We start from the raw sequence: 48,670 nt of genomic DNA on the forward strand, positions 1-48,670 counted from the left end.
TGAAGCCCCCCTCAAGATGGGATATCTCATGTGAAAACAGTAAGACCCCTTGAAGACTACGAGGTAGATAGGGCCAAGATGTAAGTACAGTAATGTATTAAGTTGATGGTTACTAATAGGTCGAGGGTTTAACCAAAAGATAGGAAAAAATTTATGTATATAATCGGAAACACCATCAAATCCGCAAGCGAATTTGAGGTGTACTTTCTCACTAAAGCTCAAACAAAGTTTTCGCTAAGTGAGAAATGCAGTTTGGTAGGCAGTTTTGAGGGTGTATTCCCTTTTATAAAAAAATACTTGACAATTTACTTGTCACAGAGTAGAATATCACAGTATTCGGCCCCATGGTCAAGCGGTTAAGACATCGCCCTTTCACGGCGGTAACACGAGTTCAAATCTCGTTGGGGTCATAGGCGTAAGCCTAGAATTTGGAGCTTTAGCTCAGTTGGTTAGAGCAATCGGCTCATAACCGATCGGTCCCGGGTTCGAGTCCCTGAAGCTCCACTGCCCTTAGTTTTCTAAGGGCAATATTCCTTGATAGCTCAGTCGGTAGAGCATGCGGCTGTTAACCGCAGTGTCGTAGGTTCAAGTCCTACTCAGGGAGCTAAGATTTTATATCTTAATATTATGGCCCGATGGCTCAGTTGGTTAGAGCGCCGCCCTGTCACGGCGGAGGTCGTCGGTTCGAGTCCGATTCGGGTCGCTTTTATTTTATGCCGTAGTGGCGGAACAGGCAGACGCCCGGGACTTAAAATCCCGTGGGTAGAAATACCCGTACCGGTTCGATTCCGGTCTGCGGCAGTTTGAAATATGGCTTAAATCCTTGATTTATAAGGGTTTAAGCCTTTTTGATTGCCATTAAGAGTATGATATTTCATACGCTTTTAAATGTCTAAAACCGGTCTAAAAATGCCCTTAAAAATTAAAATGTCTAATAAATGTCTAATGAAATGTCTAAGAAAATTACAGTGAAATAAGATTTAGTCGACGAAACAGATTGAAGCTCAACTATTGAATGAGGTACCGCAAAATGCTAAAATAAATTACAAGGTGATGACCGGACTGTCTAATGTTTCTCAAATTAAATCAAACAATGATATTAAACAGTTTGCTGAGAAACTGATAGATAATTTAGGCATAGACAGAAGTAATATTCCTGTAAGCATAAAGGCTATACCGGATAATGGATATTGCCGGTTGGGGAAAAGGAATACGAGAAACAAGATATATTTTGATGAGTATGTGCTAAATTCAAATGATGCTCGCTCCATAAACTATAGAATTAAAACGGCTTTCCATGAATCTTTCCATTTATCTGATAACGGACTTGAATGGGATGGACTCATCCGGAAACATAATTGAAAAATGGAGAAGTTTAGAGGAAACATTTACGGAATCATCTGCGCATTATTTAATTGAGGAGTATGGAATTTCAGCTAAGTTATTTCCGTCTTATACACAGTAACTCGTTGAAAATTTGCCGAGACTGAAGCGACTCGCAAAGTACTCATCTTGTAATACGATTCAAGATTTTGGAAAGATTGCATTTGAGGATAGACAGAATGTAGTTGGGGCAAAGTGGTTGCATCTTCATTCAGACATGAGTAAAGTGGTATTGCCAATAGATTATTATTCTCAATACAACTCATATATAACTCAAAATGAAGACGATTTGCTTGATATGATGTTCGAAAACATGGTGGAATACTTGAATTTCCGGGAAAGACACTTTGCTTCGGACTTGTGCTTTTCCAGATGATGGTTCCGAGTCAGATATTCATTATTCCACAGTATTTGATGGTAAGTAAAATGGGAATGCTTGACACCATATTTGCACTTGTCTTCCCGGGACTTGTATCGGCTTTCGGTACTTTCTTACTTAGACAGGCATTTATGTCATTACCGAAAGACCTTGAAGAGGCCGCCAGAATAGACGGCTGCAATATCGGTCAGACATTTTTGCTTATAATGATGCCGCTTGTTCGTTCAGGAATGATTGCACTCGGTATCTTTACAGCTGTTTTTGCATACAAGGACTTGATGTGGCCGATGATTGTAAATAAGAATGTTATGCCGCTTTCGGCAGCACTTGCAAAGATGCAGGGACAATATACAAATAATTATCCGCAACTTATGGCGGCTTCACTACTTGCCTGTGTACCTATGATAATTCTGTATCTGATATTCCAAAAGCAGTTTGTGGAAGGTATAGCAACATCAGGTGGAAAATTATAAATAAATTAAGAGGTATTTATGTTTATAAAATTAAATAATAAATTGATAACACTTTCTACAGCGAATACTTCATATCAGATGAAGATTGATGAGTTGGGATATCTTTTCCATACTTGGTACGGCAAAAGGATAGAAGGTGCAGATGATATGTCATATCGTATCAGCAGTATTGACAGAGGATTCAGCGGAAACCCTTATGAGACTATGGACAGAACATATTCACTGGATGTGTTCCCACAGGAGTATCCGACCTTCGGCAACGGAGATTACAGAGCTGATTGTATACAGGTAGTACACCCTGACGGTTCAAATGTACTTGATTTAAAGTATGACTCATGTGAAATCACAAGAGGAAAGTATCAGCTTAAGGGTCTTCCGGGCTTTACATGGAGCGAGGACGAAGGTGAGAGTATACAGGTCAATCTCATAGATAAAGAAAGCGGTATAAGAGTGGAACTTTTATATGGTGTGCTTGAAAAATACGACATTATCACAAGAGCTGTAAAGGTGGTAAATACTTCACAAAATACTTTGAAGGTTGAAAAAGCACTGTCAGCCTGTATTGATATGGTAGACGGAGATTTCGATCTGATTCATTTCCACGGAAAACATGCTATGGAAAGAGAGTTTGAAAGAAGTCCGCTTGCACACGGTAAATTGAGACTTGAGAGTAAGCGCGGTACATCAAGCCATCAACAAAATCCTTTTGTGATTCTTGCAAAGAAAGGTACAAATGAAGTATCAGGCGATTGCATCGGAGCGGCCTTTGTATACAGCGGTTCATTTATTATTGAAGCCGAAGTGGATCAGGTAAATCAGACAAGACTTGTAGTGGGACTTCATCCTGAGCAGTTTGAATATATATTAAATGCCGGAGAGGAGCTTGTGCTTCCGGAGGTGGCGCTTACATATTCGGATGCGGGATTTGAAAAACTTACACATTCATATCATGATGCAATCAGAGCAAACCTTCAAAGAGGCAAGTTTGTTCATACACACAGACCGATACTTATAAATAACTGGGAAGCCACATATTTTGATTTTGATGCGGATAAGCTTTTTGATATTGCTTCAAAGGCAAAGAGTCTCGGTATCGAAATGCTGGTTATGGATGACGGATGGTTCGGTGAGAGATATGATGATACAAAGGGACTTGGAGACTGGTATGTAAATGAGAAAAAGCTCGGTTCATCTCTTAAGGAATTGGCTGATCGTATCAATGCTATAGATATGAAGCTGGGTATCTGGTTTGAACCTGAGATGATAAATGAGGATACCAATCTGTACAGAGAGCATCCTGATTTTATGATAAGAGTACCGGGCAGAAAGGGAGTCAAGGGCAGAGAACAGTATGTACTTGACTTTACAAGAAAAGATGTAAGAGATTATATCAAAGCTATGGTGGTAAATATCCTGAAAAATGCAAATATATCATATGTAAAATGGGATATGAACAGAAGTTTGGCTGCCGTATATTCCGCAAAACTTGATGCAAACAGTATGGGAGAATTCCACTACAGGTATGTACTGGGACTTTATGAGCTTTTGGATGAGTTGACTACAGAATTCCCTGATGTATTGTTTGAGGGATGCTCAGGCGGAGGTGGCAGATATGACCTTGGAATGCTTTATTATCATCCGCAGATTTGGTTAAGTGATGATACCGATCCTATCGAGAGACTTAAGATTCAGTACGGAAGTTCTTTTGCATACCCTATAGGCAGTGCAGGAGCCCATGTATCGGCATCTCCGAACCATCAGACTATGAGAAGGACACCTTTTGAGACCAGAGCCACAGTAGCTATGGCAGGTACATTCGGTTATGAGCTTGACCTTAACAAGATTTCAGATAAAGAGCAGGAAATGGTGAAGTCTCAGGTAAGGGACTATTTAAAGTATGATGAGTTGGTACATGAGGGAGACTACTACAGACTTACAAGTCCGTATGATTCTAACAGAGTTTGTGCTTGGCAGACAGTAAGTAAGGATAAGTCTTTCGGACTTTTAAGTGCGGTGGTTCAGAGCCTTGAGGCAAATGAGTCAAATATCTACGTTTATCCGAGAGGACTTGATGAAACTGCGGTATATGAGATAGCCGGAGTAAAGAGAACAGGAAGAGTCTGGATGAGCGGAGGCTTCCTTATTCCAAGGATTAGAGAGGAATATGAAAGTTTCAGGTTTGAAATAAAAAAAGTATAGTTTTACAATTTTTGTCAAAACTTACAATATACTTAAAAATATTTAATATATTTTTTGATTTTATTGAAGCTTGCCGAAAGGCAGGCTTTTTTATTGTGAATATTTGTTCGAGAGTGTAATGTGCGCCTGTTCTATAACCTGTGCTCTGTGTCAAAAATTCTTACGTTTTCCTTACGGCAGAGGCTCGTTTTTTGGTTATCTCTCATAAAAAATAGAAACCTGAATTGTGCAACTCTTACAATGAAAAAACGTCATCTAAAAAAACTTGCACAAACTTAACAGAGGCGTATTGACACCTGAAAATTAGGTGGATATAATCGTGCCATAAGGTTTGGTACAAATTGCACTAAATCTTTATAGAAGTTGATATCAAAAAGGTGTAATTCCTAAGTTTTCTTCATATGTTTATACATAATAGATAATAGGGGAATTAATACTATACCTTTATAGTCAATGTATGCTTTAAAATATATTCTATCATAATAAATAATTTACCGATGTTGGTCAGTGTATTTATAATACAAAGCAATAACTACGTACTATATAATGCCTGATAAAAGATATAATTATTTATATAATACTTTTGAATAATATAATAAAGATACTTTTTAGAAAAGATATTTTTGATAAAAAATATTTGCAAAAAGTAAAATGTAATATTGACAGTAAAATGTTAGGCATATATAATCGACGTAGATTGTTTGTCGAAATAAGTAAGCGGTAAATAGGTTTTGTTAGTTAGAAGTATATAATGTATTTAAAGGAGTGCAGTATGAATGATTTAGAACGCAAGGATTTTTTATATCAAGCAAGAGAATACATATCTAAATATTTCGATTTAAGCAGATTAAAGGACGAAGAGCTTTATTCAAAGATAGAAAAGCTGGTCAATGAGCAATTAGGTGATATCTATATTTCAATTCAGGAAAGAGTAAATCTGACTGACGAACTATATTCATCAATAAGAGGTCTGGGACTGCTCGATATGATCATAAAGGATGATGATATCACGGAGGTTATGATAAACGGTACGGATGAGATTTTCATTGAGAAAAGCGGAAAACTTGAGAGACTTAACCAAAGCTTTGAAAGTCAAAGAAAACTGGAAGATATCATTCAGCGTATTGTAGGAAGAGCCGGTAGAGAGGTAAACCAGTCAAATCCTATTGTGGATACAAGATTACCTGACGGATCAAGAGTGAGCGTGGTTTTGCCTCCGGTAGCATTAAAAGGGCCTACTTTAACCATTCGTAAATTTTCAAAGACTCCTATGACGGTGGAGCAACTCATAAAATATAAATCCATTACACCACAAATAGCCGCTGTTCTGGAAACATTGGTAAAAGCAAAATATAATATATTTATAAGTGGGGGAACAGGAAGCGGTAAAACTACTTTTCTAAATGCCCTATCAAACTATATACCGAAGACCGAAAGAGTAATCACAATAGAAGACTCTGCCGAGCTTCAGATAGTAGGTATAGATAATCTGGTAAAGCTGGAGACCAGAAATTCAAACTCTTCAGGAAAGGGAATGATTACAATCAGGGACCTTATAAAGACATCTTTAAGAATGAGACCTGAAAGAATAATAGTCGGAGAGGTAAGAGGTGCTGAGACACTTGATATGTTACAGGCGATGAATACAGGACATGACGGGTCGCTTTCAACAGGACATGCCAATTCTACAAGAGATATGCTTAGCAGAATGGAAACTATGGTACTTATGGGTGCTGAAGGCTTACCTCTTGAAGCTATACGCCAGCAGATATCTTCAGCCGTAGATATAATTATTCATCTTTCAAGACTCAGAGATCATAGCAGAAAGACTATGGAAATATCCGAGGTTATGGGATTAAAAGACGGTGAGATAGAGCTAAATCCTTTATATGTATTTGAAGAAAGCGAAGAGAGTACGATGGATAAGGTGGTAGGTGAACTTAAGAGGACAAAGAATCCTTTAAAAAATACATTTAAACTAAGGCTCATGGGATATAAAGGAGATATTTGATGTTAAAAAAAATATTTAAGGGTAAGACTGAGAGTTATGTTGAAAACCACGGTCTTATGGGAAATGCCGATGATTATCATATATATCATATGAGATTAGTGGATTATCTTGTGGGATTTGCACTTGGATTTGCACTTGGATTTGTAGTAATGATGGTATTCTTTAGAATATTCACTATTTCTGCAATCGCCGGAATTGTTTGTGGCATACCTGCAATACGTTTTTATCAAAAGTATAGAAGAGAAAAAAGACAAAGAGATTTGCTTATCGAGTTTAGAGATTTACTTGAAGCACTTACAACATCTTATTCTTCAGGAAAGAATACAATGGAAGCCTTTGCAGAAAGCTATCAGGATCTGTTAAGTCTGTACGGTGAGAAGTCGGATATAGTAAATGAGACCAGAATAATAATTGCAGGAATGACAAATAATATAATTATTGAAGATTTATTGAAGGATTTTGCAGACAGATGTGGACTTGATGATGTGGCAAGCTTTGCAGCTACATTTGAATCGGGACTTAGACAGGGTGGAGATATCAAGCAGGTTGTATGGGATAGCAGAAAGATAATCAATGACAAGATAGAAATAGAAATGGAAATAAAGACTATGCTCACAGAGAAGGAAAATGAGCTGAATATTATGATGGTAATGCCGATTATAATAATGATAGCATTAAGTGGAATCGGAAGTATGTCAGCAGTAGCAAATACAACTTTCACGGTGATAGTAAAGATAGTTGCAATAGGACTGTTTTTAGCAGCCTATATGATGGGAAGAAAGATAGTAAATATAAGGATGTAAAAATATGATACTTATGGTGTTGGCAACAATATTTGCATTGTTTGTACTATACTTGCATTTCAGATTCAGTAAAAAATTTGATGATGTATTAGCGGGGATACCGAATGGAGAATACCCTATGTCGGATATATATTATATCGGATTTGGGTTTATGGAGCTTATACACTTTGATATGAACAGCAAAAATGCGAGAGGAAAGATTAAGCTTATTTCGGAAATATACGGAAAACAATATGGACCGTATTATTTTTATATATTACGAGGCGGTCAAATTACATTTGGAATAGTGCTGATACTGCTTATGTTTATGGTTACAGGAGTAAGCGGTAACTTTAAATTGCTGATAGTGGGAATAGTTATAAGTGCTATGATGATATGGTATCTGGATGAACTTTTGAATGATAAAATAAATTCACGAAGAGACGAGCTTTTAAGAGATTATCCGGGTATGTTATCAAAACTCACGCTACTTGTAAATGCAGGTGTGCCTATAAGAGAGGCATGGACAAAAGTGGCATCTACAAATGACGGAATATTGTATCAAGAGATGAAAAATACAGCTATTGAGTTAAGTAACGGTATCCAAGAAATCGAGGCTTATAAGGCTTTTGGAGAGAGATGTTCTATAAAGTCTCTTAGAAAGTTTTCAACAATGATGATACAAAACCTGCAAAAAGGAAGTAGTGAAGTTGTTGTTTTTCTTAGAGATATGAGTAATGAAGCTTGGGAAGAAAAAAAACATGAAGTAAAAAGAAAAGGTGAGAAGGCAAGCAGTAAGCTTATAATGCCTATAGGTCTTATATTTTTAGGAGTATTGATCTTAATAATTGTACCTATGTTTAGCAGTCTTAAATTCTGATGTTAAAGCTTATGTCGACTAAAGCTTTTACATAAATATTATTTTGTTCAAAGAGAGGAGTAACAAGATGGAAAAAATGTTTGAACTTATTGATCTGTTCGTTATGGCACAGGCAATGAAACTTCAGGGAGCTTTGGATGCTTTCAAGAAAGAGGAGCGCGGAGCATCTGATATGGTAGCAGTTATGGTACTTATCGTTATTATAATTGCAGTAGCAACCGTATTTAATGGAAGACTTGGCGAAATTGTTGGGCAAATATTTGATAAATTAGGTGGATTTGTTAGCGGTACTAATTAATAATTAGTCCAATGTGTTAGCATAAGGAGGAGATATGCGAGGTAAAGATAATCGTGGTACATTGATGGTAGAAGCAGCATTGATATATCCGTTATTCATATTTACAATAATTGCAATGCTGGTATTGGGGCTTTTAAAGCTTGAGCAGACTCTGGTACAGTTTGCTACTACAAAGATTGCTTCACAAGCGGCAAGAGAAGCTGCATATCCGGGTTACGAAAAATATCTTGCACCTGCAAGCAGCGGGATAGATATAGATGTTATCGGCTTTCCGGGAACAGACGGCGTTGACAGTTATTATAAAGAGAGAGAACTTTATGCAGGTTTTTTCAGGAGTAAGGATGAAGTTGGAAACGGTTTTGAGGAAAAACTGAATGCACTTTTACTTAAGTATACTATGGTTAGCGGATTGACCGTAGATTCCGATATAGAGATTACCGGAATAATAACACCTACAGTGAAGGCCAATATCAAATACGGTATCAGATTACCTGACGGATTGGCAAAGGCATTAAAGCATATAGGTGCTCCGGAAAATCTGGAACTTCAGGAGTCGAGCTACGCATTCTCCTCCAATGCAACAGAATTTGTTAGAGATATCGACCTGGGGGCTGACCTTATAGACTTTCTTTTGGAGAAGTTTAATCTGAAAGAAAGGGTCGATGTCTATGTAAATAAACTAAAGACATTAAGAGATAAACTGGGCGGAACAGGCAGGTGACAATATGAAAATCTTTTATAACAAACACGGTTCGCTAACCGTATTTATGTCACTTATTTTAACAGCAGTTATGATATTTACTACTGTTTTAATAGATGGCGGCAGAATAATACTTGCCAGAAATGTAGTATCGGGTGCAGGAGATATGGCACTTAATGCAGGGTTGACATATTATAATTCTGTACTTCAGGATACATACGGACTCTTTGCGATTTCTAAGGATATGGATGATTTAAAGGAAAATCTGGAGGTATACTTTGAAGCTACATTAAAAAGCAGCGGCCTGCATGATCAAGGCTTAGTGAAAGAACTTGTTGATATAGCATTATCAGGAAGTAATGGAGATGAAATCTCAGATATTATGAAAATGAAACTTGCTGACGGAGGCTTTGAAGTAAGCCAGGCGGCAGGTGCAAATCTCTCCAATGCAAATATATTAAGGGCACAGGTACTTGACTATATGAAGTACAGAGCACCGGCGGTTATAGGATATGGATTCTTGGAGAAAATGAATATTCTAAAATCATTGCCGGCTCAACAAAAGGCATTGGAAGATAAAAAGGATTACGAAAAAAAGCTAAAGGATATACAAAATCTGTGTTTAGAAATATATAAGCTTTCCAGAGAATATGAGGATTATCTTATAGAAACAGATGCTCCTACATGGAAGTTCAAGACTCCGTTCGAGATTAAAGAACAGGTATATAGAGATGGTGACAGAAATTTTCTACATGCTACAAGAGACGCAATAGCATATGTTCAGGTGGAAAAGCTTAAGGAACTTGGGACAGATAAGTACTGGCGTTATGATGATAAAAATGATGATAATCCTCTTGGAGACAGTTTGGAGTTATCTAAGCAATATTTTGCAAGTGATATTGCTCAATTGAGTGCGGATTTTTATGCAGTTTACAGTCCATCTGTACATAATGATCAACATAGCGCCCGTATACTGGATAAATCTTCTTTAGAGTATAATAGATTTAAAGATTACGTAACATATTATAAAAAATACGATGAGGAGAAAGAAAAATTCCATCGTGTTAATAAAAATTATAGATTACGTGAAAAAAAACATAATGAACTTATAGATGGATTTGAAAAACAACTTGCAGAATTAGATGAAGATGATGATGGGTCCTCTATAATAGATGCTGAAAATGAAGAAAATCAAAAATGGACGGAGCTGTATAATTGGTATTGGGATGATTTTGTCGGTGATTGGAGTGCAAATGGTGTAAAAGAAGCAATTCCGGCAGAGTATGGAACGGTAACAGCATATCAAGCAGGTCCTGTTCCTTTTGGACCGAATTACAATGTAAATAATCTTAGAGATAAATATCTAAAAGATCTAAAGGCGGATATTAAAATTTTGGCTATACCGCCTATGAGAAAAGCAAGAGATTATTATGTGTGGTTTGGAGGATTAAAAGAAAAGGCTGAGGGTATAAAAGAAAAACTTGAAGAATTAAAATCAGCCTCGGAAGAATTGCAAAAGATAGCTGATAACTGGAATATAGATATCAATAATATGGCAGAGTCGGGTGTAAAAAATGATATGCATCAGGACTATTCCACTAAGACTAAGGCAGTTATAGAGGGATATGTTGATCAAATGATTAACACATTCAAGTATTCAATAGACTATTCAAATAAGGTTATTACAAATCTTCAACAGTTTAATTATGCAGGTATAACACCTGCGACTTCCGGGGAATCTGACGATCAGTGGATAGATAGAATAATATCCTATGTATCAAATTTAACAAATGAGGATAATCTTACTACTACTGAGGAGGTGGTTTCAAAGCAGGAAGCATTACATACCTTAGGAGCATATATACCTACAGAGGACAGCAGCCTTTTATTTATGGGATTTGAAAGCAATATACCTGAAAAGATAAAAAAAGTTGTTGAAACGAAAGAAAACGCAAAGGGATACAAGGTGGTAGATTCGGAATTTGAATACAAGGATCCGAAGCTTAGAAATTTCCTTGGAGTGGAATGTTACGATGTCGATTCTACATTGGGTGGAACAACCGGTACTGACGGAAAATACTATGTAGACCCGCTCTTTGCCTTTCTTGAGAAAAACAGTATGGCGACAAAGCCTGAGGGTGATTCGGAGAAGAAAAGTCAGAGAGATAATATGATTAAAGGCTCCGGTATTGATAATACACCTGAACCTGTAGAAATAAGCGGCGCACAAATAGCTAATGTAATGAATACAAGTGCGCAGGCTGCACAGATAATGGATGCAAACTCTGCGGAATCATTACAAAACGGCGGTGCGGATAAGCTGGCGGATAATGCTTTGAAAACATCAAAAGAAGCTATTTCGGGATTTGACAAAATAGGCGATATTCTTGTTGGTGGAAGAGATAAGCTATACCTTATGGCATACACCACGACAATGTTCAGCTGCTATACGACCAACAGAGAAGAAGGTGGAGGTAAAAATGAAAAGACATTATCAGGTGTGCCTTTCAGCGAAAAAAACAATGAAGCCTACAGGGCGGAGCAGGAGTATATACTTCTTGGAAACCCCGACTTAAAAGCTAATGTAAACGGAGTAAAGGCAAGAATATTCGGAGTGAGATTTTTGCTGAACGCCATATATGCATATACCAGTGACAGTGAACTACGAAATGAGACATTTGCAATGGCTACCGCCATAGCCGGTTGGACAGGATTCGGAGTTCCGATAGTACAAAATGTTTTGTTGCTTGCATCGGCGCTTACTGAGAGTGTATTGGATGTAAATGATTTGGTATCAGGAAAGACTGTAGCATTATATAAGAATCCAAGTGTATGGAGAGCGAGATATGCCAGAGGAATAGTACAGGCGGCGGCTAAGACTGCGGCAAATACACTGTATAAAAAGATGAATGAGTATACTGATGATGCCAAAGAGGAGTTTGATGAAACGCTTGATAAGTATGTAGATAATATGGTAGATACATCTACAGATACTATTATAACGTCCATACAGACGCCTATACAGGAAAAGATACTGTGGTGTACGGCACAGGTGGGAGATGCCAGAGACGGACTGGAAGATAGACTGAAGACTGCACTTAAGGAAAGTTTTGATAAAATGCAGGCTGATCTGGAAGCTGAGGTGGCAACCGGAGGTTTGGTTGCACAGGCTAAACTTAAGGCATTTAAGGTTATTAACACTGATGAAAGTCGTAATAAACTTGTAGAGACAGTTATGCAGACAGCAGGAATTGATAAGGATAATGTCAATCAATTAACAGACAGTATAAATAATAGTATTGAACTGTTTTTTAAAGGTAAAAAACAGAAGTTAGAAGATGCAATTCATTCCATAATTGACAGAAGTCAGCTTAAAGATAAGCTTAAGAACGGTGTAGGTAGTGCTCTTGATGCTGCAAACAGCAGTGCGCAGGAAGCTATAAATAATAAGATAAATGAGTTCAACAAAGAATTTGAAGGTGCAGGCGGGGATGCTCTTGCTATAGGAGACGGAAATAATAAGCTTGAGCTTAACGGCTTTGATAAGACCAAGGCAAGTACCTTTGAGATGAGCTACAGAGATTATCTTATGGTATTCCTTTCAATACAGTACTTGATAGATGAACAGAGTGTAATCTGCAGGATGGGAAATCTTATACAGACCAATGCAAGTAAGGAAGGTTCACTTTACTATGCAGGAGAAGGATTCTCTATGCAAAATGCTACAGTGCTTCTGCAGGTAAAAGCCGACACACAGATAAAGCCTGTGTTTATGAACTTGAAGGCTTTTAACAATAATAATGAGAAATTTATGTTGGATGGTCAATTCGGTTATCCTATAAATTATAAGGGTGTATTAGGATACTAAATATGGAGGAAGCCTTTTAGGCAAAATTAAGAAGATGAAAAATGTAAAAAAAATGTTGCTTATCGGTGTATTGGCTACAGCAAGTATTATCGGAAGCGGATGTGGTAAGTCTGATACAAGTACAGGCAGTACTGCAACCGGTGAAACTACTGCAAAAGAGAGTAAGGTGGAGGAAACCACAAAAAAGCCGGCTAAGAAAAAAGAGTTTGAATATGGTGTAACACTTGGAACTATAGGTGGAATGGACCTTATGGCAGACCGTGAATTTCCCAAGGCGGGTTATTTTGGAACAAATGAGCTTGTATTAGGATTTGAGGAGAATAAGGGTGAACCGGCATCATGTTTTTATCAACGTGAATGTACTGATAAAACATCAGCGGAAGAAGTATGGCATGTAGAATATAGTGAGGACTTGGAGAAAATACCTGGAATATTAAAGGGTTTGACGACTTTATGGGATGATTTTGTAGCTGATGATAGATTGTTTTATATGTACTCTGCACAGCAGTATGAAGTAATTGTAGATAATACTGAAAAGGTTACTTATAACGGTGTAGACTTTATAAAAGAAGAAGGTCATATAGATGTAACAAGAAAAGATCCTTCCAATACCAGATATCCTGAACTGGTTAGGGGCAAATATATAGCATATTATTACTTCAGTCCTGAAGGTGCCGGTTCAAATCCTGCCGATGATAACCAAGGTTATGGAATGGGTATGGCAATATGGGGTGTAAGACCTGTAGATATGTCGGATGAAGCTGAAGCAAAGACTATGGAAGAAAACTATGAGAAACTGAAAAAATCAACAACAGCTTCTATGGAAACATTGATAAGCTTAGATGACTACTGGAAGATTGATAAAAAATTCTATTAAAATACCCGGGACAAATAGTCTTGATTTAAGCAGTTTTATCTGACCACACTAAGGAGCAAACTAATGGATAGAGATAGGCAAAGAGGTATTCTTACAGTAGAAGCCAGTCTTATACTTTTGATTTTTATTGCGGCGTATATAGCGCTTCTAAGTATGATGAATGTATACAGGGCATATACTTGTATACAGAATGCTATAGACCAGACCGCAAAGCAGGTGTCCGAATATGCTTATATAGCCAAGAAACTTGGAGTACATAATATAGGACAGACTGCGTCGGATGAGTCGGGTGAGTTTACCGATAAGACAAAGAAAATGTTAAATACTATACAGGTATTCTTCAATGCCAGCGCAAACGGACTTGAAAATGCGACGAATGTGACTTCAAACATATTGAATGAAGGATCTGAACAATATCCTGAAGATATATTATCTCAAATGAACAGTGTGGGACAGAGTGCACAGGAGATATATGATGCAGGACAAGCCATGCATACTTCTGTCAGCGACTATTTTTCTGATGAAAAAGCTATTTTCAACGGTATATTGGCTGTCATAAAAGACGGAGCATATGATGCGGTAAAGCTGGCGGTTGCAATGCCGATAAGCAGAGCAGTTACCAATAAGTACTTACAGGGCTTTCCAAACGGGTATTTGGAAAACCTTGGAGTACAGGGTGGAAAAAACGGAATAAATTATTGGGGATCAAGTTTCTTTTTGGATATGCAAAGCATTGAAATATGTGCCACATACAAGATAAGAATTCCGCTTCCGTTTATAGATAAGTATGATTTTACATTGAAAAACACTGCATCCACCAGAGCATGGATTGGAGACGGAAGCTTTAATGAGCCGAATGAGACAGGTGGAGAGGCTGCAGGTGCCGCACTTGAAGACGGTGCAGATGAAGTACCGGGAGAAGAAGACAATTTTGACAATGTAACTCCGGTAGTAACACCTAGCAACAGACTGGGTATTCCTGCTTCCGTATGGGATAAGAATACCAAGGAGAGAGGCGAAGAGATAAGTAATTACGACAATACAGTCGTAAAGAGAAATTTAGATTCCGCTGAATTTAAAGATATAAGTATATATAATGCATCCGAGGGTTATATCGCAAGGACTCATAGTATGGATACCGACCTTGTAGAGTATCAGGACGGTAAGAAGTTTTTGAGTGCTATAAAAAAGGATATGAAGAGACTTAAAAACTTCAGTGGGCAGGGAGATGTCACACCGGATAAGTATAATACAAAGTATTATTATCTTGTAGTCAAAAATAAAGACCTGAGTGTTGATCAACAAAAGGCAATAATACTTGCAACGGAATATGCAAGAGAAAACGGTATGGTGCTTAAACTATATACCACAGAATAGGAGATGCAGGCGATGGCAAACTTGGCTTTTTGCGTAGTGTTTATGTTGATAGCTTACGCAATTACACTGTATATATACAAAAAAAGATATGGCAAAGTAGATTCTAAACAGAATATATTTTTTATAATTACTTATTTGTTGATAGGAATTGCTGTAGGTATATTATATAAGGTATATGCTTATAATCTTATCAAGTCATTTAAGGCTTTGATTATAATATCTGTATCTTTGATTATTGCAGGTATTGATCATAGAGAGAAGATAATACCGAATGAGGCAGTTGTATTTATACTGGGCATTGCCTGTATATTTATTTTGATTAATGTTTTTACAAATCCTGTTGAGGCACTGGCTATTTTTATAGATTCAACTGTTGCACTTCTGATAGGTGCCGGAGTTTTTGCACTAAGTAAGGCAGTCAGTAAAAACGGTGTCGGAATGGGAGATGTAAAGCTTGTAGGAGCATTGGGATTTTATTTAAGAACCTATACTTTGATGGGAGTTCTGATAGTATCGCTTGTATCAATTGCATTGTATGGATTGTTTAAGGTATGTACAAAAAAGGCTACTACAAAGGATGAGATACCTTTTGCACCTTTTATTGCTTTCGGTTTAACAACTTGCATGATTTTGGGATTTTAGGAGCTGTATATGACAATGAAAAAAATACTGGTACCGGTAATAATATTATTGTTGGTACTTGGTTGGGGCAATATAATAGGCGGAAATGCAAGCAAACATAAAAAGTATAATGAATATATGGCAAAAGCCAAAGCGCTGGATGAAAAAGAAATTTATATAGATGCTCTGGATCAATATAAAAATGCACTTGAATTTACAGAGAATAAGTTCCCGGTGGAAGAGGCGATTCTTGATGATTATCTTAATTTAAAGAAGTATAATGACTTTGAGAAACAGGGCAGTATGATTTTGGAAAATTATAATTACCCTAGAGATATAACAAAGAAAATCGTAGATTATTATATAGACAGGAAACAAAGTGCAAATGCTCTGAAAGTTGTAAACGCCTATCTTGAAAGACAACCTAAGGATGATGATTTTTTGGAACTTCAGGGTAAGCTGAGGGGAATATACACGGAAGTCTACTTTGCAGGAGCGTCTATAGACGAGTATTATAACGGGTTTTACGTGTTTACAGATGACGAGAAAAAGGGCTTGATGAAGTCTGACGGCACTGAAAAAATAAAAGCTACATATGATGAAATATCACCATATGGTAAGGAGCCGAATTATGCTGCAGTGTGTGGGGACGGTGCTTGGTATTATGTAGATAAAAACGGATATAAGAAGCTTGTACCTGATTTTAAAGTAGATTCACTTGGTGTATTTGGAAACAAACTGGCTCCTTATAAAACAGCTGAGAGTTATTCTTATATAGATGAGTATGCAAACAAGGCGACCGAGTTGACCTATGATTTTGCAGGCGGATTTGCAAATAAGAGAGCTGCAGTAAAAAAAGATGGCAAATGGGCTGTTATAAAGAATGATTTTTCACAGGTTACGGACTTTATATATGATGATGTGTTGGTTGATGATTTCGGATTTGCCACGTCACAGAATGTATATATAGCAAAGCTTGACGGTAAATATCATATTTTCGATTTGGACGGAAATATGATTGGAAGTGAAGGTTTTGATGAGGCAAAGGCATTTATGTCTGACGACGCTACGGCTGTTAAGGTAGGCGATAAATGGGGATTTGCAAACAAGAAGGGTGAAATTGAATTGATGACCGAGTATAAGGATGCAAAGCCTTTTGCGAACGGGTTTGCGGCAGTATATGACGGTAAAAATTGGGGATATATTAATAAAAACGCTACAGTTGTTATTGATTTTGAGTTTAATGAGGCAGGTTGCTTCAACAGTAGCGGAGTAGCTTCTGTAAGGAAGGGAACCTGGAAATTTATAAAGCTTGTAGAATAGGAGGTTTTTAATGAAAATCAGACTTGTTTTAATAGATGGTGATGAGGATTACAGAAAAAGATTGTCAGATTTTTATATTAAAAATTATCAGGACAGGATAGAAATATTGACATTTTCTTCATTAGATTCATTTGAAAATAACAGAGGAAATAAGGCTATCGATGTTATGCTTGTTTCTGAAAATATAGAAGATGATTTATCTTCATACAGTGAGAAGATAAGTCTTGCGTATCTGTCGGATAGAGATTTGATAGAACGTAAAAATAATATAAAGACAATCAACAAGTTTAAAAAGCCGGAGAAGATATATAAGGAAATATTGAATGTACTTGCAGACGGTGCAAACGGTGATATTGCATATAAATTCAATGACGGTAATAATACTTTGGTTGAAATCTTTATGCCGGTAAACGGAGGTGCAGGAGCTACTTCTCTTGCTATTGCTTATGCAAAAAGGTTGGCAAGGCAAGGAATACCTACGTTGTACTTAAATTTTGAGATGCTGAATTCATCCAATATTTTCTTGAATGGGGAAGGAAATGTCGGCTTTGATGAGATAATATATGCAATAAAGAGTAAAAAGCAGAGTGTTTCCTTGAAGATAGAAAGCAGTGTTTTAAAGACAAGTGAAGGCTTGGACTTCTTCAATGAATCAAGAACGGCTCTTGATATGCTTGAAATGAGTGATGAAGATATATCTGTACTTATTAAGGAATTACAAGGAATGGGTAAGTATAGACATATAATCATAGACAGTAATTTAAATCCCGGAAGCAGACTGAAGGTATTTTCAAAGTTTGCATATAAGATAATATTTGTCTTTGATGATACAAAGCAGGGAATAAAGAAAATGTCGGATTTAAATGATGCATTGCAGATTATGGAGAATAGTGGAAGTATTGATATAACAAATAAGCTCTCACTAATATGTAATAAGGTAAGAGATGTGAATAATATTTCTATTCCTCAAACTTTAGCTGTAAGAGATTTCGTTAAAAATTATAATGCGGACAGTGGAGATTTGACTGAGATATTGTCACAAGTTTCATTTTTGGAAAATTTGAGATAGGAGGCCCATATGTTGAAAAAGAACGAGACCGAAAAGGATATTGAGCTTATATATAATGTTGCTGAAAATGAAAAAATTGACAATGTAAGTATCGGAATGATGAGAAATAATGATATTAAAAGTCTTATTCCCATCGATATAGTCATGAATGATTCCATGACGGAATTTAAGTATAAAACTGCAACAATAAAGAATTTGAATGAATATTTGAGTGAAGAGCTTACAAAAGAGGAACTTTTAGATATATTCGGAAATATTTGTAAAGCGGTAATGGATATTGAAGAGTATATGTTAAATGAATCTCAAATTGTTTTGGAAAATGAATACATATTTGTTGATAATGAAACCATAAAGATGGTTCTTTTACCTATATATGACAGAAGGAACAGTATAAGTATTCCAGCTTTTTTCAAGAATTTGCTGTTGGACATGATGGTAAAAAATGATAAGGCGGCATATTTTGCAGCTGATATAAGTAAACAGATTTCAGAACAAGATTCTCTTTCTTATGATAAGTTTTTACAGTTGATATCAGAGTTAAAGCATAGAAAATATTCTGAAAAGCCGAATACTCCAAAGACGGAAGTAAGAAACGAATTTAAAGAAAGAAAAATAAATAACGTTGAAGAACCTGTTAGACCGGTAACTCCGGCAGTGGATTATTCAGGATATAGTAACAGAGCACAGGTTCCTGTAAATACTCAACCACCTGTCAGTACATTTAAGCCTGTTAACAGTCAGCCGGTATCGAATGTCAACTTAAATGCTAAACCTGCAAAAGAAGAAAAGAAAAAGGGATTGTTTGGCTTTGGAAAGTCTGAAAAGAAACAGGAAATGACAAAAGTGCCGGAAAGCAGTTTTAATAACGGAAACAGCTTTTTAATTCCGGGTAGAGATGAACCTGTAAATGTAGGAACAACAGCTCAGAAAGAGACAAAGGATAAAAAGAAGTTTTCACTTTTCGGAAAAAAGAAAGAAAAACAGGCTCCTAAGGTTGAAAATACTGTGCTGGTATCTAAGCCGCAAGGCAGTTCTTTTGCGGAAACAACAGTTTTACAAAGCTCGGTTAATGTGGGTGAAACCACATTGTTGGGATTTTCTCAAAATGTTGCGACCGGATTTTTGATATGGAAGAGAACAGGTGAAAAAATACTTATAAATAAGTCAAACTTTAGAATCGGAAGAGAGAAAAGCTACGTTGACTTTTGTATAAGTGACAATACTTCAGTCGGTAGGAATCATGCGGAAATCATAAGGAAAGACGGATCTTTCTTTATTAGAGATTTGAAGTCATTAAATTTTACTATGGTAAATGGTGAAAAAATCTCATCAACAGTTGAAGTTGAACTGTGGGATAATGACGTCATAAGCTTGGCAAATGAAGAATTTGAATTTCACATAGGATAGTATATGAAGTATTTTTTAGCGGCGCAAACTGAAGTCGGATTAAAAAAAAGTTGTAATCAGGACAGTATAATCTTAAAGAGAGCAAAATTTAAAGGCAAGGAAGTTTGTCTTGGGATAATATGTGACGGGATGGGTGGACTGTCCTGTGGTGAGTTTGCCAGTAAAAGTATTGTAGAAGCATTTTCAGACTGGTTTTTATATAGTTACAGTAAATATGAAAGTATCTGGGATGAAAGCAGAATGAGAGAAGATATCAGAAGTATCATAAGTTCTGAAAATGAAGGTTTACTCCATTATGGCAAAGAACATGGGATATATCTTGGTACAACTGTAACGGCTTTTCTTTTGGCTGAAAATCGTTTTTTTGTATGGCATGTAGGAGACAGCAGACTGTATAAAATATCTTCATCTAAAATATTTAGACTTACAAATGACCATACTGTTATTGCAAAAGAGATAGCGGAGGGCAGGCTGACTGAGAAAGAAGCAAAAAAAGATCCGAGGAGAAATGTACTTTTACAATGTATTGGAGCTACAAGTGATGTTAATCCCGATATGTTTTGCGGAGAAGTAGAAAAAGGTGATATTCTATTGCTTTGTAGTGACGGTTTCAGACATGAGATATCAGAAAAAGAGATTTTAAATATGTTGTTGAAATGTGACAATTCCAAATTCAATGAAAAACTTAGGGAACTGATAGACTTAAATCTGAAAAGGAAGGAACTTGACAATATTTCAGTAGCATTGGTCAAAGTGCAGTAATAGGGGTAATATGTTGGAGATTGGTAGCCTTTTAGACGGGAAATATAAGATTCTAAATAAAATCGGACAGGGCGGTATGAGTATTGTTTATTTGGCGATGAATGAGAAAGCAAATAAACAATGGGCTGTTAAGTAGATGAGAAAAGAGAAAAATAGAAATTATGAGGTTATGAAACAAAGCCTCATAACGGAAACGAATCTCTTAAAAGAATTAAAACATCCATATCTACCGAGTATCGCAGATATAATTGAAAATGATGATACCATTATAATCGTAATGGATTATATTGAAGGTAGACCGCTGTCTGATATTTTACTGGAAGAGGGGACTATTGAGGAAGATAAAGTTGTTGACTATGCCATACAGCTTTGTGATGTACTGGATTACTTACATTCACAAAATCCACCGATAATATACAGAGATCTGAAACCGGCAAATATAATGTTAAAGCCGGACGGCAAGATTACTTTGATAGATTTCGGAACGGCAAGAAAATATAACTATGACAGTGTATCGGATACCACATGTCTTGGAACTATAGGATATGCGGCACCTGAGCAGTTTGCCGGAGAAACATTAAGACAAACTGATGCAAGAACTGATATATACAATCTTGGTGCTACCATGTATCATCTACTTACAGGTGTAAATCCTTCAGAGCCGCCATATGAGCTTTATCCTATAAGAAGGTGGGATGAGAGATTGTCAAACGGTCTTGAAAAGATAATACTCAGGGCTACAAGAAAGGATCCGGAAAAAAGGTTTAATGATTGTAAGGAAATGTCATATGCCTTACAACATTTTAGGGACTTGGATGATTCATACATAGCAACTCAAAAAAAGAAAATATTGCTGTTTGCGGCGAGCCTTATTCTCTCTTTTTCATTTTTCTCTATGGCTATTGTTGTAAATGGAATGGAGAAAAGGGAAATTTCAAAGGTCTATAACAATTATTTATCTGAAGCTGCTCTTAAAATTGCTTCCGACGGAGGCGAAAATGCAGTTGATGCTAATGTTTTAAAACTTTTTCAAGATGCAATAAATATATCGCCGCAAAGCACTGAAGCATATATAAGGATGCTTGATTATTATTGTGATCTTGGACAGACAAGGAACGGTCTTATGGCGATTTCTGCAATGATAGCATCGGGGAGGGGAGATCTTGGTAAAAATGATGATCTCATGATGAAAATAGGACAGATATATTTCCTTGGTAACAGTAAGGATACTGAGTTCAATGTTGATTATGGTACAGCAGCAAGATATTTTGAGAAAGTAGATACAAAGAAATATCCACAGGCAAAATATTATTCTTCATTATCAAGATCGCTGTCGGAAATAGGTACAGACTGGAACATGATAGTTAAGGATATGAATAATGTTGATGAGTACCTGAATACAGAGATTGATGAAGAAGAAAAGATAGAAATATATATTACATTGTCAAAAATATACAGGGCAAATGCTTTTGCTATACAAAAGGTCGGCGAAAAGCCTTTTGATAAAGCAATGGAGCTTTTAAATAAGGCGGATGAGATATTGAAAAGTCCATATATGGATAAGGATTTGAAGGATAAGTATTTACCTGAGGTATATTTTGGACTGGCGGATGCCTATTATAGAAGAGGAAATGTTGATATCCATGAAAAGAGCTCTAAAGATGACTTATATGAGGCTATATCTTATTATGAACAATATTTGACATTTGCTACAGCAACACAATCTATTTTATTTGAAAACAGAATAGGTGATATTTACCGAACATTAGGTGAATATAGCAAAGCGGCAGATGAATATAATAGGCTGATTGAGAAATATCCGGATGATGCTACTGCATATATAAGCCTTGCAACTATGTTGTTGATGGATATGAAAGATGTGAATACATCAGCTATGATTTATACGAAGGCAAGTGAATTGCCCGATATTGAATCAAATTCAAATTTTATTTCTTTAAAGAATAAATTACAAAATGTAGGAGGTATCTAATGCATAAAATATTATATTTCAGTGGGATTTTTGCAGGCGGTACCATGCTTATACTAAGTATTTGGATTTGGTTTAAATTGGGTGTAAGAAAAGCTTTTAGGGATATTTTAAGTTATGGCTCAAAGCAGAAGTGGTCGGTTGATCAGAGAATGCAAAATAAAACGATGCCACTTAGAAAAACACATTCAGGTAGATTGACGACTGATAATGTAGTAAAAAACAATACAGAAAGTATCAGTAAAAATAAATCCGGTGGTAGTAATGATACAGTGCTGTTGGAAAACTACCATGGCCAGATTATAAATAAATATGATCAAAATATGGATTTTGAGATTATTGAAGAGATTAATTTAATTGCGGGAGGTAAATAGTATTATGAATGTCCGAGGTAAAGACAAAAAAGTAATTGCAATAGTAATTTGTTTGTGTTTTTTATTTCAAATTATTTTCAGATCTTTTACTTTTGATTCTATAGCGGCACCTTCAAGTACGGTAATAGGGCTAATTTTTAGAGATGGTAATGGATACCATATCAGAAATGTTTCATTATTTCTAAACTCAGATGGAACATTGACATTGCCTACACCAAGAGATTTGGGGGATACAAATGATGAGAGTTATTCTAATTGGAGCCCTGTTCTTGTAGAAAATTCTTTTGAAAATGTAAAAAATGTCATATTGAATCATGGAAATATTGAGATAGAGGATTATGATATTTCAAGACCACCGACTCTTGCCACATCATCTGTTGCAACCCCTTCAATAGCTACATCTTCAAACCCGAGAAGGGGAGATTTAGTTATAAGAAACGGCTTTCATACAATGACAAGAGAGGAAAGTAGTAATGCAAGCATTACACTTTATAGAAGTAATGTATATTACAGTATTGGAAGCAGTGTGCAAATTGCAAGAGCTAATGATTTGAATGCTATAAATAACAGTATGCAGCAGTTTGTATCTAAAAATGGAGATAGAAATCAAATCTTCTTTTTGGCTGTACAACCGCCTGTAGTAGATCCGCCGGTTGATACACGAGCAAATACTGCCAATACAAATGAAACAGGAACTGCTAATAATAATAATGTTGTAACAGTAGATACTCCAACTCGTACTGAAACAAGAGTAAGAAATAATGATAGTGCTAATTCCGCTCCGACCCCGGATAGGAATACACAAAGTACAAATGTTGTAAATAATGTCTCTACAGGCAATACTAATTCACAGTCTGCCACAGTACAGGTACAGGATAATGTTCAAACCACTAATAATCAGACAAATGCAAGTGTAGATACTTCAAATCAGCAGCAGAGACTCTTCCAGCCTTTGGGAAGCGGAAACAGTAGCAGCGATGGAAATAGTGGAAATAGTGTGAGCACAGTAAATAGTGTTGGTGGAGGAAACGGTTCGAGTACAGAAAATGTGAGACCTAGAGTAAGCATAAATACAGATATAGTGAGCAATAGGGTGAACGGATTCTTGAATACAAGAACTACATCTGTAAGTGTTGAGGACAACAATTTTAATGCGAATAATTATTCAGTATTGGTTTATAAAAAAGTAGACGGAAAAGAAGTATTGTCAAATGCAAGATATACTTGGAGTTCAGAAGGTGGAAGTCACAGAGCTAATATAGTATTTGATGATGACGGAGAGTATAGAATCGCTGTTGTCAAGAATAATCAGGGGTCAGGCTCCGGAAAAGTAAGATTTGAAGAAAAGGTTAATGTTGATGCTACAGCACCACATATTACTATTACCGGAGTAGAGGATTTGACTGCCAATGCAAGAACAGTTTCACCTGTAGTAAAATACAGTGATGTAAATATTGACTTATCAAGATCAAAAATCACTCTGACAGCCGTAGCGGACGGAAAGTCAAGAGACCTTATATATAAGGCAAAGAAGCAGGATGGCGGATATGTATTAAATCTCGATCCTATATACATTGATGATAATTATGTACTTACTGTAACTATATATGATATGGCAGGAAATGTTACAGAAAAGAAAGTCAATTTCTCAGTGAATAAAAACGGTGCGACATTTAAGTTTAAGCCTGAAGAACTTGTAGGACAGTATACCAATAAGCCTTTTACACCAAGTATCGAGGTTTGGAATACTGATGAAATCTCTATAGTTTCAGCTACTATAAACGGAACGGATGAACCGTATGAGTTTGTAAACGGCGAGTTGAGGTTCTTAAAACCAATAGATAAGGACGGAAAATATACTTTCAATCTTGAGGTAATAGATACAGCCGGAAATAAGTCTTCAATGAAACCTGTAGAAATTATATATGATGCTACAAAACCTGTAAGCATGATTTTAGGTGTTGAAGAAGGTCAAAGTTATGAGGGTAGCGTAAATATTATTTTAAGTACTGAGTTGCCGGGGGATTTTATTGAATCAGTTTGGTTGGATGATAAATTACTTGATAAGAGCGAGTATACAGTTAAGGATGACGGTACAATAAATCTCAGTATTTATAAAGAAGGTAAGCATACCATAAAAGCTCAGGGAAAGGATAAGGCAGGTAACTTAAGCGATATAGCTTCTGTAAGCTTTGAAATAAAAGCACCTAAGGCAAAGCTGTTATCAACAACATATATTCCTTTTGCGGTTATAACTTTAGGTATTGCACTTGGTCTTGGAGTAGCTTTGATATACAAAAAGCGAAAAGAAGAAAAAGAATAGTTAATATGAATGGAATACTTAGTGTTGAATGTAATGCTAAGATTGCAAATATTTATGGAAAATTTGAAAAATATATTTATTGAAAAAGCTATACAACTATGCTAAAATAATTTCGCATAAAGCTTGTTGTCGGTTATCGACATAGAAGGAGAATGTTTATGAAGCATGTTGTTACTTTAAATGAGAAAACTCTTAAAGAGAGCTTAAAGCGTGGTGGTTGTGGTGAGTGCCAGACTTCTTGTCAGTCAGCTTGCAAGACATCTTGTACAGTTGGAAACCAGGGCTGTGAAAACCCTAACAGATAAGACGCTTGTATCAAACCCCCTTTTCGGTCATTGACTGTTAAGGGGGATTTTCGCGTTGTACTATTTGCTTTGTAATAGAAAGAGGAATAATTTGTTACACCAGTATAAAAATAACGGATATAATATAGTATTGGATGTCAATTCAGGTTCGGTCCATGTAGTGGATGAGCTGATGTATGATGCAATGGCTGTCGGAGAGAAACTTATAGGTGAGATAGAAGCACCTATAAAGCTTGACGATGAGACAAAAGCCAAGATAAAAGATGCTCTTATTGACAAATACAGCGAAAAAGAGATAGATGAGGCTGTAGCCGATATACAGGAGCTTATAGATGTCGAGGAGCTCTATACAAGGGATACCTATGAGCTGTATATCAACGATTTCAAGGAGAGAGAGACAGTAGTAAAAGCACTTTGTCTGCATATCGCTCACGATTGCAATCTGGCATGTAAGTACTGCTTTGCGGAAGAAGGTGAGTACCACGGCAGAAGAGCTTTGATGAGTTATGATGTAGGAAAAAGAGCGCTGGATTTCCTTGTTGCAAATTCAGGCAACAGAAAGAATCTTGAAGTGGATTTCTTCGGCGGTGAGCCGCTTATGAACTGGCAGGTCGTAAAGGACCTTGTAAAGTATGGAAGAAGTCTTGAGGAGCCGAACAATAAAAAATTCAGATTCACAATAACTACAAACGGTATGCTTTTGAATGACGAAATCATGGATTTTTGCAATAAAGAGATGTCAAATGTAGTACTGAGTCTGGACGGCAGAAAAGAAGTAAACGATGCCATGCGTCCTACAAGAGGCGGCAAGGGAAGCTATGATACTATAGTTCCTAAGTTTGTAAAGTTTGCCAAGAGCAGAGGTACCAAGGATTACTATATCAGAGGTACTTTTACAAGAAATAATCTGGAGTTTTCAAAGGATGTAATTCACTTTGCGGACCTCGGATTTAAGCAGACAAGTATGGAGCCTGTAGTAGGCGAAGAGAGTGAAACCTACGCCATCAAAGCTGAAGATATTCCAAAGATTATGGAAGAATATGATAAGCTTGCGGTAGAGTATATCAAGAGAAAGAAGGAAGGAAGAGGCTTTAATTTCTTCCACTTCAATATAGATTTGACTCAAGGACCATGTGTTGCAAAGAGACTTTCAGGTTGCGGTTCGGGTACAGAGTATCTGGCGGTAACACCTTGGGGAGATTTATATCCATGTCATCAGTTTGTAGGTAAGGATGAGTTCTTACTTGGAAACGTGTTTGACGGTCTTAAAAGAAAAGACATCAGCAATGAGTTTAAGCTGTGCAATGTTTATGCCAAGCCTAAGTGTAAGGATTGCTATGCAAGATTTTATTGCAGTGGCGGCTGTGCTGCAAATTCATACAGCTTCCACGGATCTATTACAGATACTTATGATATCGGTTGCGAACTTCAAAAAAAGAGAATTGAATGTGCAATAATGATAAAAGCAGCGTTAGCTGGGTAAAATAGGAGAAGATAATGAAGGACAATAAGCAAAAGGGCTTAACCTCTCTCTTTATCACATTTGTAGTTTTGGCATTTTTAGGTTTTCTGGCTTTCAATGTTTTGCAAAGCGGAAAACACAGCAATGTAACCAAAGTGTCACATACTGCCGAAGAAACTACTATAACAAGTGCAGAGTCTTCTGCAGCGGGAGAGAGCAAGGAGAGTGCATCAAGCACTAAAGCCGATGAAAGTTCGTCGGCAGGTGAAACTAAGGCAAACACCGAGAGTTCACAAGCTGAGTCGGGCAAAGAATCAGAGAGCGCAAATGAGAGTAAAGCTGATGAGAAAAAGTCTGATGAGAAGAAGGATGAGAGCGGCAAAACTTCCAAGTTCGGTATGGGAAAGATTAAACTCGGACTTGACTTGGCAGGCGGTGTAAGTATCACTTATCAAACAGTGGAGAAAAACCCTTCCGATGAGGATATGGCTGATACTATCTATAAATTACAGCAGAGAGTTCAAAACTACTCAACAGAGGCTGAGGTTTACAGAGAGGGAACAAACAGAATAAATATTGATATTCCGGGTGTATCCGATGCCAACGCTATCTTGAACGAACTTGGAAAACCGGGTTCTTTGCTGTTCGTAGACCCGCAGGGAAAGACTGTACTTACAGGTGATCAGGTGGCAACAGCCAAAGCCGGTATCGTGGATAACAACGGTAAGAGCGAGTATGTTGTATCACTTACATTTACAGATGAAGGCTCAAAGGCTTTTGCAGAGGCTACAGCAAAGCTTATCGGTCAGAGAATCGCAATCGTCTATGACAATGTAGTGTATTCAAATCCTACGGTTCAGACGGCCATTACAGGCGGTAATGCACAGATTACAGGTATGACTTCATATGATGAAGCAAAGAATCTTGCATCCACCATTCGTATAGGTTCACTTTCACTTGAGCTTGAAGAGCTTAGAAGTAATGTCGTAGGAGCAAAGCTCGGACAGACAGCCATATCTACAAGTATGAAGGCTGCAGTAGTAGGCTTTGTGGTTTTGGCGGCATTCATGATCGGAATATTCTTACTTCCGGGTGCGGCATCCGTACTTGCGCTTGCACTTTATATCATACTTGAAGTTCTTTTGCTGTCGGCATTTGAAATTACGCTGACGCTTCCGGGTATAGCGGGTATCATACTGTCTATAGGTATGGCGGTGGATGCCAACGTTATTATCTTTACAAGAATAAAAGAAGAGATTGCACTTGGAAAGAGTGTATATGAGTCCATCAATTCAGGATTTAAAAAGGCTCTTTCAGCAATCATTGACGGTAACGTTACCACACTTATAGCTGCGGCAGTGCTTTATATTCGCGGTTCAGGTACGGTAAAGGGATTTGCACAGACACTTGCACTCGGTATTATACTTTCAATGTTTACCGCACTCTTTGTTACAAAGTTTATACTTAAGGCTTTCTATAATGTAGGTCTTGACGATGCGAAGTTCTACGGTAAGAAGCCTAAGAGAGAGCCGATCAACTTTGTCGGAATGAGAAAGATTACTCTGAGTATTGCGGCTGCCGTACTTATAATAGGAGTAATATTTGCAGGAATTAACAAGTCAAAGATCGGCGGATTCTTCAACTACGGTCTTGACTTTAAGGGTGGTACATCAACAAATGTTACATTTGATAAGGATTACAGCCTTGAAGAGATTTCAAAGGATATCGTACCTGTAGTTGAATCTGTAACAGGTGAGGCAGGAACTCAGACTCAGAAGGTACAGGGTACAAATCAGGTAATTATAAAGACAAGATCACTTTCACTTGATGAAAGAGAGAAGTTAAATAAGGCACTTGCAGACAAGTTCGGTGTAGATGCCGAAAAGATTACGGCAGAATCAATATCAGGTGCGGTAAGTTCAGAGATGAAAAAGGATGCGGTAGTGGCAACAGTGCTTGCAACAATCCTTATGCTTATCTATATCTGGGTAAGATTCAGAGACTTCAGTTTTGCTGCAGGCTCAATACTTGCACTTTTACATGATGTATTTGTAGTTATAGCTTGTTATGCAATATTCCGCTGGAGTGTAGGTTCCACATTTATCGCATGTATACTTACAATCCTCGGATACTCAATCAATGCAACCATAGTTATATATGACAGAATCAGAGAGAATAAGGCTATCTTGCCGAAGGCAACTTCTAAGGAAGATCTTATCAATATAAGTGTTACAGAGACACTTACAAGAAGTATTTATTCTTCACTTACTACATTTATAACTATATTCATACTGTTCTTGATGGGAGTTTCTTCAATCAGAGAGTTTGCATTGCCGATTATGGTCGGAATAGTAGCAGGTACATATTCTTCAGTATTCTTATCAAGTGTCTTCTGGTATATACTCAGCAATAAGTTTGACAAGAAGATAGAGGAGAAGAAGGCTGAGAATGCCAAGAAGAAGAAAAAGACTAAAAAGGTCGAAATAAATAAAGACAGCAACGGTGCTGTAGTTTAGGTATTTTATGAAATATGAGATAAAGGCTTTGGACAAAAAAGCTAAAAGTGCCACTATGGAGACGGTCCACGGTACTGTAGAGACTCCGCTCTTTATGAATGTAGGTACCGTGGCGGCCATAAAGGGTGCCGTATCCACCGATGACCTTAAGGAAATAGGTTGTCAGGTGGAGCTTTCAAATACTTATCACCTGCATGTAAGGACAGGTGATAAGCTTATTAAAGAATTCGGCGGTTTGCATGAGTTTATGCACTGGGACAGACCGATACTTACAGATTCGGGCGGTTTTCAGGTGTTCTCACTTGCAAAACTTAGAAAGATTAAGGAAGAAGGAGTAAACTTCAATTCACATATAGACGGCAGAAAGATTTTTATGGGACCTGAGGAGAGTATGCAGATACAGTCAAACCTCGGTTCCACAATAGCTATGGCGTTTGATGAATGTCCTCCGGCGCTTGCCGAGAGAAAGTACATAGAAGCTTCAGTGGCCCGCACTACAAGGTGGCTGCAAAGATGTAAGACGGAGATGGACAGGCTGAACTCTTTGGAGGATACTGTCAACAAAGAGCAGCTCTTATTTGCTATCAATCAGGGCGGAATCATTGATGATATAAGGATTTCACATGCCAAGGAGATAAGCGAGATGGATCTTGACGGCTATGCGATAGGCGGTCTGGCTGTAGGTGAAAGTCACGATGAGATGTATCATATCTTGGATGTGACTGTAGAACATCTGCCACAGAACAAGCCTACATATCTTATGGGTGTAGGAACTCCTATAAATATACTTGAAGCCGTGGAAAGAGGAGTGGACTTTTTCGACTGTGTATACCCGAGCAGAAACGGTAGGCACGGCCATGTATACACAAATCACGGAAAGCTGAATCTTTTTAATAAGAAGTTTGAGTTAGATAAGAGACCTATAGAAGAAGGATGTAATTGTCCTGCTTGCAGATCCTATTCAAGAGGATATATCAGGCATCTTTTGAAAGCGAATGAAATGCTCGGTATGCGTCTTTGTGTATTGCACAATCTTTATTTCTATAATACAATGATGAGTGAGATTCGTACGGCTATACGCGAAGGAAGATATACTGAATATAAAAATAATAAAATAAGAACAATGCTTGAGGGTTAAAGAGGAGAATTATGAATATTTTAGCGACAGCAAATGCAGGTGGCGGTTTTGGAATTGGTGCAGTAGCAATGTATGTGGTATTCATTGCTGCAATATTTTACTTTATGGCTTATAGGCCTAACAAGAAGGAGAAGGCTAAACAGGCTGAACTTTTTGCAAGTCTTGAAGTCGGTGATACTGTAGAGACTTCAGCAGGCTTTTATGGCGTCTTGATTGATATTACAGATGATACTGTAATAGTTGAGTTCGGAAATAACAAGAATTGTCGTATTCCGATGAGAAAAGATGCTATTATAAAAAATGAGAAAAGTGAGTAAAATCTAAGCACATCTTCGGATGTGCTTTTTTTGGAAAGGCGGATATGGACAGTTATATAGTACTGGATTTGGAGTGGAATCAAAGTCCGAACGGCAGAGAATACAGCAATAAAGATCTTCCCTTTGAAATAATAGAAATAGGAGCCTTAAAACTTAATTGTGATTTGGAAATAGTTGATGAATTTCACAGAGTAGTAAAACCTACAGTATACAAGAAGATGCATTTTAAGGTGCATGAGGTGGTACAGATAGGTATCGGAGAGCTTAAGAGAAAGGGTGTACCATTTGTAGATGCTATAAATGATTTTTACAGATTTTGCGAGATAGACGACAGAAATAAAAAAAAGATAATTTGCACATGGGGAAACCTTGACCTTGTGGAGCTTCAGAGAAATATAAAGTTTTACGGTGTGGAAAACAAGTTTGAATATCCGCTTTTTTATTATGATCTTCAAAAGCTTTTCAATATCAGATACCCTAACGGTGAGCAGGATCGGATACCTCTTGAAAGAGCCGTGCATATGCTGGGTATTGATATAAGAAGACCGTTCCACCACGCCTTTGATGATGCTTACTATACGGCGAGAGTAATGCAGAGAATGGACTTTTGGCCTGTAAGCGAGTACTATTCACTGGATTATTACCGTGTACCGAGAAATCCGGAGGAAGAGATTTACTTGCATTTTTCAGGTTACTCAAAGTTTGTATCCACACTGTTTGATACAAAGGAGGAGGCTATATCAGATAAGCACAACTCCGACCTTATCTGTGACAGATGTAACAGGATGTTAAAGAAAAAGATAAAGTGGTTTTCCACAAATCAAAGAAACTACTACTGTATAGGTATCTGTCCGGAGCACGGATATGTCAAAGGCAAGATAAGAGTAAGAAAAAACGACGGTAAATACTATGTGATAAAGACCACAAAGGTGGTGGATGCGGATGTATTTGAAGAAGTAATGCAAAAGTATGAGGAAAGCAAGATAAAGAAAATCATAAAGAGCAGAAGAAGAAATGCCTATAATATGGGAGATGTCTAATTGGAAAAAGAAACAGTTGTAAGAAAGATAGATAATAAAGATATAGAAGAATTGTATCATGATGATAGTATAAAATCGGCGGCGGATATAATAAAGTCCGGCGGACTGGTGGCATTCCCTACAGAAACCGTATACGGTCTGGGTGCAGACGCATTTTTGGAAGAGGCTGCAAAAAAGATATATGCCGCAAAGGGCAGACCGAGTGACAATCCGTTGATAGTACATATTGCAAATGTAGATGATGTAGAAAATATTGCAAAGGATATACCCGATATTTTCTACACTCTTGCAAAAAAGTACTGGCCGGGTCCTATGACCATAGTTTTGAAAAAAAGAGATATTATTCCTTACGCTACAAGCGGCGGTCTGGACACTGTAGCCGTAAGGCTTCCCGGTAATGATATCGCAAGGGCTCTTATAAAGGTTGCAGGAGTACCCATAGCTGCACCGAGTGCAAATACCTCAGGCAGGCCTTCACCTACAAAGGCAAGCCATGTATTTGAGGATATGAACGGCAAAATAGATATGATAATAGACGGTGGTGCGGTAGGTATAGGTGTTGAGTCAACCATCATAGACCTTACATCGGATATACCTACACTCCTTAGACCGGGTGCCGTTACTCTTGAGATGTTAAGAAAGATTTGTGAAAGGGTGGATGTAGACCCTGCCATAGAGCATTTACTTACAGGCAGTGAGGCTCCTAAGGCTCCGGGAATGAAATATAAGCATTATGCTCCAAAGGCGGATATGAAGCTTGTAAGAGGAGATGAGAGTGCGGTTTTAAAGTATATGAAAGACAGGATAAAAGACTGTGACAAACCTATGGCTTTTCTTACCGTAGATGAACATAAGAAGGATTTGGAAGCGGAGGCAAAGGGAAAGAGCGGCATAAATATTTTAAGCCTCGGAAGTATAAAAAATCCCGACAGTATTGCTCACAATCTTTTTGATGTCCTAAGAAAATGTGATGAGCTGGGTGTGGAGTACATACTTTCAGAAGTCTTTGACGAAAGCGGAATAGGAAAGGCGATAATGAACAGATTAAAAAAGGCCGCAGGTTTTGAAATAATTGATGTAAGGTGAATTATGAGCGAGAAAAGAGAAGATTATATAAATTGGGATGAGTACTTTATAGGCGTGGCAAAGCTCAGTGCGAAAAGATCAAAGGATCCTAACACACAGGTAGGGGCATGTATAGTAAGTGAGGACAATAAGATACTTTCAATGGGATATAACGGTTTTCCAAGGGGATGTTCTGATGAGGAGTTTCCGTGGGGAAAGGACCTTGAACTTAGCGACCCTTACAATGCAAAGTATTTATACTCCACACATAGTGAGCTTAATGCCATATTGAACTACAGAGGCGGCTCACTTGAGGGCAGCAAGATATATGTTACACTTTTTCCTTGCAATGAATGTGCAAAGGCTATAATACAGGCGGGGATAAAGACCATTATATATGAAGACGACAAGTATGCGAACAGCCCTTCTGTCAGAGCAAGCAAAAGGATGTTGAATGCGGCAGGAGTAAGGTACTATGAATATCAACCAAGCGGTAGAAAAATAGAGATAACGGTATGACGGACAAGAGATTACAAAATATATTGGATAAACTGGATGAAGCATACGGCACTGAAAAGAAGATGTATTTGGAGTACAATACTCCGTGGCAGCTTCTTTTTGCCACTATTTTGAGTGCACAGTGTACAGATGCGAGGGTGAATATAGTTACAAGAGACCTATATAAAAAATATGACAGCCTTGAAAAATTTGCCGCGGCAAGCGTGGAGGAGATGGAAAAAGATATTCATTCCATCGGTTTTTACCACAGTAAGGCAAGAAATCTGATAGCCTGTGCAAGAAAGTTGCTTTCGGATTTTAACGGGGAGGTTCCAAGCGACCTTGAGAGTCTTTTAAGTTTGCCGGGTGTGGGAAGAAAGACCGCCAATGTAATAAGAGGCAATATCTTTGATATGCCCAGCATTGTGGTGGACACACATGTAAAAAGAATCACAAAAAAGCTTGGGCTTACAGAAAGTGACGACCCTGTAAAGATAGAGTTTGAACTTATGGAGATTTTGCCCAAAGACCACTGGATACTGTGGAATACCGACCTTATAACACTTGGAAGGACCATATGCATTGCAAGAAGAGAAAAATGTGATATCTGCTTTTTGAGAGAGGATTGCCCGAGTGCGAAGGTATGAGAATTACGGATTATGTAGCAATTGACCTTGAGACTACGGGGGTAAGCGTTTCAAAAGATAAGATAATAGAGGTCGGACTTATAAAGGTGAAAGACTCTCATATTGTGGAGATGTTTTCCTGTATAATAAATCCGAATATGCCTGTGAGTTATGAAATTTTAAATCTTACCGGAATAGATGAAGATGAAATAAAATCAGCAAAATATATACAGGATGTAATCGGAGAGATAGTGGAGTTTTGTGAGGGCTTTGATTTGCTCGGACACAATACCATCTTTGATTACAGCTTTGTAAGAAAAGAAGCAAATAATGCAGGGCTTGATTTTGAAAAGAGAGGTATTGATACATATAAACTTTGTAAGAAAATACTACCTCCCGATGTAAAGAAAAATCTGACTGATGCCTGTGCTTATTTCGGAATAGAGAGAAAACATATGCACAGGGCGTTTTCAGATGCTTATTTTACACATATGCTTTATCAAAGTATATTGGAATATTTCCCCGAGCTTGGATGTGACACCGAGATGATGAAAGTAAAGCTGAAAAAGTTTATTCCTATCAGAAAAAGAACAAAAGAGGACTTGCAGAAATTACTAAAGTGTCATAGAATTGTTTGCAAGGTAAATATCGACTTGCTTTCAGAGTCTGAAGCCAAGCGAATGATAGACAAAATTTTATCTCAAAAAGAAAAGAGGTTTATATGAAGAATAACAAAAGGCGAATTATTTCGATAGCGATAGTTGCAATATTAGTTCTGGCAATGGTAGTTCCGGTAGTAGTTTCAGCATTGGTTACAGTGAGAGGATGATGGGAATTGAGAAAGAAAACAGGTAATATAGCGGTCGCAGTTGCAGCATTTATGGCAGTTGCAGGCTTGGGAATAAGCAGTGGAGCAGGTAGAGTAGATGTATTGGCTGCAAACCCTCAGACAAAGGCTGAGAAAGCAAACAGTGACGAGTCAAAGAAGTCCGAGTCAAAAACAGATGATAAGTCTTCCGACAAAAAGGCCACTAAAAGTGATGCGTCAAAAGAAGAAACCACAGCCGCACCTGAGACTACAGCTAATGAAGAGAATAAGGATGAATCAGGCAGCGCCGGAATACAGGCGGAGAAAAGACTTCCAAAGGGCTTTGGCATAGAAGGGCTTGGAGAAAACATATCTACATTGGATGCGTTAAGTAACGCACTTAATTCATTGCAGGAAAAAGCAGATGCAAAGAAGTTTGTTTTGGATGTAAAGGGAGAAAAGCTTGAGAGCAGCTTTGCCGAGCTTGGAGCAGGTATATCCAATAAAGAGTTTATATTATCGGAGGCCGAGAAATTTACTACAGGAAATATGCTTGAGAGATTTGCAAAAAGCTCCGAGTTACTTGAAAAACCTGAGAATATAACTCCCGATATAGAATTTAACGATGACGCGGTTAAGTCATTTTTGAAAAAGGCCAACAGGAAAAACCCCGATGCGCCTGTAGATGCTACTATAAAGAGAGTGAACGGTGCTTTTGAGATAACTCCTGAGAAGGAAGGATATGCAATAGATGCCGATTCCACAGTGGCAAAGCTTAAAGAGGCTGTTTTAAAGGATAAAGAAGAAACTATAGTGGCGGATGTGACAAAGCAAAAGCCGAGTGTTACAGCCGAAGAGCTTAGCAACATCAAGGATGTGCTTGGAACATTTACTACAAATTATTCATCATCCACATCTGAGAGAGCCACAAATATTGCGGTAGGTACGGCAAAGATGGACGGCGTGCTTTTGATGCCGGGTGAGACATTATCAGGATATGAGAGAATGCAGCCATTTACTATAAAGAACGGCTATAAGATGGCTAAGGCATACCAAAACGGTCTTGTAATAGACAGTGTAGGAGGCGGTGCCTGCCAGATAGCAACCACACTTTATCAGGCGGCACTGAGAGCCGAGATAACCATTACGGAGAGAAAGAACCACTCCATGATTGTCGGATATGTACAGCCAAGCGGTGATGCGGCAATAGCGGGAGATTATAAGGACATCAAGGTTACAAACAACAGAAAGACTCCTATATATGTGGAGGCGGTTACGTCCGGAAGAGATGTTACATTTACCATTTGGGGTAAAGAGGACAGACCTGCAGGAAGAACAATAGAGTTTGTATCTGAGGTACTCAGTGAGACTCCTAAGGGTAAGACATATATAGACGATGATTCTAAATCAAAGGGATATATAAAGAAGCAGTCTGAGGGACATAAGGGAAGAGTTTCAAAGCTGTGGAAGATTGTAAAGGAAAACGGTGTGGAAGTAAGTAAGGACTTGATTTCAAGCGATACTTACAGAAAGGCCGACGATATATATATCAGAGGTACAAGACATTCGGCACCTGCAGCTCCTGCGACACCTACACCTGCACCTACACAGGCACCTGAGTCCGATAATTCGGGACCTGCAGATACTCAGGCGGCTCCGGAGGCACAGGCACCTGAGGTAAGTCAGGGACCGGCTTTCGACCCGAACTTAAACCCGGGACAGTAATGGAAAAGTATATAATATTTTGCGGATATGCGGGGCTTAAAGGTTCTCTGAAAATAATAGAGAGCCGATATGACGAACTTGTCGGATATTTTAATAAGATATATTTAGACAGTGTAGCCTGTCATATTAGGGACAGAGGTTATTATGGGAGATATTTATCTCCCATAAATAATGATAGACCTGAGATTAAGCCTGTAGATATAGACAGTATATTTGCAGGCTTTATCGGTAACATAGAAGATGTGACAGAGGGCGGTATAATTGATACATTGTACAATTTTGCAATGTCACATAGATGCGGATTTGAAATAGAGATGAAAAAAATACCCGCTGTTCAGATCTGTATTGAAGTTTGTGAGTACTTCGGGCTTAATATATACAGACTTTTAACAGACGGAAAGCTTATAATGACCGAAGATCCTATAGCCGATTGTAAGTACTTAAAAGATAAAGGAATATCCGCCGAGATAATAGGGCGTTTAAGCAAGAGTCTTGATAAAGCGATAGTGGATAAAGAGGTCACGGAGTATGTCAACAGACCTACTGAAGATGAAATTTTTAAGGTGATAAAATATGAGAGAGAAAATATTATCGGTAATTGAGAAAAACTCCAGAATTGATATTGAAGAGCTGGCTATTTTGCTTGGAGAAGATGAGACAGCCATTGCAAATGAGATAGCGGATATGGAAAAAGAGGGTGTGATATGCGGTTATCATACACTTATAAACTGGGATAAGACAAATAATGAGAAGGTGAATGCACTTATTGAGGTAAGAGTCACACCTCAAAAAGGAATGGGATTTGACAATATTGCGGAGAGAATCTATCAGTTCTCAGAGGTAAATGCGGTATATCTGATGAGCGGTTCATTTGACTTTACCGTATTTATTGAAGGCAGAACAATGAGAGATGTGGCACAGTTTGTATCTGATAAGCTTGCACCTATGGATTCCGTACTTTCTACTGCTACACATTTTGTACTTAAGAAATATAAGGACCATGGAACCATACTGTCTGCAAAGAAAAAAGATGAGAGGCAACTTATAACACCATGAGAGATCCGTTATCAAATACAATAAAATCAATAAAGCCTTCAGGTATCAGAAAATTCTTCGACATAGTAAATACTATGGAAGATGCCATATCACTTGGTGTAGGTGAGCCTGATTTTGAAACACCTTATTTTATCAGAGATGCAGGTATATATTCTCTTGAAAAAGGCAGGACATTCTACACATCAAACTCAGGTCTTATGGAGCTTAGAGAGGAGATAAGAAAGTATCTCATAAGAAAGCTCGGCGTGGAGTATGACCCTAAGAAGGAGATGATTATCACCGTAGGCGGAAGTGAGGGCATCGATATTGCTCTGAGGGCAATGCTTGACAGAGATGATGAAGTACTGATACCGCAGCCTTCATATGTATCATATGAACCTTGTACAATACTTGCAGGCGGAAAGCCTGTAATAATAGAATTAAAGGCTGAAGACGGATTTAAGCTGAAAGCAAGTCAGATACTTGAAAAAGTAACTGATAAGACAAAGATACTCATACTTCCTTTCCCGAACAATCCTACAGGTTCCATATTAAATATTGACGAGCTTAGAGAGATTGCAAAGGTATGTATTGAAAAGGACTTATATGTAATCTCGGACGAGATATACTGTGAGCTGACATATGAGGGTGAGCATGCTTCTATAGTACAGATAGAGGGCATGAAGGAGAGAACCGTTTTGATAAACGGTTTTTCAAAGTCATATGCTATGACAGGTTGGAGACTGGGATATGCTACAGGGCCTAAGGAGATTATTTCACAGATGACCAAGATTCATCAGTATGCCATAATGTGTGCACCTACCACAAGTCAGTATGCGGCAGTAGAGGCACTTGCACATGGTGATGCCGATGTGGCAAGGATGAGAGAGTCATATAATCAAAGAAGAAGATACTTGCTTCACAGATTTGAGGAGCTTGGAATGACCTGTTTTGAACCGCAGGGAGCATTCTATGTATTCCCGAGTATAAAAAGATTCGGGATGAGTTCGGAGGAGTTTGCGACAAGACTTCTTGAAGAGCAAAAGATTGCGATAGTACCGGGAACGGCTTTCGGTGAATGTGGCGAAGGCTATGTAAGAGTTTCATATGCATATTCTATGGAAAGATTAAAGGAAGCACTTTCAAGGATTGAAAAGTTTGTAAGGAGCCTTTGATGAATATTGTATTGCTTGAACCTGAGATACCCGACAATACCGGAAATATCGGAAGAAGCTGTGTGGCGACTAACACAAGGCTACATCTGATAGAGCCTCTGGGCTTTAAAATAAATGAAAAGCGAATCAAGAGAGCCGGTATGGACTACTGGGCAAAACTTGATGTCACCGTCTATTCAGATCTTGAGGATTTCTATGAGAAAAATCCGAAGGCAAAAGAGCATATGTATTTTGCCACGACCAAGGCACATCATACATATAAGGATGTGGTATATGACAGCGATGAATATATAATGTTCGGCAAGGAGAGTGCGGGAATCCCTGAAGAAATACTTGCCGAGAATGAAGAAAACTATATAAGGATACCTATGTGGGGAGATATAAGAAGCCTGAATTTATCAAATTCGGTAGCCATAATACTGTATGAGGCACTTTCACAGCACGGCTTTGAAAAGATGCAACTTACAGGTGAACTGCATAGACTGACATACAAATAAAAAATACTCCGAAACCAAGCGGCTTCGGAGTATTTTTTAGAATGTATGTGCGAATATGGTGAAAAAGAGTTGTTACTAAATAAATATAATTTTGACAGAAGTCTATATCATACTGTATATATAAAACAAAAAAATAAAAAAGGGTGAATAGGATGAAATGTTGCGAAAAAAATAGCAAAAAATAAAGGAGGAGTTACATTAGAATCTACGATTGATGATATGAATATTGTAATGCCTGAATGGGATTTTAATGCTCCTTCAAGTGTAACAGCTTGGGAGGAAGCTTCGAATGTTTACGCAGAGCAAGTATCTGGTGAAATAAGAGCTGTAGTTGGTAGCGAACTAAGACCAGGAAATATTTGGGAAAATATCGAATTACCAAGATTGAAGGCCAATCCAAATGTTACTAAGATTACAACAATAGATCCTAAAACAGGGGTAGAAAAAATTATATTCGAGAGGTAGAAATGAAAATTACAGGAACAAGATCAACAATTACTTTTGATTTAGAGAATGGTTTCCTCTTAAAAGCACAAGGAGAATTGTTGATTAATAAAAAATTTGTTGTTTATAAAGATAGTATGACACATTGGGAACCCCCTCATGAAAATCTTCCGATAACTCCAAGAGAAATAGACAATATTATTAACATAGCTAAAAAAATGGAGAGCGATCAAACTATTCGATTGGACTTTATATAATTATGTTGAACTCTATATATTCTAAGTAAACCTGTGGCAATAGATATCCCTTATGATTCAATTAAGAATTTGAAAGTTCCATGGGGAGAATTTACAATTAGAAAATTAGGAGGCAATTAAAATGAGTTTAACTAAAATAACTTGGGAGGAGTTTGATACCTTTGAAAAGATTGAATCACCAAAAGGATATGATTTTCGAACACATGAAGGAAAATACTACACTTTTGGTGAGTTTGGAGTAGCTTCAGTTCGTCGTATCTTTGAGATTAATCCTTCTGATTTTAACGAATATTTATTAGGTAGGAGAACGGCACGTGAAATTGATTTTAAAGCGGAGAACGATCGTTGGCCACCAACGGAAGAAGAGAGAAGAGAATCTAGAAGAAAATTTATAAGTAAACATCCAGCTTCTTTGATAGATGTCCCTAAAATAGGAAACTTTTTCTAAGGAAGAACTTGAAGAGTTGATTCCGATTGCTGAGAAGCAGTGGATTGAATCTGAAGGAGAACTTCCAGATGATTATGTATCACCACTTAAGTAACAGATATATACAATGATACCAACGAGATCTTCACTCTTAAACGAGTGGTGAAGAGGATGGTGGATGATTTTGAAAAAGATAACCCAGGATTTTTTTATAATCCATCTAAGACGTTTATTGATTTGTACATGAAATCAGGCTTCTATATCGCAGAACTCGTTAAGCGATTATATAATAGCAAATGTCTGAAAAATACATTTCCAAATTTTGAAGAACGTTTAAAACGTATCCTAGAAAATCAAGTTTGTGGATTTGTGCCTTCACCATTTATCTATAATATTTCCACTAATTTTATCTTTGGAAATCTTTCTCGAGATATTAGTAGAAAGAACTTTGTTCTAGAAGATACCATCCCTGCGGCTAAAGAAGGGAAACTACAAAAATTGGTAGATAAATATTTTGAGTAGAAGAGTAATTGTTCATCAAGTATGTTTGTAAGTTCAGTACTGAAATCAGAGTCTCTGGTAGTGGTAGTAAAAGGCTTAATCCATTGGGCTTTAATACCCATTTCACGCATATATTTGCCTACAATGCGCTCAGTAATAGTTTCACCTGACTTACGAAGTTCTTTGGTTATTTTAGGAGCATCATAGTTTTGTTTTGAAGCATCATAAATAAGCCGGATATTCTTCTTAATAGCTTCCTTCCTCTGAATAGCAGAAGATATTTTTCTATTAAGAAAAGAACGATATCCGGATCGAGACACACCCAAAAATTTAAGCATTCCGGAAGTAGAGACACGGTGCCCATTTACTTTAGCTGCCTCTACCTTTGCAGAAACCTCTGTATAGATAGCAATAGTTAACTTTTCCCCAGAATGCTTATGGCTTTTTTTAGTACATCAAGAGCATCCTGAGCATCACATAGCTCACGTTTGAGGAGAGCTATTTCTTTTGCATCATCAGATTGATAGTTACCTGAGCCACGAACGGGAATGTCACCATCATTATTACGAAATCGACTTTCCCATTTGGCAAGTGTACTAACACCAATGCCAAGATTCTTGGCACATTCAACTTGAGTAAGATCCGGATGTTCATTTCGATAGTTGATAGCATCCAGCTTAAACTGTTTTGAGTGATGGTTTCTTTTACTTGACATAATGAGTTCCTCCTAAGGTTTATTATATAACAAATAAGGAAATATCTCATTTTGTTTTGTACTAAATATATTCTAGCACCATTGAAAAAGTATACTGTAATAAAGACTCAAATTGGATATATAACAGTCCGGATGCTTTGTAAAAAAGATCTCTTGTGGCAGCAGTATAAGAAGGGGATGTATATATGATATGTGAGGGAAGAATATTAGAAAAATTTGAGGAAAGAAATATATTTGTTGATGACAGGATGCGAGAAATACTTGATGCTATGAACTACCATAGAATAGTGACAATAGATAAAAGAGATGGTAGTCTTATACTGTCAAAGGAAGATAATGAATACGATTTTTTTGATGAAGAAGATTCCGCACCAATGATTCAAATTGATGCTTATGTAGGTATAAAGGAGGTTTTTACAAGAAAATCAAGAAAAAATGAGCTTGTTACCTTCTTTCGCTTTCCTGATATGATTGGAAAAGAACTTATTATATTGGAAATAGTACACAGATATATGGAAAAATACCCAAATAGCGCATTCTATATTGATAACGGTCACACATTCAGAAAACATCATATTGACGCAATATATAATATGCCTGAGCCTGATGCAGAGTGGATTTATAAAAGCCCGGATATGTATAAAAAAGGATGATATAGATAAGTTATATGCAAAACTACCTTGGAATGAATTATGGGCGTATGAGGATCCTAAAACATTCTAAATTAGACTATTGATATTTTTTAAGAGGAGCTGTTTTATATCTAACAGCTCTTCTTTACTAAAAAGTTGATAAACTTATAGATTGGTTTAGAGAAGCTATAGATGAGATGATAGAAGAAGGGGAATATGATGAAATATGAAGAATTAAGCAAGGAAGTTTGGTGAAACAATATAGTTAAAGTTTAATAGCAATAGTAATTGACACTAATGTATAATCTGTGTTATAAAATGGATTAAATAAAAAAATTAGAAAAAGATGGGTGAATAGGATGAAAAATAGAATAGTTTGTAAAAGTCTTGTTGCAGGTATGATTTCTTTCAGTCTGCTTTTGGGGCAGGTGGTTCCGGCTTTTGGAGCGGTACAGGATAAGGAGTCGGTAAGAAAATACTATCACTATCAAGATGCACTTAGTGAAGCTAAAAAGAGGGTAGTCAAGGTAGCAAAAAAAGATGCGACTTATGATAAAAGTTCAAGTGATACTGTAGATGAGCATACTGATGAGTATGGTGCCATTACCAAGGATACTTATGATGAAGCCGGGAATCTGATTAGTAGAAACGTTAACGGTAAAGATGTTATACAGTTTTCATATAATAGTGCCGGGAATATAACAAGTATCAAGAATGCACTTGGGTTTGAAACAAAGTATGAGTACGATGAGAGTAATAGGCTTATTGCCAATATAGACGCATTGGGGAATAAGACAAATTATTCTTATGATGGTGAAAATCTATCCAAAGTTATATTGCCGGATAATAGTGAGACAAGCTATGAGTATGACTCACAGGGGAGAGTTATTACTCAAACAGAAGCTAACGGTCTTATTACAAATATACAATATGATGAAGCCGGAAATATAATAAGACTTTATGATAATAAGGATTTAGATGAATATTATACTTATGACAGTTCTAATAATCTACTGACGGAAACAAACAGCTTGGGAGAAAAGACAAGCTATACATATGATTCAGAGGGTAGAGTAACAGCTATAGAATATCCGGATAAAACTTCGGAAAGTTTTTCATATGATGAAGCCGGAAATCTGATAAAAAGTGTAGATATATATGGAGTAGGTACAGAATATACTTATGATACATCAGGGAATTTGATAAAAGAATCAAGCGGAGAAGATGTCAGTGAGTATACATATGATAATGCAGGCAATCTCTTGACTGAAAAAGATGTTGATGGAAGCAAGAGTGAATATAAGTATGATGCTAAAGGAAATATAGTAGAAACTAAAGATGCACTGGGTAATATACAAAAGTTTTCATATGATATCAATGACAATCTGATACTGTATGTGGACGGTAAAAATCAGCCGATAGTATATAGATATGATGCACTTGGACAAAATACGGAGATAGTATATCCTGACGGCAGCAGTGAAAAGTATAAGTATGATGCACTTGGAAATATAATTGAATTCATAGATATAGACGGCAGTAAAACAACATATACTTACGATTCACTAAGTAGATTGGTAGAAAAGAAAGATACGTCGGGAAACTATGAAAAATACAGCTATGATACTCTTGGTGACATAACTTCTATTACAGATAATAAAGGGAATGAAAAAAAGTACTCCTATGACTTGTATGGACAGCTTACAGAGGAGAGTGACCAAAGCGGAAAAAGACATACATATACCTATGATAAAATAGGTCAGGTGACAGCAGAAAGTATTGACGGCGAAGATTTCTCATACACCTATGACACTTTTGGAAATACTTTAGAAGAGAAGAGCAGCAGCGGATATAATGCACAATATAAGTATGATAAGCTTGGTCAGCTAATAGAAGAAAATGACAGCACCGGAGAGACCGACAGCTATAATTACAACAATGTAGGAAACTTAATAAATGAGGTATATAAGAATGTAAATACCGGAGTATCTGAAAATATTTCATATACACTTGATAATAAGAGTCAAGTAACAAATATGAAAACAGATGCGGATGACATCAGGTTATATTATAATGCCAAGGGGCAGATAACACAAAAAGACAGTAAAACAGGGAGTGAAAAATTCTCATATGATGCTAACGGTAATCTTACAAAAATAACCGGAGGAGGCAAAGAGGATACCGATTTTACATATAGTGTAAGGAATCGCCTGATTTCTATAAACCCTAATAAGAAACAAGAAAATAATGATATACAAAAAGAACTTATAGAGACCAAAATTGGAGATATTTTCTACAAATCTGATGATAATGGAATAGTAGAGTACAGTGACGGAAATTCACATACTACATATTTTAAAAGAGATAGTCAGGGGCGAGTGGTAGAGAGAAAAAATCCAAGTGGTGATGTTGAGTACTATGAATATGGCAACGGTGATACTCCAATAAAGATAGTAAAAGCTGACGGAAAGCAATTAACTTATGATCTTGACAGTGAGGGCAGGATACTATCTCAAAGTGAAGCGGCAGGTGGTGAAAATAAGAAACTTTTAGAATACCGCTACGATGAGAATGGGAATATATCAGAAGCTATAGGGAATACCGGAACTTCCACCTACAAGTATGATAACAGCGGAAATATTTTAAATTATACAGATATATTCGGAAAGACAATAAATTATACTTATGATGAAAGAGGAAATTTAAGTAAGCTTGAAGTAGCCGGTGAGCCGCCAACTGTATATACATATGACAGTGAAGATAGAATTATATCTGTAACATATGGTGATAATAAAACTGTCAGCTATGAATATGTGGGAAATACTACGATTACACATCTACCGGATAATAATACTATAGTAGAAAAATATAATGACAGCGGAGACTTGGTAGATAAGACATATACTGATGATGCAGGAAATATCATATATAAGATCTCATTGGAGTATGACAGTGAAAGTAGGATATCTAAAAAATATGTTGTGTTGAGTAAGGATAATAAGGAACCTGATACAAAAGTAAGTACCTTTACAGACAAAGATAATGGTACGGACTTAAGTAATGACAACGAGGGTATGCCTACAGAGGAGACTTCTATATCTGACAGTGTAGATAATGCTATAACAGATACTACAGGTTTTACCAATATAGAGTATCAGTACAGCTATACAGACAAATCACAGCTAAAAAGTGAGAGTATCACAGGTGATATAGGTACCAAGGATATAAGCTATACATATGATAATGCAGGCAATAGAATAAGTGAAACTATAAAAACAGGTGATAAAGAAGAAGTAACTACATTTACATATGATGAAAGCAACAGGCTTATCAAAAAACAATCACCTAAGAGAACCACTACATATTCATATGATAAAAACGGAAATCGTATATCTGCAGTAAGTGATGGAGAAAAGTTTAGCTATACATATGATATCAATGATAACCTGACAGGAATAAAGAAAAATGATGTAACCATATTTGAAGCGACCTATGATGCGATGGGTGAGAGAGTTCTTACCAAAGAATTGAATGCAAACGGTACCTTGGAAAGTAAATACAGGCTAAATGATGTAAGCTTTGAAGATACACAGGTGCTATCTGTTTATAATGACAGTTCAAAAACGGATTTTATATATGGAAATGAAAGAACAGTTGAACTTTCAACCGGTACCGATAGTACATTTATAACAGACGAAAAAGAAAGTGCATTAGGTAGAATCGGAGAAGAAAATACATTCTATACACCATTTGGAGATAAGGAAGATACAAATTTTATTGATACTCAAAAAGCTTTAATAACCGGCTTTGGATTTGATGGAGAATGGCAGGATAGTACAGGATTATACTATTTAAGAGCCAGATACTATGATCCGAGTGATGGAGTTTTCTTATCGGAAGACAGTGTAAGTGGAGATATAGAGTCGGAAACCGGCTTAAACGGATACAGCTTTGTAGATAATGATCCTGTCAATTATACCGACCCAAGTGGAAATACAAGAAACAGAGGAAAATCCACAGGTAGAGGCAAGAGTGCAAAGGGAAAGCAGGTAAGCAAAAAGACAACTGCAAGTGGCAAGGGAAAGACTTCAAATAAATCTAAAACTCCGAAGCTGAAGATGCCGAAGATATCGCCAAAGGCAAAAGCACAATCAAAGAGACAGGCAAAGCCAAAGAATGCAGGCAGAAGATTAGGAAAGCAAAATATAAGACAAAGCACAAACTTGTCAAGAAGCTTTGAAAGAAGAACTGCCAACAGCTATTCTAAAAAATATTCAAAGAATGCTAACGCAAATGCAAATAGGTCAGGGAGAAATACCGCCAACAGATTTGCAGCAAGTATACGACCAAGACCTGTGGTTGCTAAGGGTGTAAATAAAAAGGTAAATAAAAAAAGTGTCAGCAGTTTTAGTAAAAAAAGCCCTACGATTAGCGTAAATTCTAATAAGAAGTTAATGCCTGATTTCTTAAAGCCAAGAATTTATGGATTTGATAGAATAATGCCACATGATGATTGGTCGGAGGATAGTAAAAAATATCTGAAAATTAAAGGTGCTTTAAGTGATGTACAAAGAAATAATGAAGCTCTAAATCAAAGAATACAAGCTGCAAGAAAAGATTTATTTATGGATACATTTACAGGTAAGTCTGTGATTGATACAATAAATGTGTCTATAAAAAATCTTAGAATAAAGGAAGAAGTAGGGCTTGTAAAGCTACCGAACTTAGGTATACACTATGATAATCTAAGGAATACCATTATAAGGGAGACTACAAAAGCGGGAAACTCTATATATGCTGCAAATATACCTATAATATCAAATGGACTCGGAAGATTTCTTGGAGCTACAAATATGCCGAAGAATGCCGGAGTAATGTCTATGATAGGGTCATACTACAGAGGAGCATATATAAAGGGATTTCTCGGTACGACTGATGGAATTTACAGTGCTGCCGCACATCCGATAAAAACGGTTGAGGGATTAACAGATATAATGCTGAACCCGGGAATATTAGGTAAGGCGATAAAAGACTATACAAACGAAAAGATAATTCATGGAAGTATTGAGGATAGAGCGGAATTTGTAGGACAGGCTATAACTGAAATAGGATTAGCTGTAGTGACAAGTGGTATTACAGGAGCGAGTGAAGGGACTAAAACAGCGAGCACTGCATCGAAGGTAGCAGAGATAGCGGATGAAGCCGGTAATATATCAAGAGGAGAGAAAGTTTCATCAAAGATAGTTGAAATAGGAGAAGAAATCGGTGATACTTCAAAGATAAAACCACCGTCAAAGATAGCTGAACCAAATAAGCTACCTATAGAAGCACCTAAGGCAGAAAAGGCACCTATAGAGATACCTGAGATAACAGAAAAACCAAAGCTGCCTGAACTTAAAAAGCCGATAGATAAAGTTGATGATATAGCTAAAGAAAAGCCTTTATATAAAGAGTATATAAAGCCTGAGGATAAAAAGGAAGTACCAAAGGCTATAGAAGATGCCACAAAGACAGGGAAACCGGGAACTACATTCTTAAGTACGAATGGTAGTAAGACAAAGTATGAAAATAATTCAAAAACAGTATTCGAAATTCCCGAACAAAATAGTAAAAATATAAATAATGCTATACAATCAAGGTTATCTGATGAGGATATTGGAAGATTTGTTGAAGGAAAAGTTGCAGATTATATAATGAATAATACAAATGAAACTGTAAAAAAATTAGGCGCAAAAGTAAAGGCACTTTCAGGTGAAAAGCTTAAACCGGAAAAGATAGGAGCAGATATAGGAGACCTGGATATAATGACGGATAACTATCTTATAGAGGCAAAGAGCGATGTACAAAATGTAAAGTTTTCTCAGATAGAGAAGTATTTGGATAAAAATAATCCTGAATACATTAATGTAGGGGATAAAAAGGTTATTTTATATATAGACAGTGGACTGGAGGGAGCAAGCGTAAAAGAACTTGAAGCGGTAGAAAAGTCAAGAGAGCTTGGGGCTATAATAGTTACAGATTTAGAAGAATTAGGGAGGATATTAAGGTAATGGGAGCATCAGCGTCAATGTTTAGAAAAGGTAAATATGTAACAGAAAAAGACTTGGATATAATAATTGATATATTTACTGAAATGGGATTTTATTCAAGTAATAAAGTGGATATGAGTTCAGGTGAAAGCGTGTGTTTAAGTGTGAGTTTTTTTAATGATGAGTGGGTAAGAAAGTGGGATGAGGACGAACTTGATTCATTAGATGATAATGACCATATTATAATTTACTTCTATCCTAATGTGGAAACAGAGCTTGGAGAATATATTCCAAGTATGGGAGAAGAAGTACCGGATTACCTTAACTTTGAAGATATTTCAGGTAGAGGCAGATTATTACTGGAA

General features: G+C 37.1%; 42 protein-coding genes, 5 tRNA genes, 1 rRNA gene and 3 pseudogenes (1 of these 51 only partly in view). 49 read left to right on the forward strand and 2 right to left on the reverse strand.

Annotated features, from left to right (window positions below):
• From EHW90_RS03280 to EHW90_RS03495, 45 genes and pseudogenes are all read left to right on the forward strand, one after another.
• Positions 1 to 136 (forward strand): 23S ribosomal RNA (locus EHW90_RS03280) (it extends 2,853 nt beyond the left edge of the window).
• A 202-nt stretch (positions 137 to 338) separates the two neighbouring features.
• A tRNA-Glu gene (locus tag EHW90_RS03285) sits at positions 339 to 410 on the forward strand.
• A 20-nt stretch (positions 411 to 430) separates the two neighbouring features.
• A tRNA-Ile gene (locus tag EHW90_RS03290) sits at positions 431 to 504 on the forward strand.
• Positions 505 to 531: 27 nt separating this feature from the next.
• Positions 532 to 604 (forward strand) — tRNA-Asn (locus EHW90_RS03295).
• A 25-nt stretch (positions 605 to 629) separates the two neighbouring features.
• A tRNA-Asp gene (locus EHW90_RS03300) sits at positions 630 to 703 on the forward strand.
• A 12-nt stretch (positions 704 to 715) separates the two neighbouring features.
• Positions 716 to 801: transfer RNA gene (locus EHW90_RS03305), tRNA-Leu, on the forward strand.
• A gap of 210 nt (positions 802 to 1,011) precedes the next feature.
• A complete protein-coding gene (locus EHW90_RS03310; protein WP_124951202.1) occupies positions 1,012 to 1,362 on the forward strand; it encodes a hypothetical protein in 351 nt (116 codons plus the stop codon).
• Positions 1,363 to 1,707: 345 nt separating this feature from the next.
• A pseudogene (locus EHW90_RS03315) lies at positions 1,708 to 2,235 on the forward strand (carbohydrate ABC transporter permease); the annotation flags it as partial.
• An 18-nt stretch (positions 2,236 to 2,253) separates the two neighbouring features.
• Positions 2,254 to 4,434 carry an alpha-galactosidase gene (locus tag EHW90_RS03320; RefSeq protein ID WP_124951204.1) on the forward strand — a complete coding sequence of 727 codons (2,181 nt, stop codon included), beginning with the start codon at positions 2,254 to 2,256 and terminating at the stop codon, positions 4,432 to 4,434.
• 772 nt (positions 4,435 to 5,206) lie between these two features.
• On the forward strand, positions 5,207 to 6,445 hold the full coding sequence (locus EHW90_RS03325; protein WP_124951206.1) for a CpaF family protein: 1,239 nt from the start codon (positions 5,207 to 5,209) through the stop codon (positions 6,443 to 6,445).
• Positions 6,445 to 7,248: a type II secretion system F family protein gene (locus tag EHW90_RS03330; protein ID WP_124951208.1), complete on the forward strand. Its 804-nt coding sequence runs from the start codon at positions 6,445 to 6,447 to the stop codon at positions 7,246 to 7,248. The genes EHW90_RS03325 and EHW90_RS03330 overlap by 1 nt, the downstream gene beginning before the upstream one ends.
• Before the next feature lie 4 nt (positions 7,249 to 7,252).
• Positions 7,253 to 8,107, forward strand: a complete 855-nt coding sequence (locus tag EHW90_RS03335; RefSeq protein ID WP_124951210.1) for a type II secretion system F family protein — start codon at positions 7,253 to 7,255, stop codon at positions 8,105 to 8,107.
• A gap of 67 nt (positions 8,108 to 8,174) precedes the next feature.
• On the forward strand, positions 8,175 to 8,405 hold the full coding sequence (locus EHW90_RS03340; RefSeq protein ID WP_124951212.1) for a hypothetical protein: 231 nt from the start codon (positions 8,175 to 8,177) through the stop codon (positions 8,403 to 8,405).
• Positions 8,406 to 8,439: 34 nt separating this feature from the next.
• The gene (locus EHW90_RS03345) at positions 8,440 to 9,126 is read left to right on the forward strand and encodes a TadE/TadG family type IV pilus assembly protein (RefSeq protein WP_124951214.1); all 687 of its coding nucleotides are present in this window, start codon (positions 8,440 to 8,442) and stop codon (positions 9,124 to 9,126) included.
• Positions 9,127 to 9,130: 4 nt separating this feature from the next.
• Positions 9,131 to 12,973 carry a DUF5702 domain-containing protein gene (locus EHW90_RS03350; protein WP_124951216.1) on the forward strand — a complete coding sequence of 1,281 codons (3,843 nt, stop codon included), beginning with the start codon at positions 9,131 to 9,133 and terminating at the stop codon, positions 12,971 to 12,973.
• Between the two features lie 34 nt (positions 12,974 to 13,007).
• Positions 13,008 to 13,850 carry a hypothetical protein gene (locus EHW90_RS03355; RefSeq protein ID WP_124951218.1) on the forward strand — a complete coding sequence of 281 codons (843 nt, stop codon included), beginning with the start codon at positions 13,008 to 13,010 and terminating at the stop codon, positions 13,848 to 13,850.
• Between the two features lie 63 nt (positions 13,851 to 13,913).
• The gene (locus EHW90_RS03360; protein ID WP_124951220.1) at positions 13,914 to 15,227 is read left to right on the forward strand and encodes a hypothetical protein; all 1,314 of its coding nucleotides are present in this window, start codon (positions 13,914 to 13,916) and stop codon (positions 15,225 to 15,227) included.
• A 12-nt stretch (positions 15,228 to 15,239) separates the two neighbouring features.
• Entirely contained in the window at positions 15,240 to 15,869 is a 630-nt protein-coding gene (locus EHW90_RS03365) for a prepilin peptidase (protein ID WP_124951222.1), read from the forward strand.
• Positions 15,870 to 15,878: 9 nt separating this feature from the next.
• Positions 15,879 to 17,171: a WG repeat-containing protein gene (locus EHW90_RS03370; protein WP_124951224.1), complete on the forward strand. Its 1,293-nt coding sequence runs from the start codon at positions 15,879 to 15,881 to the stop codon at positions 17,169 to 17,171.
• Positions 17,172 to 17,181: 10 nt separating this feature from the next.
• Positions 17,182 to 18,240, forward strand: coding sequence for a P-loop NTPase family protein (locus tag EHW90_RS03375; protein WP_124951226.1), 1,059 nt, complete (start codon positions 17,182 to 17,184; stop codon positions 18,238 to 18,240).
• A gap of 9 nt (positions 18,241 to 18,249) precedes the next feature.
• A complete protein-coding gene (locus tag EHW90_RS03380) occupies positions 18,250 to 19,647 on the forward strand; it encodes a DUF6382 domain-containing protein (RefSeq protein ID WP_124951227.1) in 1,398 nt (465 codons plus the stop codon).
• A 3-nt stretch (positions 19,648 to 19,650) separates the two neighbouring features.
• A complete protein-coding gene (locus tag EHW90_RS03385; protein ID WP_124951229.1) occupies positions 19,651 to 20,409 on the forward strand; it encodes a PP2C family protein-serine/threonine phosphatase in 759 nt (252 codons plus the stop codon).
• Between the two features lie 10 nt (positions 20,410 to 20,419).
• Complete coding sequence (locus EHW90_RS13615) at positions 20,420 to 20,545, forward strand: hypothetical protein (protein ID WP_279221884.1); 126 nt, start codon at positions 20,420 to 20,422, stop codon at positions 20,543 to 20,545.
• Positions 20,546 to 22,399: a protein kinase domain-containing protein gene (locus EHW90_RS03390; protein ID WP_279221885.1), complete on the forward strand. Its 1,854-nt coding sequence runs from the start codon at positions 20,546 to 20,548 to the stop codon at positions 22,397 to 22,399.
• The gene (locus tag EHW90_RS03395; RefSeq protein ID WP_124951231.1) at positions 22,399 to 22,770 is read left to right on the forward strand and encodes a hypothetical protein; all 372 of its coding nucleotides are present in this window, start codon (positions 22,399 to 22,401) and stop codon (positions 22,768 to 22,770) included. Before EHW90_RS03390 ends, EHW90_RS03395 begins: the two co-directional genes overlap by 1 nt.
• A 4-nt stretch (positions 22,771 to 22,774) precedes the next feature.
• Positions 22,775 to 25,093, forward strand: coding sequence for an Ig-like domain repeat protein (locus EHW90_RS03400; RefSeq protein ID WP_124951233.1), 2,319 nt, complete (start codon positions 22,775 to 22,777; stop codon positions 25,091 to 25,093).
• A 158-nt stretch (positions 25,094 to 25,251) separates the two neighbouring features.
• Positions 25,252 to 25,398, forward strand: a complete 147-nt coding sequence (gene scfA, locus EHW90_RS03405) for a six-cysteine ranthipeptide SCIFF (RefSeq protein WP_007593215.1) — start codon at positions 25,252 to 25,254, stop codon at positions 25,396 to 25,398.
• 91 nt (positions 25,399 to 25,489) lie between these two features.
• Entirely contained in the window at positions 25,490 to 26,881 is a 1,392-nt protein-coding gene (gene scfB, locus EHW90_RS03410; RefSeq protein ID WP_124951235.1) for a thioether cross-link-forming SCIFF peptide maturase, read from the forward strand.
• Positions 26,882 to 26,895: 14 nt separating this feature from the next.
• The gene (gene secD / locus EHW90_RS03415; protein ID WP_124951237.1) at positions 26,896 to 29,376 is read left to right on the forward strand and encodes a protein translocase subunit SecD; all 2,481 of its coding nucleotides are present in this window, start codon (positions 26,896 to 26,898) and stop codon (positions 29,374 to 29,376) included.
• Between the two features lie 7 nt (positions 29,377 to 29,383).
• Positions 29,384 to 30,514 carry a tRNA guanosine(34) transglycosylase Tgt gene (gene tgt / locus EHW90_RS03420; RefSeq protein ID WP_124951239.1) on the forward strand — a complete coding sequence of 377 codons (1,131 nt, stop codon included), beginning with the start codon at positions 29,384 to 29,386 and terminating at the stop codon, positions 30,512 to 30,514.
• 11 nt (positions 30,515 to 30,525) lie between these two features.
• Positions 30,526 to 30,831, forward strand: a complete 306-nt coding sequence (gene yajC, locus EHW90_RS03425) for a preprotein translocase subunit YajC (protein ID WP_009445818.1) — start codon at positions 30,526 to 30,528, stop codon at positions 30,829 to 30,831.
• A 44-nt stretch (positions 30,832 to 30,875) separates the two neighbouring features.
• The gene (locus EHW90_RS03430; protein ID WP_124951241.1) at positions 30,876 to 31,871 is read left to right on the forward strand and encodes a 3'-5' exonuclease; all 996 of its coding nucleotides are present in this window, start codon (positions 30,876 to 30,878) and stop codon (positions 31,869 to 31,871) included.
• On the forward strand, positions 31,872 to 32,957 hold the full coding sequence (locus EHW90_RS03435; RefSeq protein ID WP_124951243.1) for an L-threonylcarbamoyladenylate synthase: 1,086 nt from the start codon (positions 31,872 to 31,874) through the stop codon (positions 32,955 to 32,957).
• A 3-nt stretch (positions 32,958 to 32,960) separates the two neighbouring features.
• Entirely contained in the window at positions 32,961 to 33,455 is a 495-nt protein-coding gene (locus tag EHW90_RS03440) for a deoxycytidylate deaminase (RefSeq protein ID WP_009445812.1), read from the forward strand.
• Positions 33,452 to 34,081, forward strand: coding sequence for an endonuclease III (nth, locus tag EHW90_RS03445; protein WP_124951245.1), 630 nt, complete (start codon positions 33,452 to 33,454; stop codon positions 34,079 to 34,081). Before EHW90_RS03440 ends, nth begins: the two co-directional genes overlap by 4 nt.
• Positions 34,078 to 34,785, forward strand: coding sequence for a 3'-5' exonuclease (locus tag EHW90_RS03450; protein ID WP_124951247.1), 708 nt, complete (start codon positions 34,078 to 34,080; stop codon positions 34,783 to 34,785). Before nth ends, EHW90_RS03450 begins: the two co-directional genes overlap by 4 nt.
• Positions 34,786 to 34,895: 110 nt before the next feature.
• A complete protein-coding gene (locus EHW90_RS03455) occupies positions 34,896 to 36,593 on the forward strand; it encodes a VanW family protein (RefSeq protein WP_124951249.1) in 1,698 nt (565 codons plus the stop codon).
• Positions 36,593 to 37,195: an AIR synthase-related protein gene (locus EHW90_RS03460; RefSeq protein ID WP_124951251.1), complete on the forward strand. Its 603-nt coding sequence runs from the start codon at positions 36,593 to 36,595 to the stop codon at positions 37,193 to 37,195. The genes EHW90_RS03455 and EHW90_RS03460 overlap by 1 nt, the downstream gene beginning before the upstream one ends.
• Positions 37,167 to 37,649 carry an Lrp/AsnC family transcriptional regulator gene (locus tag EHW90_RS03465; RefSeq protein WP_009445806.1) on the forward strand — a complete coding sequence of 161 codons (483 nt, stop codon included), beginning with the start codon at positions 37,167 to 37,169 and terminating at the stop codon, positions 37,647 to 37,649. Before EHW90_RS03460 ends, EHW90_RS03465 begins: the two co-directional genes overlap by 29 nt.
• Positions 37,646 to 38,803 (forward strand): aminotransferase class I/II-fold pyridoxal phosphate-dependent enzyme, encoded by a 1,158-nt coding sequence (locus EHW90_RS03470; RefSeq protein WP_124951253.1) that lies wholly within the window; start codon positions 37,646 to 37,648, stop codon positions 38,801 to 38,803. The genes EHW90_RS03465 and EHW90_RS03470 overlap by 4 nt, the downstream gene beginning before the upstream one ends.
• On the forward strand, positions 38,803 to 39,300 hold the full coding sequence (locus tag EHW90_RS03475; RefSeq protein ID WP_124951255.1) for a tRNA (cytidine(34)-2'-O)-methyltransferase: 498 nt from the start codon (positions 38,803 to 38,805) through the stop codon (positions 39,298 to 39,300). The genes EHW90_RS03470 and EHW90_RS03475 overlap by 1 nt, the downstream gene beginning before the upstream one ends.
• Positions 39,301 to 39,519: 219 nt before the next feature.
• Positions 39,520 to 39,765: a hypothetical protein gene (locus EHW90_RS03480; protein WP_243113903.1), complete on the forward strand. Its 246-nt coding sequence runs from the start codon at positions 39,520 to 39,522 to the stop codon at positions 39,763 to 39,765.
• Positions 39,766 to 39,767: 2 nt separating this feature from the next.
• Positions 39,768 to 40,001: an Imm74 family immunity protein gene (locus EHW90_RS03485; protein ID WP_124951257.1), complete on the forward strand. Its 234-nt coding sequence runs from the start codon at positions 39,768 to 39,770 to the stop codon at positions 39,999 to 40,001.
• 121 nt (positions 40,002 to 40,122) lie between these two features.
• Complete coding sequence (locus tag EHW90_RS03490) at positions 40,123 to 40,449, forward strand: hypothetical protein (RefSeq protein WP_009445801.1); 327 nt, start codon at positions 40,123 to 40,125, stop codon at positions 40,447 to 40,449.
• A 150-nt stretch (positions 40,450 to 40,599) separates the two neighbouring features.
• Positions 40,600 to 40,950, forward strand: coding sequence for a hypothetical protein (locus EHW90_RS03495; RefSeq protein ID WP_009221250.1), 351 nt, complete (start codon positions 40,600 to 40,602; stop codon positions 40,948 to 40,950).
• 83 nt (positions 40,951 to 41,033) lie between these two features.
• Here EHW90_RS03495 and EHW90_RS13765 read toward each other — a convergent pair.
• Together EHW90_RS13765 and EHW90_RS03505 are read right to left on the reverse strand one after the other, a co-directional pair.
• Positions 41,034 to 41,267 (reverse strand): annotated as a pseudogene (locus tag EHW90_RS13765) (IS3 family transposase); the annotation flags it as partial.
• A gap of 77 nt (positions 41,268 to 41,344) precedes the next feature.
• Complete coding sequence (locus tag EHW90_RS03505; protein ID WP_124951259.1) at positions 41,345 to 41,644, reverse strand: transposase; 300 nt, start codon at positions 41,642 to 41,644, stop codon at positions 41,345 to 41,347.
• Between the two features lie 185 nt (positions 41,645 to 41,829).
• Here EHW90_RS03505 and EHW90_RS03510 point away from each other — a divergent pair, with 185 nt between their 5' ends.
• From EHW90_RS03510 to EHW90_RS03525, 4 genes and pseudogenes are all read left to right on the forward strand, one after another.
• Entirely contained in the window at positions 41,830 to 42,297 is a 468-nt protein-coding gene (locus EHW90_RS03510) for a hypothetical protein (protein WP_124951261.1), read from the forward strand.
• A pseudogene (locus EHW90_RS13770) lies at positions 42,287 to 42,367 on the forward strand (oligoendopeptidase F); the annotation flags it as partial. The gene EHW90_RS03510 and the pseudogene EHW90_RS13770, both read left to right, overlap by 11 nt.
• Before the next feature lie 268 nt (positions 42,368 to 42,635).
• Positions 42,636 to 48,326, forward strand: coding sequence for an RHS repeat-associated core domain-containing protein (locus EHW90_RS03520; protein ID WP_124951263.1), 5,691 nt, complete (start codon positions 42,636 to 42,638; stop codon positions 48,324 to 48,326).
• Positions 48,326 to 48,670, forward strand: a 345-nt coding sequence (locus EHW90_RS03525) for a hypothetical protein (RefSeq protein WP_124952628.1), incomplete at its 3' end; no start/stop codon positions are given. The genes EHW90_RS03520 and EHW90_RS03525, both read left to right, overlap by 1 nt.

This window comes from Lachnoanaerobaculum orale, from assembly GCF_003862485.1.
GTDB classification, from domain to species: domain Bacteria; phylum Bacillota; class Clostridia; order Lachnospirales; family Lachnospiraceae; genus Lachnoanaerobaculum; species Lachnoanaerobaculum orale.

Bases quoted from the DNA above. Each gene is read 5' to 3' on its own strand.
- EHW90_RS03480 (WP_243113903.1), top strand. From the start codon at position 39,520: ATGAATATTGTAATGCCTGAATGGGATTTTAATGCTCCTTCAAGTGTA.
- EHW90_RS03345 (WP_124951214.1), top strand. From the start codon at position 8,440: ATGCGAGGTAAAGATAATCGTGGTACATTGATGGTAGAAGCAGCATTG.
- EHW90_RS03400 (WP_124951233.1), top strand. From the start codon at position 22,775: ATGAATGTCCGAGGTAAAGACAAAAAAGTAATTGCAATAGTAATTTGT.
- yajC (WP_009445818.1), top strand. From the start codon at position 30,526: ATGAATATTTTAGCGACAGCAAATGCAGGTGGCGGTTTTGGAATTGGT.
- EHW90_RS03460 (WP_124951251.1), top strand. From the start codon at position 36,593: ATGGAAAAGTATATAATATTTTGCGGATATGCGGGGCTTAAAGGTTCT.
- EHW90_RS03465 (WP_009445806.1), top strand. From the start codon at position 37,167: ATGAGAGAGAAAATATTATCGGTAATTGAGAAAAACTCCAGAATTGAT.
- EHW90_RS03355 (WP_124951218.1), top strand. From the start codon at position 13,008: ATGAAAAATGTAAAAAAAATGTTGCTTATCGGTGTATTGGCTACAGCA.
- EHW90_RS03505 (WP_124951259.1), bottom strand. From the start codon at position 41,644: ATGTCAAGTAAAAGAAACCATCACTCAAAACAGTTTAAGCTGGATGCT.
- EHW90_RS03475 (WP_124951255.1), top strand. From the start codon at position 38,803: ATGAATATTGTATTGCTTGAACCTGAGATACCCGACAATACCGGAAAT.
- EHW90_RS03510 (WP_124951261.1), top strand. From the start codon at position 41,830: ATGATATGTGAGGGAAGAATATTAGAAAAATTTGAGGAAAGAAATATA.
- EHW90_RS03490 (WP_009445801.1), top strand. From the start codon at position 40,123: ATGAGTTTAACTAAAATAACTTGGGAGGAGTTTGATACCTTTGAAAAG.
- EHW90_RS03375 (WP_124951226.1), top strand. From the start codon at position 17,182: ATGAAAATCAGACTTGTTTTAATAGATGGTGATGAGGATTACAGAAAA.
- EHW90_RS03320 (WP_124951204.1), top strand. From the start codon at position 2,254: ATGTTTATAAAATTAAATAATAAATTGATAACACTTTCTACAGCGAAT.
- EHW90_RS03485 (WP_124951257.1), top strand. From the start codon at position 39,768: ATGAAAATTACAGGAACAAGATCAACAATTACTTTTGATTTAGAGAAT.
- EHW90_RS03470 (WP_124951253.1), top strand. From the start codon at position 37,646: ATGAGAGATCCGTTATCAAATACAATAAAATCAATAAAGCCTTCAGGT.
- EHW90_RS03360 (WP_124951220.1), top strand. From the start codon at position 13,914: ATGGATAGAGATAGGCAAAGAGGTATTCTTACAGTAGAAGCCAGTCTT.
- EHW90_RS03430 (WP_124951241.1), top strand. From the start codon at position 30,876: ATGGACAGTTATATAGTACTGGATTTGGAGTGGAATCAAAGTCCGAAC.
- EHW90_RS03340 (WP_124951212.1), top strand. From the start codon at position 8,175: ATGGAAAAAATGTTTGAACTTATTGATCTGTTCGTTATGGCACAGGCA.
- EHW90_RS03365 (WP_124951222.1), top strand. From the start codon at position 15,240: ATGGCAAACTTGGCTTTTTGCGTAGTGTTTATGTTGATAGCTTACGCA.
- EHW90_RS03330 (WP_124951208.1), top strand. From the start codon at position 6,445: ATGTTAAAAAAAATATTTAAGGGTAAGACTGAGAGTTATGTTGAAAAC.
- EHW90_RS13615 (WP_279221884.1), top strand. From the start codon at position 20,420: ATGTTGGAGATTGGTAGCCTTTTAGACGGGAAATATAAGATTCTAAAT.
- nth (WP_124951245.1), top strand. From the start codon at position 33,452: ATGACGGACAAGAGATTACAAAATATATTGGATAAACTGGATGAAGCA.
- EHW90_RS03335 (WP_124951210.1), top strand. From the start codon at position 7,253: ATGATACTTATGGTGTTGGCAACAATATTTGCATTGTTTGTACTATAC.
- scfA (WP_007593215.1), top strand. From the start codon at position 25,252: ATGAAGCATGTTGTTACTTTAAATGAGAAAACTCTTAAAGAGAGCTTA.
- EHW90_RS03385 (WP_124951229.1), top strand. From the start codon at position 19,651: ATGAAGTATTTTTTAGCGGCGCAAACTGAAGTCGGATTAAAAAAAAGT.
- EHW90_RS03390 (WP_279221885.1), top strand. From the start codon at position 20,546: ATGAGAAAAGAGAAAAATAGAAATTATGAGGTTATGAAACAAAGCCTC.
- tgt (WP_124951239.1), top strand. From the start codon at position 29,384: ATGAAATATGAGATAAAGGCTTTGGACAAAAAAGCTAAAAGTGCCACT.
- EHW90_RS03440 (WP_009445812.1), top strand. From the start codon at position 32,961: ATGAGCGAGAAAAGAGAAGATTATATAAATTGGGATGAGTACTTTATA.
- EHW90_RS03380 (WP_124951227.1), top strand. From the start codon at position 18,250: ATGTTGAAAAAGAACGAGACCGAAAAGGATATTGAGCTTATATATAAT.
- EHW90_RS03450 (WP_124951247.1), top strand. From the start codon at position 34,078: ATGAGAATTACGGATTATGTAGCAATTGACCTTGAGACTACGGGGGTA.
- EHW90_RS03350 (WP_124951216.1), top strand. From the start codon at position 9,131: ATGAAAATCTTTTATAACAAACACGGTTCGCTAACCGTATTTATGTCA.
- EHW90_RS03325 (WP_124951206.1), top strand. From the start codon at position 5,207: ATGAATGATTTAGAACGCAAGGATTTTTTATATCAAGCAAGAGAATAC.
- secD (WP_124951237.1), top strand. From the start codon at position 26,896: ATGAAGGACAATAAGCAAAAGGGCTTAACCTCTCTCTTTATCACATTT.
- EHW90_RS03520 (WP_124951263.1), top strand. From the start codon at position 42,636: ATGAAAAATAGAATAGTTTGTAAAAGTCTTGTTGCAGGTATGATTTCT.
- EHW90_RS03495 (WP_009221250.1), top strand. From the start codon at position 40,600: ATGGTGGATGATTTTGAAAAAGATAACCCAGGATTTTTTTATAATCCA.
- EHW90_RS03370 (WP_124951224.1), top strand. From the start codon at position 15,879: ATGACAATGAAAAAAATACTGGTACCGGTAATAATATTATTGTTGGTA.
- EHW90_RS03395 (WP_124951231.1), top strand. From the start codon at position 22,399: ATGCATAAAATATTATATTTCAGTGGGATTTTTGCAGGCGGTACCATG.